This is a genomic window from Caulobacter sp. BK020 (assembly GCF_004342605.1).
Taxonomy (GTDB): domain Bacteria; phylum Pseudomonadota; class Alphaproteobacteria; order Caulobacterales; family Caulobacteraceae; genus Caulobacter.
The window spans coordinates 224911-282581 of sequence record NZ_SLZL01000005.1 but is presented as its reverse complement, the minus strand read 5'-3'; the positions used below and the strand labels follow the sequence as shown (position 1 = coordinate 282581).

45 protein-coding genes (1 of these 45 running past the window's edge) are annotated in these 57671 nt (G+C 68.3%); 24 read left to right on the top strand and 21 right to left on the bottom strand.

What is annotated here, in order from left to right; genetic code table 11:
• The 3 genes from EV278_RS08675 to EV278_RS08665 all read right to left on the bottom strand — a co-directional run.
• A protein-coding gene (locus tag EV278_RS08675) for a glycoside hydrolase family 15 protein (RefSeq protein WP_132089568.1) crosses the window boundary here: on the bottom strand, positions 1-967 show its 5' portion. 830 nt of this gene lie to the left of the window's left edge; the window shows 967 of its 1797 coding nt (coding positions 1-967); its start codon is at positions 965-967; its stop codon lies off the left edge, out of view.
• A gap of 174 nt (positions 968-1141) precedes the next feature.
• Positions 1142-3301 (bottom strand): amylo-alpha-1,6-glucosidase, encoded by a 2160-nt coding sequence (locus tag EV278_RS08670; RefSeq protein ID WP_132089421.1) that lies wholly within the window; start codon positions 3299-3301, stop codon positions 1142-1144.
• A 123-nt stretch (positions 3302-3424) separates the two neighbouring features.
• On the bottom strand, positions 3425-4489 hold the full coding sequence (locus EV278_RS08665) for a glycosyltransferase family 4 protein (RefSeq protein WP_132089418.1): 1065 nt from the start codon (positions 4487-4489) through the stop codon (positions 3425-3427).
• Positions 4490-4709: 220 nt separating this feature from the next.
• Here EV278_RS08665 and EV278_RS08660 point away from each other — a divergent pair, with 220 nt between their 5' ends.
• The 3 genes from EV278_RS08660 to EV278_RS08650 all read left to right on the top strand — a co-directional run bounded on the left by EV278_RS08660 (position 4710) and on the right by EV278_RS08650 (position 7458).
• On the top strand, positions 4710-6215 hold the full coding sequence (locus tag EV278_RS08660) for a L,D-transpeptidase family protein (protein ID WP_132089565.1): 1506 nt from the start codon (positions 4710-4712) through the stop codon (positions 6213-6215).
• A gap of 179 nt (positions 6216-6394) precedes the next feature.
• Positions 6395-7075, top strand: coding sequence for a DUF882 domain-containing protein (locus EV278_RS08655; RefSeq protein ID WP_132089415.1), 681 nt, complete (start codon positions 6395-6397; stop codon positions 7073-7075).
• 29 nt (positions 7076-7104) lie between these two features.
• Positions 7105-7458: a hypothetical protein gene (locus EV278_RS08650; RefSeq protein ID WP_132089412.1), complete on the top strand. Its 354-nt coding sequence runs from the start codon at positions 7105-7107 to the stop codon at positions 7456-7458.
• On the opposite strand, the gene EV278_RS23950 is transcribed toward EV278_RS08650, so the two are convergent.
• Complete coding sequence (locus EV278_RS23950; RefSeq protein ID WP_165916567.1) at positions 7455-7619, bottom strand: hypothetical protein; 165 nt, start codon at positions 7617-7619, stop codon at positions 7455-7457. The genes EV278_RS08650 and EV278_RS23950 overlap by 4 nt on opposite strands.
• A gap of 131 nt (positions 7620-7750) precedes the next feature.
• Positions 7751-8791, bottom strand: a complete 1041-nt coding sequence (locus EV278_RS08645; RefSeq protein ID WP_132089409.1) for a substrate-binding domain-containing protein — start codon at positions 8789-8791, stop codon at positions 7751-7753.
• A 231-nt stretch (positions 8792-9022) separates the two neighbouring features.
• On the opposite strand from EV278_RS08645, the gene EV278_RS23945 reads away from it, so the two are divergent.
• The 10 genes from EV278_RS23945 to EV278_RS08600 all read left to right on the top strand — a co-directional run bounded on the left by EV278_RS23945 (position 9023) and on the right by EV278_RS08600 (position 18329).
• A complete protein-coding gene (locus EV278_RS23945; RefSeq protein WP_165916566.1) occupies positions 9023-9175 on the top strand; it encodes a hypothetical protein in 153 nt (50 codons plus the stop codon).
• A gap of 239 nt (positions 9176-9414) precedes the next feature.
• Positions 9415-11877 (top strand): TonB-dependent receptor, encoded by a 2463-nt coding sequence (locus EV278_RS08640; protein WP_132089407.1) that lies wholly within the window; start codon positions 9415-9417, stop codon positions 11875-11877.
• A 78-nt stretch (positions 11878-11955) separates the two neighbouring features.
• Positions 11956-13254: an MFS transporter gene (locus EV278_RS08635; protein ID WP_132089404.1), complete on the top strand. Its 1299-nt coding sequence runs from the start codon at positions 11956-11958 to the stop codon at positions 13252-13254.
• Between the two features lie 13 nt (positions 13255-13267).
• On the top strand, positions 13268-14332 hold the full coding sequence (locus tag EV278_RS08630; protein ID WP_132089401.1) for an LLM class flavin-dependent oxidoreductase: 1065 nt from the start codon (positions 13268-13270) through the stop codon (positions 14330-14332).
• Entirely contained in the window at positions 14329-14967 is a 639-nt protein-coding gene (locus EV278_RS08625) for an isochorismatase family cysteine hydrolase (RefSeq protein ID WP_279389373.1), read from the top strand. Before EV278_RS08630 ends, EV278_RS08625 begins: the two co-directional genes overlap by 4 nt.
• A gap of 2 nt (positions 14968-14969) precedes the next feature.
• A complete protein-coding gene (locus tag EV278_RS08620; protein WP_132089398.1) occupies positions 14970-16358 on the top strand; it encodes a peptidase M20 in 1389 nt (462 codons plus the stop codon).
• The gene (locus tag EV278_RS08615; RefSeq protein WP_132089395.1) at positions 16355-16849 is read left to right on the top strand and encodes a flavin reductase family protein; all 495 of its coding nucleotides are present in this window, start codon (positions 16355-16357) and stop codon (positions 16847-16849) included. The genes EV278_RS08620 and EV278_RS08615 overlap by 4 nt, the downstream gene beginning before the upstream one ends.
• A gap of 14 nt (positions 16850-16863) precedes the next feature.
• Positions 16864-17676 (top strand): TauD/TfdA family dioxygenase, encoded by an 813-nt coding sequence (locus EV278_RS08610; protein WP_132089392.1) that lies wholly within the window; start codon positions 16864-16866, stop codon positions 17674-17676.
• Positions 17677-17739: 63 nt separating this feature from the next.
• Positions 17740-18021 carry a type II toxin-antitoxin system ParD family antitoxin gene (locus tag EV278_RS08605; protein ID WP_132089390.1) on the top strand — a complete coding sequence of 94 codons (282 nt, stop codon included), beginning with the start codon at positions 17740-17742 and terminating at the stop codon, positions 18019-18021.
• A 2-nt stretch (positions 18022-18023) separates the two neighbouring features.
• Positions 18024-18329, top strand: coding sequence for a type II toxin-antitoxin system RelE/ParE family toxin (locus tag EV278_RS08600; RefSeq protein ID WP_132089387.1), 306 nt, complete (start codon positions 18024-18026; stop codon positions 18327-18329).
• 28 nt (positions 18330-18357) lie between these two features.
• Here EV278_RS08600 and EV278_RS08595 read toward each other — a convergent pair whose 3' ends face one another.
• The 3 genes from EV278_RS08595 to EV278_RS08585 are packed head-to-tail and all read right to left on the bottom strand — an operon-like array spanning position 18358 to position 20572.
• The gene (locus EV278_RS08595; RefSeq protein ID WP_132089384.1) at positions 18358-18843 is read right to left on the bottom strand and encodes a VOC family protein; all 486 of its coding nucleotides are present in this window, start codon (positions 18841-18843) and stop codon (positions 18358-18360) included.
• 10 nt (positions 18844-18853) lie between these two features.
• Entirely contained in the window at positions 18854-19678 is an 825-nt protein-coding gene (locus EV278_RS08590) for an oxidoreductase (RefSeq protein ID WP_132089381.1), read from the bottom strand.
• Positions 19679-19717: 39 nt separating this feature from the next.
• Positions 19718-20572, bottom strand: coding sequence for a TauD/TfdA family dioxygenase (locus EV278_RS08585; protein ID WP_132089559.1), 855 nt, complete (start codon positions 20570-20572; stop codon positions 19718-19720).
• Positions 20573-20847: 275 nt separating this feature from the next.
• On the opposite strand from EV278_RS08585, the gene EV278_RS08580 reads away from it, so the two are divergent.
• Genes EV278_RS08580 through EV278_RS08565 form a run of 4 tightly spaced genes read left to right on the top strand, consistent with a single transcriptional unit; the run spans position 20848 to position 24913 of the window.
• The gene (locus EV278_RS08580) at positions 20848-22077 is read left to right on the top strand and encodes an SRPBCC family protein (protein ID WP_132089378.1); all 1230 of its coding nucleotides are present in this window, start codon (positions 20848-20850) and stop codon (positions 22075-22077) included.
• Positions 22074-22862 (top strand): 4,5-DOPA dioxygenase extradiol, encoded by a 789-nt coding sequence (gene ygiD, locus EV278_RS08575; RefSeq protein WP_132089375.1) that lies wholly within the window; start codon positions 22074-22076, stop codon positions 22860-22862. The genes EV278_RS08580 and ygiD overlap by 4 nt, the downstream gene beginning before the upstream one ends.
• 13 nt (positions 22863-22875) lie before the next feature.
• On the top strand, positions 22876-23952 hold the full coding sequence (locus tag EV278_RS08570; protein WP_132089372.1) for an acetamidase/formamidase family protein: 1077 nt from the start codon (positions 22876-22878) through the stop codon (positions 23950-23952).
• 7 nt (positions 23953-23959) lie between these two features.
• Positions 23960-24913, top strand: coding sequence for an AraC family transcriptional regulator (locus tag EV278_RS08565; protein WP_132089369.1), 954 nt, complete (start codon positions 23960-23962; stop codon positions 24911-24913).
• Positions 24914-24963: 50 nt separating this feature from the next.
• Here the strand turns inward: EV278_RS08565 and EV278_RS08560 are convergent, their stop codons facing one another.
• The 5 genes from EV278_RS08560 to EV278_RS08540 all read right to left on the bottom strand — a co-directional run bounded on the left by EV278_RS08560 (position 24964) and on the right by EV278_RS08540 (position 31590).
• A complete protein-coding gene (locus EV278_RS08560) occupies positions 24964-25455 on the bottom strand; it encodes a hypothetical protein (RefSeq protein ID WP_132089367.1) in 492 nt (163 codons plus the stop codon).
• 159 nt (positions 25456-25614) lie between these two features.
• Positions 25615-25893 (bottom strand): HU family DNA-binding protein, encoded by a 279-nt coding sequence (locus EV278_RS08555; RefSeq protein WP_132089364.1) that lies wholly within the window; start codon positions 25891-25893, stop codon positions 25615-25617.
• 279 nt (positions 25894-26172) lie between these two features.
• Complete coding sequence (locus tag EV278_RS08550; RefSeq protein ID WP_018060960.1) at positions 26173-26376, bottom strand: hypothetical protein; 204 nt, start codon at positions 26374-26376, stop codon at positions 26173-26175.
• A 51-nt stretch (positions 26377-26427) separates the two neighbouring features.
• Positions 26428-30204, bottom strand: a complete 3777-nt coding sequence (locus EV278_RS08545; RefSeq protein ID WP_132089361.1) for a LamG-like jellyroll fold domain-containing protein — start codon at positions 30202-30204, stop codon at positions 26428-26430.
• Between the two features lie 117 nt (positions 30205-30321).
• Entirely contained in the window at positions 30322-31590 is a 1269-nt protein-coding gene (locus EV278_RS08540) for an SGNH/GDSL hydrolase family protein (RefSeq protein ID WP_243692131.1), read from the bottom strand.
• A 194-nt stretch (positions 31591-31784) separates the two neighbouring features.
• Here EV278_RS08540 and EV278_RS08535 point away from each other — a divergent pair, with 194 nt between their 5' ends.
• Positions 31785-34196 (top strand): glycoside hydrolase family 3 N-terminal domain-containing protein, encoded by a 2412-nt coding sequence (locus EV278_RS08535; RefSeq protein ID WP_132089356.1) that lies wholly within the window; start codon positions 31785-31787, stop codon positions 34194-34196.
• 261 nt (positions 34197-34457) lie between these two features.
• A complete protein-coding gene (locus tag EV278_RS08530) occupies positions 34458-34802 on the top strand; it encodes a YciI family protein (protein WP_132089353.1) in 345 nt (114 codons plus the stop codon).
• A gap of 73 nt (positions 34803-34875) precedes the next feature.
• Here the strand turns inward: EV278_RS08530 and EV278_RS08525 are convergent, their stop codons facing one another.
• Together EV278_RS08525 and manD are read right to left on the bottom strand one after the other, a co-directional pair.
• A complete protein-coding gene (locus EV278_RS08525) occupies positions 34876-35628 on the bottom strand; it encodes a FadR/GntR family transcriptional regulator (RefSeq protein WP_132089350.1) in 753 nt (250 codons plus the stop codon).
• Positions 35629-35767: 139 nt separating this feature from the next.
• A complete protein-coding gene (manD, locus tag EV278_RS08520) occupies positions 35768-36979 on the bottom strand; it encodes a D-mannonate dehydratase ManD (protein ID WP_132089347.1) in 1212 nt (403 codons plus the stop codon).
• A gap of 213 nt (positions 36980-37192) precedes the next feature.
• On the opposite strand from manD, the gene EV278_RS08515 reads away from it, so the two are divergent.
• Together EV278_RS08515 and EV278_RS08510 are read left to right on the top strand one after the other, a co-directional pair.
• Complete coding sequence (locus EV278_RS08515; protein WP_132089556.1) at positions 37193-39307, top strand: alpha-glucuronidase family glycosyl hydrolase; 2115 nt, start codon at positions 37193-37195, stop codon at positions 39305-39307.
• Between the two features lie 522 nt (positions 39308-39829).
• Entirely contained in the window at positions 39830-42919 is a 3090-nt protein-coding gene (locus tag EV278_RS08510) for a TonB-dependent receptor (RefSeq protein ID WP_132089345.1), read from the top strand.
• A 248-nt stretch (positions 42920-43167) separates the two neighbouring features.
• Here EV278_RS08510 and EV278_RS08505 read toward each other — a convergent pair whose 3' ends face one another.
• The 4 genes from EV278_RS08505 to EV278_RS08490 are packed head-to-tail and all read right to left on the bottom strand — an operon-like array spanning position 43168 to position 49184.
• Positions 43168-44673 (bottom strand): tryptophan halogenase family protein, encoded by a 1506-nt coding sequence (locus EV278_RS08505; RefSeq protein WP_132089343.1) that lies wholly within the window; start codon positions 44671-44673, stop codon positions 43168-43170.
• Positions 44674-44680: 7 nt separating this feature from the next.
• Positions 44681-46204, bottom strand: a complete 1524-nt coding sequence (locus tag EV278_RS08500) for a tryptophan halogenase family protein (RefSeq protein ID WP_132089340.1) — start codon at positions 46202-46204, stop codon at positions 44681-44683.
• Positions 46201-47652, bottom strand: coding sequence for a tryptophan halogenase family protein (locus EV278_RS08495; protein WP_132089337.1), 1452 nt, complete (start codon positions 47650-47652; stop codon positions 46201-46203). Before EV278_RS08495 ends, EV278_RS08500 begins: the two co-directional genes overlap by 4 nt.
• Positions 47649-49184, bottom strand: coding sequence for a tryptophan halogenase family protein (locus tag EV278_RS08490; protein ID WP_132089334.1), 1536 nt, complete (start codon positions 49182-49184; stop codon positions 47649-47651). The genes EV278_RS08495 and EV278_RS08490 overlap by 4 nt, the downstream gene beginning before the upstream one ends.
• 433 nt (positions 49185-49617) lie before the next feature.
• On the opposite strand from EV278_RS08490, the gene EV278_RS08485 reads away from it, so the two are divergent.
• From EV278_RS08485 to EV278_RS08475, 3 genes are all read left to right on the top strand, one after another.
• Positions 49618-52794 (top strand): TonB-dependent receptor, encoded by a 3177-nt coding sequence (locus EV278_RS08485; RefSeq protein WP_243692130.1) that lies wholly within the window; start codon positions 49618-49620, stop codon positions 52792-52794.
• Positions 52795-52968: 174 nt separating this feature from the next.
• Positions 52969-54102: an endo-1,4-beta-xylanase gene (locus EV278_RS08480; protein ID WP_132089328.1), complete on the top strand. Its 1134-nt coding sequence runs from the start codon at positions 52969-52971 to the stop codon at positions 54100-54102.
• Positions 54103-54430: 328 nt separating this feature from the next.
• Positions 54431-54745: a cupin-like domain-containing protein gene (locus EV278_RS08475; RefSeq protein ID WP_347812822.1), complete on the top strand. Its 315-nt coding sequence runs from the start codon at positions 54431-54433 to the stop codon at positions 54743-54745.
• Positions 54746-54756: 11 nt separating this feature from the next.
• On the opposite strand, the gene tpiA is transcribed toward EV278_RS08475, so the two are convergent.
• Positions 54757-55512, bottom strand: coding sequence for a triose-phosphate isomerase (gene tpiA / locus EV278_RS08470; RefSeq protein ID WP_207905459.1), 756 nt, complete (start codon positions 55510-55512; stop codon positions 54757-54759).
• A gap of 51 nt (positions 55513-55563) precedes the next feature.
• Positions 55564-57414 (bottom strand): phosphoenolpyruvate carboxykinase (GTP), encoded by a 1851-nt coding sequence (locus EV278_RS08465; protein ID WP_132089322.1) that lies wholly within the window; start codon positions 57412-57414, stop codon positions 55564-55566.
• Between the last annotated feature and the right edge of the window lie 257 nt (positions 57415-57671).

Below are 57671 nucleotides of genomic sequence, written 5' to 3'. Positions count from 1 at the left end.
AGCGCTCGGTCAGCTGCGGCTCGAACCCCACCCCGAACAGCGGCTGGATGTGGCCGCCCGCCGCCCGGTCGACGATGTTGCGCAGGTAGCCCAGATAGTTCTCCAGGATGTCGACCGCGCCCAGGCGGTTCAGCGCCTGGACCACGTAATAGGCGTCGCGCAGCCAGCAGTAGCGGTAGTCCCAGTTGCGGCCGCTGTCGGCGTGCTCGGGGATCGAGGTGGTCATGGCCGCCACGATCGCCCCGGTCTCCTCGTGCATGCAGAGCTTCAGGGTGATGGCCGAGCGGATCACCGCGGTCTGGTAGTCCAGCGGCACGGCCAGGCCGCGCACCCAGTCCATCCAGTATTCCTGGGTCTGCTGCAGCATGCGGTTGCAGGTGGCGCCGATGTCGGCGTTGAAGCCCTCGTCGGCTCCCAAGTACATGGCGATCGGCTGCTCCAGCCGGAAGGTCCGCTCCTCCAGGATGTGCGAGACCGGCCCGTCGGTGGACAGGCGCAAGGTCATGTCCGAGCACAGGTAGCGGATGTGATTGGAGCCGTGGGTGTGATCGGCCGCTCGCGCGCCCCAGTCAGCGGTGGGCCGCAGGCGGATGGTGATCCGCGCCACGCTGGTCAGGGGGCGGATCAGGCGGATGAAGGCGGTGGGCCGGAAGCTGCGGCCGAACTGCTGGTAGCGGGGGGCGAAGTCGATGATCTCGACGCTGGCCCCGTCGGCGTCGGTGATCACCGTGCGCAGGATCGGGGTGTTGCGCAGATAGTCCTGCTCGACGCGCGTGGCCCCGTCGACCACCACCTCCCAGGTCCCCGTTGCGGCGGGGTCGCCAGGCTCCAGCCCGCCCAGCAGGGCGCTGAACACCGGGTCGGAATCGATGCGCGGCGCGCAGGCCCAGACGAAGCGGCCGCCGCGATCGACCAGCGCGCTGACGGCGCAGTTGCCGATCGGGAAAAGGTCCAGGTTCTGCGGCATGGTTTGGGTCCAGCTCATCCTACGCTTCAATTTTTTAAACCGCTCATCCCGGCGAATGCCGGGACCCAGATGGAATGGCTTTGAGGCTGACGCCAAGGGCTCAGAGCCCTTCCAATTCACCACACCGCCATGGGATCTGGGTCCCGGCATTCGCCGGGATGAGCGGACGAGAAATCACCGTCGAAGCAGGATCGGCACCGGCGAATGCTTGCTCGTGTGGGCCGCCACATGGGCGCCGATGTGCTCGAAGGTGATGTCCGTGGACGCCTCGCCGATCCGCAGGCCGTCGATCTGCAGGCTGTCGATGCCGATCGGCAGGCGAGGGTCGGTCAGGTGGACCTCGCCCCGCCAGCCGTCGATGGTGATCCCCAGGCAGGCTTGCAGCATCATGAAGGCCGAGCCGGCCGCCCAGGCCTGGGGCAGGCAGGCCACCGGATAGGCCACCGGCGGCTCGCCCGGCTGGCGCGGGAAGCCGCAGAACAGCTCGGGCAGCCGCATCTCATAGTGGGCGGCGGTCTCGAACAGGCCCGAGGTCATCTCCACCACCCCGTCGCGATGGCCGTAGCGGGCCAGGCCCATGGCGCAGATCGCCGTGTCGTGCGGCCAGACCGAGCCGTTGTGATAGCTCATCGGATTGAAGCGCGGCTCGCCCTGGGCCAGCGTCCGCACCCCAAAGCCATTGTGGAACGCCGCCGACAGCAGGGCGTCGGCCACCTTGGCGGCGCGCTCGGGCGAGGGCAGGCCGCAGAACAGCAGGTGGCCGGGATTGGAGCCGCGCACCCGGCACGGCTTGCCGTGGCCGTCGACCGCCATGGCGTAGAAGCCCTTGTCCTCCATCCAGAACCTGGTCTCGACCTGCTGGCGCAGACGCTCCGCCTTGGCCCGCCAGCGTTCGGCGGCCTCGGCGTCGCCGCGCCGCTGGGCCAGGTCCGCCATGCCCCGGAAGGCGGCGAAGGCGTAGCCCTGGACCTCGACCACGGCGATGGGGCCGTCGGGGAACTTGCCGTCCTCGTGGAAGACGCTGTCCTCGCTGTCCTTCCAGTTCTGGTTCGACAGGCCGGAGTCCAGGCCGCGGGCGTAGTCGATCAGGCCGTCGCCGTCGCTGTCGCCGAAGTGCTCGATCCAGGCGATGGCCGCCATCAGCGGCTCCCATAGGCTGTCGATGAACGCCAGGTCGCCCGTCCGCTCGGCATAGGCGCAGGCCAGGGCCACGAACAGCGGCGTGGTGTCGACCCCGCCGTAGTAGCGGCCGAACGGCAGCTCTCCCAGGGCGGTCATCTCGCCCTTGCGGGTCTCGTGCATGATCTTGCCGGGCGCGCTGTCCTGGAACGCGCTGACCTCCGCGGCCTGGTGCTCGGCCAGGTAGCCCAGCACGCCCTTGGCCAGGCCGGGCTCGATCCACAGCACCTGCCAGGCGGTGATGATCGCGTCGCGCCCGAACGGGGTCGAGAACCAGGGGATGCCGGCATAGGGGTAGGGGCCGGTGGCGAACTGGGTGGTCAGCAGGGCCAGGTCGGCCCGCGACTTCTCCAGCCAGTCGTTGAACAGCCGGCCCGAGCTGTGCAGCCGCGCCCCGCGCCGCCGGCGTCCGCGCATGTCGACCCGGGCCCGCGCCGCCGCCGCCCGCCACCGCTCGCGGGTGGGCGGATGATCAGGCTCGACCCCCACCTCGACATAGAGGTCGAAATGCGTCTCGGGCGTCAGCATGAACATGAAGTCGGCGCGCTGGGGGCCCAGGCGTCCGGGCGGCTCCGAGAACGAGATGATGCTGGTGCGCCGCACGCCGTCCAGGCCGTCATAGGCGTAGGTCACCGAGCGGCCGTTCATCTGCGCCGGCAGGATCCGGCCGCGGGCCGGGCGCTTGGAGCCGCGCACCTCGAACATGTCGTGGAAATCGGCGTCGTATTCCAGGCTGACCGGCAGGATGACCATGTCGCGGCTGTAGTTGACGAAGCGCAGGCGCTCGTACAGCCGCTGGTCCCACAGGAACCGCTTGCGCTCGATGTGGATCGCGCCGTGCGGCGCGGCCGCCCCGCCCAGAGCGGGCAGGGGTTCGTTGGTCGAGTGCGAGGTGAAGAACACGTTGTCCTGCGACACCGCCGCGCTCAGCAGGGCCGGCGAGCGGTTGCCGATCAGCAGGCGCAGCCGCGAGAGCAGGCGGGTGTCGTCGTGGAACAGGCCGTCGGCCGCGCCCAGCACGTCGCCGAACGCGTCGGCGACCAGGAAGGTGTCCTTGTCCTTCAGCGCGAACAGCCGGTAGGGGACGCGCGGCTCGCCGGTCTCGCCTTGTTCGACGGCGCCGCTCGGGGTCGGGCCCGGTGTGAGATCGTCCATGTCGTTCGGCCCCTTTGCGCTGAGGTCCCTCGAAAACCCGCCGCGCCGCGCGGGTGCGGCGGGCGGGTTTCAGACTTCTAGAACCTGATCATGTTCCCGATGCGGTCGCCACGCGGGCCAGGGTCAGGCGCTTTGGGCCAGCGTCAGGCGCGGCGGCGCGGACGCTTCTTCCAGCCGATCATAGAGGTCCAGATAGCGGCGGGCCATGGCGGTGGCCGAGAACCGGGTCTCGAACCGGCGGCGGATCGCCAGGCGGTCGAGCTCGCCCAGACGCCGGGCGGCGGCGACCGCCTGGTCTTCGCCCCGGACGATGAAGCCCGTCAGGCCGTCCTCGATCACCTCGGGCACGGAGCCGCAGTCATAGGCGATCACCGGCGTGCCGCAGGCCATGGCCTCGATCATCACCAGGCCGAACGGTTCGGGCCAGGCGATGGGGAACAGCAGGGCGTCGGCGCCGCCCAGGAAGTCGGACTTCTCGTGGTCGCCGATTTCGCCGATGAACTCGATCAGCGGATGGTCCAGCAGGTGCTCGATTTCGTCGTGGAAATAGGCGCGGTCGGCGGCGTCGATCTTGGCCGCGATCTTCAACGGCTTACCCAGGCGCTTGGCGATGGCGATGGCCCGGTCGGGTCCCTTCTCCGGCGAGATGCGGCCGAGGAAAGCCAGGTAACCTTCTGATTTCGGGCGGAAATCGTAGATCTGTTCGGCCATGCCGTGCAGCACCGTGCCCGCCCAGTTGGCGAAAGGCAGGGGCCGGCGCTGGTCGTCCGAGATCGAGACCAGCGGGAACTGGGGCCAGCGGCGATAGACGCCCGGCAGGTCCTTCAGGTCGAGGCGGCCGTGCAGGGTGGTCAGGGTCCGTCCCGGCATGTCCTCGAACATCGGGAAGTGGATCATGTCGGTGTGGAAGTGGATCACGTCGAAGCGGCGGGCCTGGCGGCGGACCTCGGCCAGCATGGCCATGTGGGCGGCCAGGTCCGACTTGAGCGGGGCCGGGTCGAGGCGAATGGCCTGGTCGCGCACGACCACCAGTTCGGCCTTGGTCCGCGCGTCGCCGGAGGCGAACAGGGTGACCTCGTGACCCAGGTCGACCAGGGCGTCCGTAAGGTGTGCGACAACCCGTTCGGTGCCGCCGTAGAAACGGGGTGGAACGGCTTCGTACAGGGGCGGAACCTGGGCGATCCTCATGGCTGAAATCCTGACGCTGAAAGGGCGCGACCGCACGCCCCGACCTCAAACCAAACCGCCAGTGTGGCCTTAAGGTTCCGCATCGAAAATAAAGAACCATAAGCTGTCTGAACCGTTGGCCTTCCATGGATACGGACGTTGACGAGCCTGGATCGCGGCGGCCATTTGAGGGCGCGCGGAGTGGCCGCGCGCATGCGTACGGCGAGACCTTTCGACGGTGATCAACTCCTGGACCAAACGTGACGCGCTGCTTGGCGGAGCGGTCTCGCTTTTCTCGCTGTCGTCGGCCGCCGCCCAGATCCAGAACCCGCCCCTGGTGCGGGCTCCGCAGCGGGCGCCGCAGCAGCCGGCCTCGCCGCCCCCGAGCAGCGTGGCGCTGCGCTCCGACCAGATCGAGCTGCTGCTCCGCGTCCTGACCCAGGCCTACACCCACGGCTTCGAGCCCGCCGCCTTCTCGCCCGAGCCCGTGCTGCCGCTGCTGAACGCTCGCGACACGGCCACGCGCCAGGCCGGACAGGCCCAACTGATCGGCCTGACCCTGCGCTACGCCAAGGCCGTGCGCACCGGCCGGCTGGCGCCGGACGCCTTCCTCGGCGAATGGGGCCTGCGCCCCGCGCCCTATGATCCGGGACCCGACTTCGTCCAGGCCGCCGCCCAGGACCGCCTCGGCCCGTGGCTGGACAGCCTGCCGCCGCCCTATACCGGCTACCAGACCCTGCGGAAGGGCTTGGCGACCTACCGCGACATCGCAGCCGCGGGCGGCTGGAAGACCGTCGCGCCGGGCGAGCCGCTGAAGCTGGGCGCGACTGGCGATCCACGCATCGCTGCGCTTGAGGCCCGGCTGGCCGTCGAGGACGCGACGGTGGCGGTCGACCGCGCGCCGGTGTTCGACACCGCCCTGCAGCAGGCCCTGATGCGGGCCCAGAAGCGGTTCGGCCTCAATCCCGACGGCGGGTTGGGACCCATGACCCTGGCGGCGCTGAACGTTCCGGTCGAGCGGCGGATCGACCAGATCCTGGCCAATATGGAGCGCTGGCGCTGGCTGCCCCAGCAGCTGCCGGCCGACCGCATCCAGGTCAACATCGCCGCCGCGGTGATGAGCGTCTTCCATGACGACGCCCCGAACCTGACCATGCGGGCGGTGACCGGCCGTCCGGGCGACGAGACGCCGATGCTGCAGTCGACGATCCGCTCGATCGTGCTCAATCCGCCGTGGAACGTGCCCTCGTCGATCGCCGCCAAGGAGCTGTGGCCCAAGGAACGGGCCAATCCCGGCTATCTGAAGCGCAACGACTTCGTCGTCATCTCGACCGGCGAGGGAACCTCGCGGCTGCAGCAGAAGGCCGGGCCCAAGGCGGCTCTCGGCCTGGTGAAGTTCGACTTCGACAATCCCTACGGCGTCTATCTGCACGACACGCCCAGCCGCTCGAAGTTTGCCAGCTTCAGCCGCCTGGCCAGCCACGGCTGCGTGCGGCTGGAAAAGCCGATCCCGCTGGCCAAGCAGCTCCTGGCCTCCAGCCCCGACTGGCAGCCGGACGTGGTCGACGCCACCCTGGCTTCGGGCAAGACAGTGCGAGCCCCCCTGGCCCAGCCGATCGCCGTATTTCTGCTCTACTGGACGGCCTACATGACGCCAGACGGGCAGATGAACTTCCGCGACGACCCGTACGGCTGGGATAGGGAGCTGGTGCTGCGTATCGCCGCAGGAGGCCCCGGCCCAGCTTGACCCAGGGCGCCGTGTAAGGCCTCTTCCCGGGCAGCAGCCTTTCGTTTCGGCTGGTCCTCCGTTCGGAGGGCTGTAGCTGGTTCGTAAAGACTCTGGCGTTTTAGTGCTCGCGTGAGGGCCGCCAAGTGCGGCGGTCCGGCCTTCCGGCGTCTCGCGAGGTCAGTCCGGGGAAGCTTAAGATGATCGAACGACGCAAGCTGTTGGGGCTTGGCCTCGGCGTGCTCGGCGCCAGCGCGGTCGGGCCGATGGCGGCCTTCGCCCAATCGAAGCTGGGAACCGCCGATCCGATCGGCGACCTTCTGCAGAGCCAGTCGGATCTCGCCGAGGGCCTGCCGGCCGAAGGGCTTCCGGCCGCCGCCGCGCCGCCGGTCGCGGCCCCCGTCGCCCGGGCCTCCTCCGCCTCGCACGCCCCGCGCTGGCTGAAGCTGCACAACATCCACACGCAGGAAAAGATCGAAGCGGTCTATTTCGAGAAGGGCGAGTACGTGCCCGACGCCGTCCAGGCCCTGGACAAGGTGCTGCGCGACTATCGCACCGGCGACGTCTATTCGATGCATCCGGAGTTGTTCGACACCCTGGCGGCCCTGGCCCAGAAGACCGAGACCAAGTCGCACTTCCAGGTGATCTCCGGCTACCGCTCGCCCAGGACCAACGCGATGTTGCACGAACGCAGCGGCCAGGTCGCCAAGCGCAGCCTGCACATGGACGGCAAGGCGATGGATGTCTATCTGGAGGACGTCGCTCTGGATCGACTGCGGGCCGCGGCCCTGGATCTGGGACGCGGCGGCGTGGGTTATTATCCCGTCAGCAATTTCGTCCATGTCGACGTCGGACCGGTCCGGCGTTGGGTCGGCTCGTAAGAGAGCCGCAGAACCAGAGGAAAGCCCGGATGGCCAAGGCCGAACGTCATAGCAACCCGTTCGGATGGATACTTCTGGGAGCCCTGGTCGGGGTGATCGCCACGGCCGGCGTGCTGCTGCTGGCGTCGTCGATGAACACCGGCGTGGGCTACAGGTCGGGACCGGCCGAGATCCGCACCGCCGCCGATGACGCCCCCGCGACCGCCGCCAAGCCCGCCCGCGTCGTCGCCGCCGCCCCCAAGCCCGAAGCGCCGCCGCCGGTCGCCGTCGTCCCGGCCCCCGCCGCCCCGGCCGAGCCCCCGCCCGTCGACGCTCAGATGGCCGACGACGCTGCCGCCGCGGGCATGACCTCGCGGGCCGAGCAGGAACACCCGACCAACTAGGCGGCCTGGCTTTCGGACGGATCCTTCGGCTTGGCCAGAAGATCCCGTCCCGCGACGCGGCGCAGGGCCGCCAGGGATTCCTCCAACGCCTCAATGCGCTCGACCTGTTTGAGAACCAGGCGTTCCAGATCCTGCAGGCGCTCTTCGATCATGTCCTTCATAGCGTTCTCCGCTGACTGGGCGTTCATCGAGCGCCGACGACCCCGGCGGGTCAAGATCTGCGCGCTTGCACCTGAAATGCAAAAGGGCCCCGGAGTGATCCGGGGCCCTTTTTCGTCTGGGGCGCCTAAGTCTAGGACTTCGGCGCGGCCATCGGCGGCAGCTTGGCGGCGGCGGCCTTCACGGCTTCGTGCTGGGCCGGGGGCAGGGGGATCAGGCCGCGGCCCTGCAGGTAGCCGCCCCGGCCGGTCGCCGCGTCGGACACGAACTCGGCGATGAATTCCTTCAGGCCCGGGGTCACGCCAACCTGGTCCTTCTTGACGTAGATGTAGAGCGAGCGCGACAGCGGGTACTGGCCGCTGGCGATCGTCTGGGCCGAGGGCTTCACGCCGTTGACGGCCGCGCCCTTGATGCGGTTGGCGTTCTCCTCAAGGAAGCTGTAGCCGAACACGCCCAGGGCGCCGGGGGTCTTCTCGATGGTGCCGACGATGGCGTTGTCGTTCTCGCCGGCGTCCACCCAGCCGCCGTCGGTGCGCAGCGGATCGACCTTGGCCTTGAAGCCCTTCTCGTCCTTCTCGGCCAGGGCCTTGGCGGTCGGGAACTTCTTGGCGCCGCCCTCGATGGCCAGCTCGACGAAGGCGTCGCGGGTGCCCGAGGTGGGCGGCGGGCCGTAGACCAGGATGCGGTTGGCCGGCAGGCCGGCGCCGACGTCCTTCCAGGTCTTGTACGGATTGGCCACGAACTGGCCGCCGCGCAGCACGTTCTGACCCAGGCCCAGATACAGGTGCTCGACCTTGAAGCTGTAGTCGGGCGAGGACTTGTCCATCGCCACGACGATGCCGTCGAAGCCGATCTTCAGCTCGACGATGTTGTTGACGCCCTTGGCCTTGCAGGCCTCGAACTCGGACTTCTTCATCGGGCGCGAGGCGTTGGCGATGTCGGGGAACTTCTCGCCCATGCCGCCGCAGAACATCTTGATGCCGCCGCCGGTGCCCAGGCTCTCGATCTTGGGCGACTTCTTGCCGGTCTTCTTGGCGAAGTTCTCGGCGGTACGAGTGGAGAAGGGGAACACGGTCGAGGAGCCGGCGGCCCAGACATAGTCGCGGGCGGCGTGGGCGTTGGACGCGCCAGCCAGCAGGCCGAGCGCCGCGGTGGCTCCGAGCAGGGTCTTCATGGGGGACATTCCTACTTTCGAGAGGGACGAGAAGGAGGGGTGAACGAACTCTACGTCCTATGCGGCCGTCATTTGTCACAGTTTGGCGACAGATTTGCGACAGCGTCCGTTCACGGATGATCGCCCGGCGTCTCCCGGAGCGCGCGTCAGTCGGTCGCGCCAGCGCGCGGGGCCTGTCAACCAAGCGGCAACCATGACCCCGCATCCTCGCGGCCGAGGAGACCCCTGTCCATGTCCGCGCTTGCCACGATCCGCAGCCTTGCCTTCCTGTGCGTCATCACCTGCGGCCTGATCACCGCCGCCTGGGACGGCGTCAGGGCCATGCCCTGGGTTCACGACCGCGATCGCGGCGACGTTGTCTGGCTCGACACCAGCCCTCGCTGAGCGTCGCGCGCCAACGCTTTTGGCGGCCCCTTGTGCGCGGCGGATCAAGTTTCTTGACCTTCGTCGTGCGAAACCGGGCGGCGCCTGAACAAGAACCGGGCGCTGGAGACATTTCCTTCAAAATGTCAGAGACCAATCCGGCCACACGACGGCGGTTGGGTGATGCTGCCTCTCAAGAGGCGTCGTCCTGGGGATAATCACCGCGGGTGATGGGCGCGATGGCCTCGAACGAGGACGTCATGTCGAACCAACGGCTGTTGATGACGGGATCTTCCGTCGCTGTTCTGCTCGCCCTGTCCGTCGCCGCGTCGCCTGCCTTCGCCGCCGATCCGGCGGTGGATCCGGGCGCCTCGACCGCCGTCGACGAGATCGTGGTCAAGGCCCGCGACAAGGCGGGGCTGCTGGAGACCCAGCCCAACAACACCGTGTTCGGCCTCGACAAACCGCTGCTGGAGACGCCGCGCTCGGCCAGCTTCGTCAGCGACACCACCCTGCAGCGCTACGGCATCGAGACCATCGACGGCCTGACCGCCGTCTCGCCCGGCACCTACACCGCCAGCTTCTACGGCGTGCCCGGCGCGCTGAACATCCGCGGCACCCTGGCCGAGAACTACTTCCGCGGCTTCAAGCGCATCGAGAACCGCGGCACCTATTCCACGCCGATCGGCGCGGCCGATCAGATCCAGATCGTGCGCGGCCCGCCGACCCCGATCTACGGCTCGGGCAAGGTGGGCGGCATGCTCAACTTCATCCCGAAGTCGGGCAAGAACGAGGGCGGCTATCTCAGCGAGCCGACCGGCGAGGTCACCGCCACCTTCGGCTCGTACAATCGCAAGAACGCCACGGCCCAGGTCGGGCTGCCAGTGAACCTGGGGCCGGTGACCGGCGGCGTCTACGCCTATGGCGAGGTCGAGGACAGTCACAGCTTCTACAAGGGGATCTATCCGCGCCGCCAGACCGGCGAGCTCTCGGCCGACTTCGACCTCGGCAACGGCTGGACCACGGCGTTCGGCGGCATGAAGTACCACTCGGACGGCGACGTGCAGACGCCCGGCTGGAACCGCCTGACCCAGGGCCTGATCGACAACCGGACCTACACGACCGGCCGTGACACCAGCCTGGTCGACAGCGACGGCAACGGCCGCCTGACTCTGAACGAGATCAGCGGCAACAGCGCCAACCCCTATTATTACGACCCGACGTTCAACCCGCTCTACATCCCCTACTACGGCTTCTACAACACCAACGCCGCCCATACCCTGGACACCGGCGTCGGCACGGTGAAGCTGTCGCCGCGCATGGTCTATATCAGCCCGGCCGACTTCTCGAAGACCGACACCAACACCCTGTACTTCGACCTGGCCAAGGCCCTGTCGCCGACCAGCACGATCAAGGCCCAGCTGTTCTACGACGACCAGGAGAACAAGCGCTTCGTGTCGTACGGCTACCCGGCCTGGTTCGACAGCTCGGTCTGGGAAGCGCGCCTGACCTACAACTTCGAGAACAGCTTCGCGGACGGCGCCGTCAAGGCCAAGTCGTTCGTCGGCGCCTCGTACCGCGACTTTTCGGGCCGTCGGCGCGAGAGCTACAACAGCGGCGTAATCGCGCTCGACCGGCGCGACATCAGCTTCGGCGCCACGCCCACCGACATCATCGACAGCCCGTTTTGGACCGAGACCGGGGCCGGCGTGCTGGGCCTGGCCTGGGAGAACGACAACAAGTCCGACTGGAGCCAGAAAGGCCTGTTCTTCATGACCGACGTGACGGTCGCGGAGAAGCTGAACCTGATGCTGGGCGGCCGCTGGGACGACTACGATGTCACCTCGCACGACACCGGCGCGCTCAGCTACCAGATCCCCGGCGAGCAGAAGGCCGGCAAGGACAAGTTCACCTACACCGCCAGCGCCACCTATAAGGCGCCGGGCGGGGTCATGCCGTACATCACCTACGCCAAGGCCTCGGCGCTGGAGATGAGCCAGGCCGGCGACGTGGCCGCCAGCCTGGTGGCCGACGCCAGCGACGCCTGGCTGTCGAACAGCGACCTGGCCGAGGCCGGGGTGAAGTTCCAGTGGCTGAAGGGCACGCTGGTCGGGTCGCTGGCCGGCTATCGCCAGAACCGCACCCAGCTGACCGGCATCACGGGCACGCCGACGGGCACCCGCGCCAAGGGCGTGGAGCTGGAGGTCCGCTGGCTGGCCAGCGAGAACTTCAGCTTCACCTTCTCTGGCAACAGCCAGCACACCACCGTCAAGGGCCCGGACAACTCGTTCCAGTACATCCCGGCCTACACCGCCGGCGTGCCGGGCGCCCAGGCGTTCGGCGGCACCTATGTGGTCTGGGCGTTCAGCGGCCTGCCGGGCCGGGCGGGCGACTACGACTACACCCTGATCCCCAAGTCGGTGGTCAGCCTGTATGGCGCCTACACCAGCGACGACTACAGCTGGGGCAAGGTCGGCGGCACGCTGGGCGTCACCCACGTGACCAAGACAGCGGGCACGGTCCAGAACGCCGTGACCTATCCGGCCTATTATGTCGCCAACGCCTCGGCCTATTACGAATACGGGCCGTACACGGTGACGGCCAACATCGATAACCTGTTCGACAAGCTCTACTTCACGCCCGACGCCGACAGCTACGCCAACCTCGGCGCCCTGCCCAGCAAGGGCCGCGAGTGGCGCGTGACTCTGTCGCGCAAGTTCTAGTTCCCTGTCTCGCGCCCCCTAGTCCCAAGGGATTGGGAAACGGGGCGCGGGATCCGCTTTGACGGAGGCATAAGGCCCATGTCGACGACGATCCCGTGGAGGGCCTGGCTGCTGCTCGGCGCGCTGAGCCTCCTGCTGTTCCTGATCACCGCCTCGACCTTCTCGTCGCTGGGCGTGGTGTTGCCGGCGATGATCCAGGAGAACGGCTGGAGCTTCTTCCACGGCTTCCTGGGTTTCACCCTGCTGGGCGCGTTCTGCGGAGCCTCGTCGAAATTCCCCGCCATCCTGATCCGCAAGATCGGCGTGCGCGGCGCCATCCTGGCCGGCTCGGCGGTGATGGTCGCGGGCTTCGCCTGCCTGGCGCTGTCGCCGGGGCTGCTGGTCTATTGGTTGGGCACGGCGTTGCTGGGCGCGGGCTACCAGATGATGGCCCTGATCCCCGGCACCCACGTGCTGTCGATGCTGTTCAAGAAGCGCGCCCTGCCGTTCGGGATCTATTTCACCATCGGTTCGTTGGGCGGCGTCGCCGGTCCGTGGATGGTGGTGACGGGCATGGCCGCGGCCCATGGCGGCTGGCGGCCCTACTGGTGGGCCCAGGCCGTGGCCTCGGTGGTGGTCGGCGCCCTGTGCGCGGCCCTGGTCGGCGGCCGCGCCTGGCTCGAAGCGGCGGCCGCCGAGACCGACAAGGCCGTGGCCGAGGACATCCAGGCGGCTCCCGCCAATACGAAGGTCTATCGCACCGCCGTCGATTGGACGGTGAAGGAAGCCGTCCGCACCCCGCAGTTTTGGGTGATCATGGCCGCCTATTTCGCCCACTTGCTGGGCGGGGTGACCGCCGTCAGCCTGGCGCCCACCCATCTGAGTGAGCTGCACGTGGCCTCGGCGGTGGCGATCACCGCCATCAGCCTGGAATCCCTGATGCAGGTGGCGGCCCGGATGGGCGGCGGCCTGCTAGGCGATCGTGTCGACCCGCGCTGGCTGCTGGCCGGGGCGCAAGGGATGATGGCCGTCGGCCTCCTGGCCCTGGGCTACGCCACCAGCTGGCCGCTGCTGATGCTGTTCGCCGTGGGCGTGGGCATCGGGTTCGGCCTGACGGTGCTGGCGGTCAGCATCCTCCTGCTCAACTACTATGGCCGCAAGAACAACCTGGAGATCTTCTCCCTGGTCTGCCTGGTGGGCGCGGTCTCGGCCCTTGGGCCGGTGGTCGGCGGCGAGATGCGCGACCGGCTGGGCAGCTTCACGCCAACCTTCCAGGTGTGCGCCGCCATAATCGGCGTAATCTTCGTGGCGGCCTGCTTCATGCGGCCGCCGCGCAAGGCCACAGCACAAGAGCCGGTCGCCGAACCGGTCCCCGGCATGCTTCAAGACGCCGCGTAGAGGAGGAGCCGCCATGTTCCACAGTCCATCCAAGCACAAGGATTTCGGGGTCTTCCTGCCGGTCGCCAACGGCGGCTGGATCATCTCCAAGACCACCCCGGTCCTCGACGGCCTCTACCAGCAGAACCGGGCCGCGGCGGTCGCCGCCGACCAGGTCGGCATGGACTTCGTGATGTCGATGGGCAAGTTCCGGGGCTTCGGCGGCGAGACCGACCATTGGGGCACGGCCCTGGAGTCCGTCACCATGATGGCGGGCCTGGCCGAGGCGACTAAGAACGTCCGGATCTGGGCCACCATCCACCCGCTGCTGCAGAACCCGGCCGTGGCGGCCAAGATGATCGCCACGCTGGACCATATCAGCGGCGGCCGCGCAGGGCTGAATATCGTCGCCGGCGCCTACAAGGGCGAGTTCGACCAGATGGGGGCCTGGGACGACAGTCTGTCCCACGACGACCGCTACGCCCTGACCGAGGAATGGACCACCGTCGTCAAGCGTCTGTGGGCCGAGGACAGCGTCGACTTCGCCGGCAAGTTCTTCACGATGAAGGACTGCCAGTCCAAGCCCAAGCCGCTGTCGCGGCCGCGTCCCGAGATCGTCTGCGCTGGCATGTCCGACCGCGGCTTCCAGTTCTCGGTGCGCGAGGCCGACGCCTGCTTCATCGGCGGCCGCACGCCGGACGAACGCCGCGACGCGTCGCTGCGGGCCAAGGCGACCGCCGAGGCGATGGGCAAGACCATCAAGACCTACGCCATGTGCACGGTCGTCCACGGCGACACCGACGCCAAGGCCGCGGCCATGGTCGAGCACTACAAGGACGGGGCCGACATGGGCGCGATCCTGGCCATGCTGGCCAGCTGGGGCGTGCCGGCCGAGAAACTGGGCACCGTCGCCAAACAGCAGGGCGCCTTCATGACCCACACGGTGGTCGGCGCGCCGGCCACCTGCGCCGCCCAGATCGAGGAATTCGTCAGCTACTGCGAGCTGGACGGGCTGATGCTGATCTTCCCCGACTATGTGGAGGGGCTGACCATGTTCGGCGCCGACATCCTGCCGGGCCTGCGGGCGGTCTATTCGTGACTCGGGCTGAGGATCTCGCCGTCTGGATCGCGCCCGACCGCACGGCGGTGCTGGTGATCGACATGCAGGTCGACTTCGCCTCGCCGGACGGGGCGCTAGGCGCCCATGTCGACATGAGCGTGGTCGAGCCCGCTCTGGCCTCCGCCGAAAAGCTGGTCGCCGACGCCCGGGCGGCCGGCGCGCCGGTGGTGTTCGTCGGCCTGTGGACCACGCCCGAGACCGACTCCGCCGCCTGGAACGAGCGCCTGCGCCGGCGCGGCGGAAACCCGAAGATCGACGCCGCCCTCTGCCGGGCCGGCGAGAACGGCTCGGCGTTCTACGGACCCCAGCCGGCGCCGGGCGAGCTGGTGGTGCGCAAGACCCGCTACAGCGCCTTCGTCGGCACCGACCTGGACCAGCGCCTGCGAGACATGGGCGTCGACACCCTGGTGGTGGCGGGCCTGACCACCGAGTGCTGCGTCGACAGCACCGTCCGCGACGCCTTCGACCTGGACTACCACGTGTTCGTCGCCGCCGACGCCTGCGCCGCCTACGAGGCCGACCTCCACGAGGCGTCGCTGAAGGTGATGGAACTGAACAGCGCGATCCTGACCGACACGGCCGCGATCGCCCAGGCCTGGAAAGGGGCCGCCTGAGCATGGCTGACGGATTCCCGCCGCTGGGGGCCGCCGCGCCCTACCAGGTCACCCACCAGGACCGGGCCGCGATCGCCACGGCGATCAGCCAGGACGAGATCGTCGAGCTGGCCCTGACCCTGGGCAACATCCCCGCCCCGTCGGGCAAGGAGCTGGAGGTCGCCACCTACGTCTACGACTGGATGGCGCGCGAGGGATTCTCGCCGCGCAAGGTCGGGGCCACGCCGGAGCGCCCGAACATCATCGGGACACACGGCGGCAAGGGTGTCGGCAAGAACCTGCTGTTCACCGCCCACCTCGACACCGAGGCGCCAACCTGGAACCCGGACCTGGACGCCTACAAGTACGCGCCCGAGACCCTGGCCAATCCGGAGTGGGAGAAGTGCTGGCTGGAGGACGGCAAGCTGTACGGCTATCCGATCGCCAACGATCGCGGCCCGATGAGCTGCTTCCTGATCGCCGCCAAGGCGCTGAAGACGGCCGGCTACGAGCTGGCCGGCAAGATGTACCTGACCGCCTGTCCCGGCGAGATCGGCCCCGAGCCGATCGAGGAGCATCGCGGCGTCGCCTACATGGGCAAGGACATCGGGGCCCATTACCTGTTCCACCATGGCGGGGTGGCCCCCGACTACGCCATCGCCGCCGAGGGTTGCGACTTCGGCCTGACCTGGGTGGGCTGCGGCTATGCGGTGTTCCGCTTCCAGGTGTGGGGGGAGGGGGTGTTCACGCCGCTGCTGGAGCATCCGGCCACGGCGGCCCAGCACCCCAACCCGATCTACAAGGTCGGCCGACTGACCGAGGCTATCCACGCCTGGAGCGGCGCGTACGAGAAGGCCAGCCGCTATGACAGCCCCGGCGGGGTGGCTCAGCCCAAGTCGCAGATCGCCTCGATCCGCGGCGGCATCCCCTACGCCTTCGGGGCCGGGACGGAGCTGGTGAACCTCTATCTGGAGGTGGGGCTGACGCCCAGGCAAAGGGTGGCCGACGTGCAGCATTCGCTGGAGGCCATGGTCCGGGAGGCGGGCCTCGGCCGGATCGACATCGAGCCGGTGGTCGTGCGCCACGGCTTCGAGGCCGACGCGCGCGAGGTGGCGCCGCTGGTCGCCGCCGTCGACGACGCCACCAAGCTGAGCCTGGGACATCCCGTGGCCCTGGCCAATCCGGTCTATTCCAGCATGTGGCGCGACCACAACGTCTTCAACATGCAGCGCATCCCGGCCATCACCACCGGCTTCCGCCGCTGGCGGCCCACGCCCCAGGACCTGGTCGACAGCGCCCTGGTCTACGCCCTGACCGCCCTGGCCGTCTGTGGCCGGGCCAGCCCGGATGAGGGCGGCAAGCGCCCCGCCTCGGCGGTCTATCCCGACAATCCGTTCGGGAACGAAGGATGAGCGCCGTCGCCAGGAACATGGCGCCCGAGCCGCACGACTTCCGCAGGGCCATGGGCAGCTTCGCGGCCGGGGTCACCGTGGTCACCGTCTGTCATGACGGCCGGCTGGTGGGAACCACGGTCAGCGCCTTCAGCTCAGTGTCGATGGATCCGCCGCTGGTCATGGTCTGCCTCAAGCGCGACAGCCGCACCCTGGCGGCGCTGGGCCAGGCCGGGAGCTTCTGCGTCAACATCCTGGCCAGCGACCAAGGCGACCTGGCCCATCGCTTCGCCAGGCGCGGAGCGGACGACCGTTTCGCCCTGACCGCGGTCGAGGGGGGGGTGTGCGGCGCGCCGCTGCTCTGCGGCGCCGTCGCCTCGGTCGAATGCGACCTGCACGCCGCCCACGACGGCGGCGATCACGAGATCCTGGTCGGCCGCGTCGTGCGCGTCGTGGTCGACGAAGCCAAGGCCCCGCTCGTCTATGTGCGCGGCGCCTTCCTCAACGCTTAAGGGAGCGGTTTCACATGACCTATGACGTCCTCGACGTGAAGCCGATGACCCGCCGGATCGGCGCGGAGATCTTCGGCGTCGACCTGGGGCGGCCGCTCAGCAACCGCCAGTTCGAGGAGATCCACCGGGCCCTGACCCAGCACCAGGTGATCTTCTTCCGCGACCAGGAGATGGACCACGACGCCCACAAGGACCTGGGTCGCAAGTTCGGGAACCTGGCGATCCATTCCGGCGTGCCAGGCCTGCCCGAGCATCCGGAGATCGTCGCCATCCACGCCGACGCCAACTCCAAGTTCGTGGCCGGCGAGAACTGGCACTCGGACCTGACCTGCGATCCCGAGCCGCCCCTGGGCAGCATCCTGTACATGAAGGTCCTGCCCGACGACGGCGGCGACACCTGCTTCGCCAGCATGTACGCGGCCTACGAGACCCTGTCGGACAGGATGAAGGCCTATCTGGAAGGCCTGTCGGCGGTGCACGACGCCAATCCGGTCTACAAGGCGATCTTCCCGGACATCGACCGCAAGTACAATTGCTCGACCCACCCGATCGTCCGAACCCATCCGGTCAGCGGCCGCAAGAGCCTGTTCGTCAACCCATCCTACACGACCCATGTCGCCGGCGTGTCCAAGGCCGAGAGCACGGCGATCCTCAACTTCCTCTACCAGCACGCCTCCAACCCGGACTTCCAGGTGCGCTTCCGCTGGCGCAAGAACTCGGTGGCCTTCTGGGACAACCGCTGCACCTGGCACCAGGCGATCTGGGACTATTTCCCCGACACGCGGACCGGCTACCGGGTGACGGTGGCGGGCGACAAGCCATTCTAGGGCGGCCCATGACAGAGCGGCGATCTCGTGGTAGCACTAGGTCGTACCGACGTGGAGGCATGGATGTCGACCGCCGAGAAACTCAGCATCGCCCTGACCCCGGAATTGACGGCGGATATCCGTCAGGCCATCGCCACCGGCGAATATGCCTCGACCAGCGAAGTGATCCGCGACGCCCTGCGCGCGTGGAAACAGGTCCGGCAAGGGCGGGCGGCTGCGATCGAGGGGCTGCGCGGCCTATGGCGAGAAGGCGTCGATAGCGACGATGATGCGCCGTTGGATGCCGACGACATCAAGCGGCGGGGTCGGGAACGGCTGAAGGCCCTCGAGGCGTCCAAGGCCTGACGGTGGGGCGCGTCGTTCGCACGCCCAAGGCCAATGCCGATCTCGACGACACCTGGCTGCAGGTGGCGCTCGACAACATGGCCGCCGCGGATCGCCTCATCGACCGCATCGTGGCGCGATGCCAAGCCCTGGGCGACAATCCGCGTCTGGGACCCGCGCGTTCTGAAATAGCTCCCGAAGCTCGAATGCTGGTGATCGGGGGCTACCTCGCGCTCTATCGCATCCTGGGCGCCGACATCCAGATCGTCCGCGTCGTCCATGGGGCGCGGCGGTTGGAGGGCCTGTTCGAGGCCCAATCCGGCGATTGAGCGTTGGAGGTCGGCTTTGCGGCGGCCGCTATTCCCGCGTGAACCCTTCCGGGATTTCCGGGTTCGCGCCCGCCTTGCCCCACAGGACGATCTCGTTGCCCCACGGGTCGCGGAAGGCGTGGTTGTAGCCGTTGAACTCGGCCCAGTAGTGGTCGCGCCACAGCAGCTCGGCGCCCAGGCCCTGGGCCGTGGCCAGGATGCGGTCGGCGCTGTCGTCGTCGCCGATCAGCACCCAGACGCGCGGCTTGCGGCCTTCGGCCGACAGGCCGCGGGGTTCGACGCCGGCCGGGTCGGGATGGGGACGGGCGTTGGCGACCTTGAAGATCCCCAGATGCAGGTTGCCGATCTCGCTGTCGGTCCCGTCGGGCCTCTTGAAGAAGCCGCCGGGCACCATGCGGTGGTACTCGCCCTGCGGCCGGGCGTCGTTCTCCCAGCCGAACACCTGGGCGTAGAAATTGCCGGCCGCGTCGGGATCGTCGGAGGCCAGGTCGACGAAGATCAGGGTATTGGTCACGGGCGGTCCTTCATGGGGCGTAGCCGATGGACAGGGTCAGGTCCTTCCAGGCTTCGATGTCGGCCCGGAGGCCGGCGGCGGCGTAGCCGGCGTATTTCAGGGCGTCCTCGCCCAGCAGCAGGTGCAGGGGCGGGGCCGGTTCGTCGGCGATGCGCAGGATGGCCTGGGCCGCCTTGGCCGGATCGCCCGGCTCGTGGCCGGCATGGTCGGCCATGATCCGCTCGGCGTCGCGGGCCAGGCCGTCATAGTCGGCGATCTTGCGGGCGACGACGGCCTTGGAGCCGCCGGCGAAGTCGGTCCGCAGGCCGCCGGGCGCGACGTTGGTCACCTTGATCCCCAGTTCCGCCACTTCGGCGGCCAGGGTCTGGGTGAGGCCCTCCAGCGCCCACTTGCTGGCGCAGTAGACCCCGGTGCCGGCCCAGACCGCCAGGCCCGAGACCGAGGTGATGTTGATGATGCGTCCGCTGCGGCGGGCGCGCATGGCGGGCAGCACGGCTTTCAGCATCGCTAGCGGTCCGAGCACATTGGTCTCGAACTGGGCGCGGACCTCGTCGAGCGAGGCCTCCTCCACGGCGCCGACCAGGCCGTAGCCGGCGTTGTTGACCAGGATGTCGATCGCGCCCGCCGCCGCCTCCGCCTGGGCGACGCCGGCCCGTACGGCCGCCTCGTCTGTGACGTTCAGCACCAGGGCGCGGCCGCCCAGCCGCTCGAACGCCGCGGCGGCCTCGGCCCTGCGGACCGTGCCGAACACGACGTCGCCGCGCGCGATGGCCGCCAGGGCGATCTCGCGTCCGAGCCCGCCGGAGACGCCGGTGATCAGCCAGGTTTGGGTCATTTCATATTCCGGTCGGTCAGCGAGGGTTTCGCAACGCGCTCAATAAGGCCTGTCGCCCTTTACCCATAGCCGGTGCATGGTCCGGAAGTACTTGGTGTCGTCGTAGAGCGTGCCGGTGTGCAGGGTGCAGCGGTTGTCCCACATCAGAAGGTCGCCCTTGGCCCACTTGTGGCGATAGACGAAGTCGTCGCCGGTCATGAACGCCACCAGCTCGTCGACCAGGGCCAAGCCCTCGGGGCCGGGCTTGCCGATCACCTCGGTCACCGTGCCGGTCGAGGGCCACAGGGCCTTGCGGCCGTCGGCCGGGTGGGTGCGGATCAGTGGATGCTCGACGTCGGGATTGGCCGCTTCCATCTCGGGCGACAGGACCTGCGCCCCGAACTCGCGGGTGGCCATGAAGTGCTTGTAGCTGTGGTGCAGGCGCAGCGGCAGCAGCTCGGCCTGCTTTTCCGGCGACAGGGCGTTCCAGGCGGCGCAGCCGTCGGCCAGCAGGGTGTCTGAGCCCTCGTCGGGAACCTCCACCGCGTAGAGCATGGTCAGCATCACCGGCTCGGGCTTGTAGCTGTAGTCGGTGTGCCAGCCGACCCCGTCGTTGTGGGCGCCGATCGGCCGGCCGTCGACCACGCGGTTGCTGAGGATGAAGATCTTCGGATAGCCGGGCAGGGTGAAGCGCGTCTGGGTGTGGTCCTCGGCCTCGCCGAACCGGCCGATGAAGCGCATCAGGTCGTCCGGCGTCATGGTCTGGCCGGACACCACGACGGCGCCATGGCGGTGGAAGGCGGCGACCACCTTGTCGAGCTCGGCGTCCGAGGCCGACGGCAGGTCGATGTCGTGGATCCGGGCGCCGAAGCCGGGCTTCAGGTCCGAGATCCTCAGGTCGTCGGCGAGCGTCATGTCCACGGGCGCGATCCTCTGGAAGCTGTCCGGACCCGAAGCTAGGGCCGGTCCGAAGACGCGTCTTTCCCCTGCGCGCCCGATCGCTTTCCGGCCGCGTCCCGGCGGCTCGGCGATGCCTGGGCCTTGCGCGGCTTTTGCTCATTTGCGCCCGGGAAGCTGGCGACGGCGCCCGCGCGCCGGGCGACGGCCAACTTATCGTGCGCGCTGGTGCAAGACCGATGGGCGCGCCCCGCCTAGCCTTCGTATCGATTTCGCGAAGGAGCGCATCCGCCATGGGCCCCACGCCCGCCGCAACCCCTCTGGACGACGCGTTCTTCGACGGCCTGTCGCGCTCGATCCGCGAGGTCGACGCGGCCGAGACCTTGCCGCCCGCCTGCTATACCGACGCGGCCTTCTACGCCTTCGAGACCGAGGCGCTGTTCAATCACGAATGGCTGTGCGTGGGCCGCGTCGATTGGGTCAAGGACCCGGGCGACTACTTCACCACCTCGATCATCGGCGAGCCGATCGTCGTGACCCGCAACCGCTCGAACGAGATCAAGGCGATGTCGGCCGTGTGCCAGCACCGCGCCATGCTGGTGGCCGAGGGGAGAGGCAACACCCGCGGCTTCGTCTGCCCCTATCACCACTGGGTCTATTCGCTGAACGGCGACCTGGTGAACGCCCCGGCCATGGAACGGGCCTGCGGCTTCGACAAGAAGGCCGTCAGCCTCCCCAGCTTCAAGGTCGAGATCTGGCTGGGCTTCATCTTCATCAACTTCGACGCCGAGGCGCCGCCGCTGGCGCCGCGCCTGAAGGCGGTCGAGGCCGCCGTCGCCAACTACGACCTCGCCAACGCCGAGGGCCTGAACCCGCCGATGACCGGTCAGTTCGCCTGGAACTGGAAGGTGATGTTCGAGAACAACAACGACGGCTACCACGCCAACAAGCTGCATCGCGGCCCGCTGCACGACTTCATTCCCAGCGAGCTGTGCAGCTTTCCCGACGCCGCCGAGGGCGACGCCGGCTTCCTGCGCTACAACGGCACCACCCACCCGGACGCCAGCTTCAATCCGACCCAGAAGGCGGTCCTGCCGGTCTTTCCCAAGCTGACCGGCCAGGACCGCAACCGCGCCACCTTCGCCAATATCCCGCCGACCCTGTCGCTGGTGATGACCAGCGACATGGTCATCTACCTGATCCTGCGTCCGACGGGGCCCGAGAGCCTGGAGCAGGACACCGGCATCCTGGTCGCCCCCGGCGCCACCGAGACCGCTGGCTTCCAGGAGCGGCTGGAGATGATCATGACCTCGGCGGGCAAGATCATCGCCCAGGACATGCACGTCGACGAACTGGTGCAGGTGGGGCTGCGTTCGCGGTTCGCGGTGCGCGGCCGCTACTCCTGGCAGGAGGGGGCGCAGGTGCAGTTCAACCGCTGGCTTGCGCCGCGCTACCAGAAGGCCTGGGCGAAACTGAAGGGCGGCGACTCCGCCAAGACCGCCGGGCCGGAGGTCGCCGCATGAGCCGCATGCCCGTCGTCTTCTTCGGTCACGGCAGCCCGATGATCGCCCTGGAGACCAACGACACCACCAAGACCTGGAGAGCCATGGGCGCGGCGATCGGCAAGCCCAAGGCCATCCTCTGCATCTCGGCCCATTGGCTGACCCAAGGCGTCGCCGTCACGGCCATGACCGCCCCGCGCACCATCCACGACTTCGGAGCGTCCTTCCCCAAGGCCCTGTTCGACGTCCAGTATCCGGCCCCGGGCTCGCCCGAACTGGCGGCGCGGGTCAGGGATCTGCTGGCGCCGCAGCCGGTGGCGTTGGACCAGCAGGCCTGGGGCCTGGACCACGGGACCTGGTCGGTGCTGAGCAAGGTCTATCCGGACGCCGACGTGCCGGTGGTGCAGCTCAGCATGGACGCCGGCAAGCCGCCCGAGTGGCACTTCGAGCTGGCCAAGCGGCTAGCCCCGCTGCGCGACGAAGGCGTGCTGATCGTCGGCACCGGCAATATCGTCCACAATCTGCCGGCCATGAACTGGGGCGAGCGCCATTGCGCGCCCTACGACTGGTCGCAGCGGTTCAACGACTACATCAAGCAGGCGGTGGTCGACGACGCGCCAGAGCGGGCCGTGAACTTCACCTCGCGGGGCCAGGACGCCGCCCGGTCGGTCCCGACGCCGGACCACTACTGGCCGCTGCTCTACGTGCTGGGCGCGCGCCTGCCCGGCGACGTGGCCAGCTTCGCCCCCGACCATATCGAGCACGGCTCGCTGAGCATGACCTCGGTCACGCTCTCGGCCGCCTGAGGATCGAAGACCGATGCCCTTCATCTGCGAACCCGGCCAGACCCGTCCCGACGTCCTGCCCACCGCCCTGCACACCCTGAACGCCACGCCGGCCACCGTGCACTGGGGTTACTTCGACCCGTCCATCAAGCCGGCCCTGCGCATCAAGAGCGGGGACCTCGTCAGCGTCGAGGCTATCACCCACCACGCCGGCGACGCGCCCGACCTGATGATGGACGAGGCGGTGACCCGGATCTTCACCGAGATTCCCGAGGACGACCGCAATCCCGGCGTCCACATCATGACCGGACCGATTTTCGTCGAAGACGCCAAGCCCGGCGACGTCCTGGAGGTGCGTTACCTGCGCATGGTCCCCCGCAACGCCTACGGCTCCAACCTGGCGGCCAACTGGGGCTATCTCTACAAGGACTTTGGCGAGAAGGAGCGGGTGACGATCTACGAGCTGGATCAGAACACCCACACCGCCAGCGCCCTCTACGCCTACGACTTCGACGGCAAGTACCTGATCCCCGGGACGATCACCCATTGTCCCGAATGCGCCCGTCAGCCGGCCCTGGGCGGCGTGCGGGTGGCGGCGCGTCCGCACCTGGGCACGGCCGGGGTGGCGCCCGCCATCGACGGCCGGGTCAGCACCATCCCGCCCGGGGCCCACGGCGGCAATATCGACAACTGGAGGATCGGGGCGGGGGCGACGATGTATTACCCCGTCCAGGTCGAGGGCGGCCTGTTCTCGATCGGCGATCCGCACGTCAGCCAGGGCGACGGCGAGATCTCCGGCACGGCCATCGAGAGCTCGCTGAACGTGCTGATGCAGATCGTCCTGCGCAAGGACTTCGTCGCGCCCGGTCCCCTGCTGGAAACCCCCAAGTGGTGGATCGTCCATGGCTTCCACGAGGATCTGAACGTGGCCATGAAGGACGCTTCGCTGAACATGCTGACCCTGCTGTCCGACCATGTCGGCCTGTCGCGGAACGACGCCTATTCGCTGATGAGCGTGGCCAGCGACTTCGGCGTCACCCAGGTGGTGGATGGCAAGCAGGGCTGCCACGTGCGCATTCCCCGCGACATCTTTCCCCAGATGAAGGGCTAGCGGCGCCATGAAGGCCTGGTCGTTCAGCACCGACAGTCACCCCCGCGCCGAACGGGCCGAGGCCTGGCGTGCGGCGATGAACCGGTTGGGCCTGCCGATCGAAGGCCTGTCGGACGCCGAGCCGGCCAGCGCCTCGGTGGTCTGCCTGACCTCGCCGCTCGGCATCGAGTTCGCCCTGGTCGAGGCGGGGGCCCAGGCGATCTCCGGCCGGCTGACCGGCCAGCCGGCGGCCGTCTGGCTGGCGGTGCTGCTGGGCGGCGCGGCCACCCTGGTCACGGACGACCTGGCCGAGGCGCTGGAGCCCGGCGACATCGCCTACGGCCCGACCGGCCAGGCCGCGGCCCTGCGGCTGGAGACCCGCTGCCGGCTGATGTTCGTGCGGGCGCCGCGGGTGGCGCTCGACCACCGCCTGATCACCCCGGTCAGCCTGCGGGTGGGACGATTGCAGGCGGCGACCGGGGTCACCCACATCCTGTCGGGCCTGCTGCGGGCCACGGCCGAGGGACTGGAGGACCTGACCGTCGACCAGCTGCGGCCCGTCGAACTGGCCCTGACCGAGTTCCTGGCCATCTGCCTGGCCGAGGGCGGGGCGACGAGCGATGTGCTGGGGGCGAACGCCGGCGCGCCCACCGCCCACCTCCAGCGGCTGTGCCAGACCATCGAGACCCTGCTGCCGGATCCGGATCTGTCGCTGCGTCGGGTGGCCGACGAGGAGGGGGTCTCGCCCCGCTATGTCCAGAAGTTGTTCGCCAGCGCGGACGAGACTTTCAGCCACTATCTGCGCACGCGGCGGCTGGAGCGCTGCCGCACCGACCTGGCCAGCCCGCAACACGCGCGGCTGTCGATCTCCGAGATCTGCTTCCGCTGGGGGTTCAACGGCTCGGCCCATTTCAGCCGGGCGTTCCGCGACCAGTACGGAATGTCGCCCCGGGAGTTCCGGCAGGGGGCGGCGGCGGCCTGAGCCGAGGGCTCGCCTTCACCGGCGGCTCGGACCGAACCTTCGGTGCGAGATCAGGATGACAGGCGAGAGGACAGCGCCGCGCGCGCCGCGAACAGGGCGATCGGCAGGCCGACGCCGAACATGTGGATCGCCACCCCGCCCGCCAGCACCTCGATCGGCGGGACCGGCCGCGGGCCAAACCGCAGCAGGAGCACCCCATAGTTCATCACCAGGTAGCAGCCGATCCCGTACAGCGGCCCCCACAGCCAGGGGCGTCGGTTCAGGAACGGCAGGGCGCGACTGGCGGCGACATAGACCGCGGCCATGACCAGGGCGATGGCGACATGGAGCAGCGCGCCCAAGGCGGCGGCCGCGACGCCGGCCTGATAGGCGGCCTTGCCCAGCAGACCGCTGGCGATCGACTGCAGGATCCGGATCGCGCTGACGCCGCGCAGGCCGAAGAAGATGAAGGCGTAGGTGATGTCCAGCACTGCGGCGGTCAAGCCGCCGCCGAGGACCGCCATCCATGGACTGACCCGACCGTTGCGAAGGGATGTCGCCATAGCGCCTCTCCGTGAAATCGAAGCGAGCCGCCGGGGAGGATGTCGAAGTGGGAAGGGGCGAAACGCCCGCATTGGGCGCCTGGGCGGCCCGGAACGTCTGGCCGCGCGAGGCGGGCCAGGAGGAGCGGCCGGTGGTGAGACCGGCCGCTCGCCGAGGGATTAGCCGTTGACGGCGTCCTTCAGTTGCTTGGCCGGCGTGAAGGCGACCTTCTTGCTGGCCGCGATCTCGATGGCGGCGCCGGTCGAGGGGTTGCGGCCGGTGCGGGCCGGCTTGGCCTGGACCTTGAACTTGCCGAAGCCCGGGACCGAGACTTCTTCGCCCTTCACGGCGGCCTCGGTGATCGACTTGAACACGCCGTCGATGATGGCCTTGGCTTGAGTCTTGGTCAGCTTGTCGTCGGCGGCCACGGCGGCGTCGACCAGATCCGAAACGTTCATAAATCAGCTCATCTGCTGGGAATCAAAAGAGAGCCAACCCTGCCGGGCCAAACGCGCTTTGTCACCTCATCATGAGAACGAGGGTTAACGCGCCGGTCCGGCATGGGCGGGCGGCCGCCAGCTTGCGGAAAATTCCCGCCATTTCAACCCATTGTGGAAGGTTTGCGCGTCTTTCGTCCGACGGCGGACGGAAGCTTGCGCAGGTGCGAAATTCGTTGTGCGGTTGCGAAATGGAGCCGTAACCCGGAGAATCGGGGTGCGAGGGCGCCCGGTCCGGCGTCAGGCCGCGCGGGCCAGCAGGCGTTCGTAACGCTGCAGGATGCGCTCCAGCGTCGAGCGCTTGATCGGCTTGCCGTCGCGCAGCTTGGTCCAGGTGGTCTCGCTGATCGCGTAGCAGTCGAACAGATGCTCGCGCGTCACGGCGGGCAGCCGGGCGCGCAGGCGCTGAACGAGGTCGCGGGGGACGGTGAGGGTTTCGGCCATGGGCGAAGCAACGCCCCCGGAGCGGATCGGCTCCGGGGTCTCCAAGCTAAATCAGGGGGCGACGACGATATTGTTGAGTTGGGTGATTTCCGGCGCGCCGGCCGGGGGGACGATGCGCACGCGATAGCCACTTTTCCAACCGGCCTTCAGCGCGACCTTCGCGGTCTTCGGCTTCAAGTCGAGGGGCGGCGGCAGGACGGGCGTGGTCGCCCGCGCCAGTTCCTGGCCCGAGGCGTCTTCGACCAGCACCACCGAGGCCGGGGCCGGCTTGGCGCCCAGGCTGTGGACGGTGACGGTCAGGCCCGACCGGCCGACCTTGACGTCCTCCCGGCCGATCCCGAGGTCGGGGCGTTCGGTTTCCGGCGTGGCGGCGGGGGTCTGCAGGGTGAACTCCCAGGTCGTGGTCTTGCCGGGCGCGAAGGTCATGTCCAGGCCGGCCGTCCGCTCAAAGGCGACCGAGGTCGCCGGATCGCCGACGCCCTCCACAGCCCGCGCCACCGACCACTGGCCGGCCGCGACGTCCCACCCGGTCATCACCGTGTGCAGCGGCTGGCCCGTCAGGTTGTAGCCGGTGACCTTGAAGCTTTTCTGTCCGCCGGTGACCAGGATGCCGACGTCCTCGGCGGCGGTCGGCGTATCGAACCGCCAGCTGACCAGGTGGCCGGGGAACATCTGGTTGCGGCGCAGGGCCATGCCGCCCAGTCGCGAGCGCTGCAGGATGTCGCTGAACAGCTCCACGCGGTCCGACCACCAGTGGCCCTCCGTGACCATCCACATCCGCTGTTCAGCGGTGGTGATCTCGTCGCTGTAGACCTTTTCCAGATAGGCGACGTCGCCGGTCGAGCGCCAAGCCTGGTAGAGCAGGAACGGGTCGTCCGAACCCTTGTCGACCATGGCCTTGATCATCGGCGTGGCCTGGGCGCGCAGGCCCAGCATGTCGATGACGTCGCTGTTCAGCTCGTCCAGGCCCCGGCCCGGCTGGTGGGCGATCTCGCCTTTCAGCGGCCGCAGGTACTTGTCGTCTCCGGTCCAGCGCCAGGCGGCCCAGAACAGCTGCATGACCGCGACATTGCCGCGGCCCTTGCCGGCCAGCTCGCCGCGCGACTCGCCGGTGGCGGCGTTGATGTCCTCCGGATAGCGCCAGGTCCCGTCCGGATCCTGCTTGCCGTGCGCCAGGTGGCCGTCGGCCAGGCCGATGACCAGCTTGCGCATCGTCGGGTCGCCGTTGAAGTCGGCCAGCAGGATTCCGGGGTGCAGGATCAGGTACGAATAGGGATGCGACCAGCCCCAGGGCCCGTCGCGCGACACGTCGGTGGCCGAGAAATAGCGGCTGAGAATATGGACGTGGCCGTCCTCGCCCTTGTTGGCGACGGTCGGATAGGCCCGGGCCGTCTCCATCATCCGCTCGACGACCTTGGGGGCGCCGTAGCCGGTGTACATGGCCTCGGCCTTGAGGTTGATCGCCTCTTCGTACGAGTGCAGCTCGTCGGTCTTTATCCGCGACAGGCCGCTTGGGATCATGTCGTTCCTGTAGGCCGCATCGAGCAGGGCGTTCAGCGAGGCGGTGGTCTTGTCGGGGATGTCGCCCATCAGGGCCAGGGGCGGCCACTGCTGGGTCAGGTCGTCGTCGTCGGAAACGCCGCCGCCGAAGTCGCCATAGGCCGACTGGCGATTGTCGATCCACCATTCGATGAATTTGCGCACCCGCTTGAGGTCCTCGACCTGCAGGAACGCCCATTTCGGGACGCCGGCGGGGGCGGTGGGCACGGTGACCGGGACGCCGGGCTGCTCGGGATTGAGCTCGGCCCACATCTCGCGGCCATGCGGGTTCGTCGGGTCGACGCGCAGCAGGTCCGACAGCTCCAGGTCCAGCCGCTGGTAGCGGGCCAGGCGCTTGGAGACGTCGTGCTCCTCGACCAGGAAGGCCAGGTTGTCGCGGGCCTGGGCCAGGCGGTCGGCGACGTGCTCGGCCTTGGCGTCGGCCGCGGGCTTGAACTTCAGGCGCACGGCCATGCCGTCCAGCTGCAGAGCGTCGAAGTCGGCGCCGGCCCCGGCGAGGCTCAGATACAGGCTCCGGCCTTCCGGCAGCAAGCGGTCGCGGGTGTCGAGATAAACCGTCCGGGCCTCGCCCGGCTTGACCGAGACGTTGACGTCGATCAGGTCGCGGCCCGGCCAAAGCGGATCCTTGACCTTGATGTTCAGCGGGAAGAGCGCGCCGTGGGTGGGCTTGACCTTCAGGGCGGGGATGTCGATGGCCACACCGTCCAGGCCGGCGTCCATGCCTTGCCAGCCGTACTGGAACTTGCCGACCGGACCGCCGGGCCGGGCCTGGCGGAAGTCGGCCGGGATCAGCACGTGGATGATCGGCTGGCCGGGAGCGGCCGTCGCATCGGCGCGGGGCTTGCTGGGCGCCGAGGCGGGCAGGGCGGCCACGATCGTCCGCTCGCCGGCCGCGTACCGGCCTGTCACGAAGGTCGAAAGCGCGTCCAGCGTCGGATAGGCGGCCGGGTCGGCGCTCGGGCGCACGACGTAGCTGAGGGTGAACTCGTCCGGCTCGGCGGCGGCGGTGACGTTGTAGGCCGCCAGTTCCTGGATCGGGGTTTCCTGCACCACGTTGTCGAACCGCAGCTTGCCGCCGTTCAGGGCCGCGAACTGGTTGAAGGTGCGCAGCTCGCCTTTGGGCCGCGTGGCCAGCAGGGTCTCCTTGCCGGCCGCGTCGATGCGGGTCAGCGAGCCGTAGGCCGCGCCCTGGAACTCCAGGCGGTTCCAGGGCTCGTCGGGCAGGGTGAAGGTGATGGCCTTGCCGCCCTCGACATAGACGTTCCAGTCGGGCAGCTCGAAATAGTCGTGGCGGCCCGGCAGTTTCGAGCGGTTGTAGACGCCGGGCCAGGTGGTCTCGGCGATGCCGTCCGAGCCCAGGCTCATGCGTTCCTTGATGTCGAACTGTTCGGTGAACTCGACCTTGCGGATCGTGGTCCGGGCGTCGGCCAGATAGGGCGGAGGGGCGGCCGGACGGTTCCAGCCGTAGCGGTAGAGCCAGGTCCTGGCGTCGGTGGCGACGACGGCCGGGGCGGGGGCCTTGCCGGCCGCGAGGTCCGCGACGGCGGCGGCGTCCAGGGCGCGGTCATAGACGCGGATGTCGTCGACGTCGCCGCCGCGGACGAACTGGTAGGCGCTCTGCACCTGGTGGGGTGAGATCACCCGGCTGTGCGGGCCGAACTGATCCAGGCCCGCGTCCAGGGCGGCGGTCTGGGCCTTCGAAGCGATGGGCTTGCCGTCGATATAGAGGGCGATCCCCTTGGCCTCGTCCCAGGTGAAGGTGACCAGGATCCACTGGTCCGGCTTAGGCGGCGCGACCGTCGTGCTGACCCGCACCCGCGCCAGGTTGTCGTCAGTGACGAAGGCGTCGAAGCCCTTGCCGTTCCAGTCGATGCGCAGCCAGGCCATGTCCCAGCTGGTGTGGTCGGCGTAGCCGACGCGGAACAGCGGGAAGGGCGTGGTTCCGACCGGATCGCGCGCCCGCCAGTAGAAGCTGAGCGTGCCGCGCTGGGCGTAGAGGTTGCCCGGCGCCATCCAGCTGAGCGTCTCCTCGCCGGCGGCCTCGATATAGGGGCCGTGGACGGGGTCGGTCCTGATCTTGACCTTGTCGGCGAAGTTGGGGGCGGGGTCCCCGCCGGCGACGTCGGCGGTCAGGCCCTTGTCGCCGGTCAGGTGGAACAGCAGGCCGCTGTCGCCCTGCGGGGCGGGGGCGGCGTGGGCCAGCGCGGGCGCGGCGGTCAGTGCGGCCGAGAGCAGCGCCGCCTTGAGGGTGTGTCTTGCGCGGGCCATTCGCCTCCTCCCTGAACTCGCCCTGTCCAGCTTTTCATGGAAACCGGTGTCAATCGAGCGAGACCATGGTCTAGGGTCAAGACATTGCAGCTTTGTTTCGGTCCCGAGCTTTGGCGGTCAGCGCGTGAACAGGTCCAGCGGCACGGCGTCGGCCATGGCCTTGTAGCCGGCCAGGGAAGGGTGCAGGCCGTCGCCGGAGTCATAGGCGGCCGACAGCCGGCTGGGATTGGCCGGGTCGCGGGTCAGCTTGTCGAAGTCGATCACCGCGTCGAAGCGGCCGGGCGTCCGGATCCAGGCGTTGATCGCCTGGCGGTCCTGTTCATTGGCCGCGTCGGGATGGTAGTAGGCCGAACCCCCGAAGGGCATGACCGTGGCGCCATAGACCTTGATCCCGCGATCATGGGCGCGTCGGATCATCTGGTCGTAGGCGGCGGTCATCCGCGCCACCAGGGCGGCGTGGGCCTCGGGGCTGGCGGGCTGGTCGCGGGTCAGGACGCCCAGGTCGTTCACGCCTTCCAGCAGTATGACGTACTTCACGCCCGCCTGGCTCAGCACGTCGCGCTCGAACCGGGCCATGGCGTTGGGACCCAGGCCGTCTAGCAGTACACGGTTGCCGCCGATGCCGGCGTTGAGCACGCCCACGCCCCGGGTGCGCGGGTCGGCTTGCAGCCGGGCGGCCAGGATGTCGGGCCAGCGGTTGTTGCCGTTGGTGGTGACGCCATAGCCGTCGGTGATCGAGTCGCCGAAGGTCACTAGGCTGGCGCCGGCCGGGCGCAGCACATCGACGCCCGAAATCTGGAACCAGCGATCCAGCGACTTGCCGCCCGTCAGCTCCGCGGTCGCCAGCTGGTCGCCGGGTCCGAACCACGAGGTGGTGCGCGAGCCGGGATGGCTGGTCTGCTGGGCCGGCGGCGCGCCGTCGAAGCGGAGCGTGATCGCCAGGTTCGCCAGGGGGGCGGCGGGAAAGTCGATCGGGTCGGACAGGTATTCGGCGCCGGGCGGGATCGTCACCTCGGGGCGGCCGGAGAAGGCCAGGGCGCGGTCGCTGGCCGGGTCGATCCGGGCCGAGCCCGGCGCGGCGGCCAGGGCGACGTGGGCGCCCGACAGTTTCAGCGGTTCGGTCCCGAAGGCGTTGGACAGCCGCACCCGGATCCTGCGGCCGCCGGTGCTGAGCCGCAGGGTCTGGCGCAGCGTGCCGTCGGTCACGTCAGCGGCGGGGAGGGAGTCCTTGGCCGCCGGGACCATCTGAGCCGAGGCCCAGGAGGCCACCCAGCGCTGGCTCTCGGACGCCCTGGCCGGGGCGGCGGAGGCGGGCGTGATCGCGAGGGGGGCGGCGATCGACAGCGCGATCGCCAGACCGGCCAGGGTCCGTTTTCCGATATCCAAGGTTTCCTCCAGCTCCAGCCCGTCCGACGATGGGTCTTGCTTGTCCGCCCAGATCCTAGGCGAGGAAATGAGACCGGTACCATAAAAAACTTGAGTGGTCTGATCTCTGCTTCCATAGTGCGCCTCAACGTCGGCGAGCAACGCCGCCACCGCTCCTGGAGCGGTTTGTTCCATTATGGGGAAACGAAGAGATCATGCGCCAGACCGTCACCCGCCGCACGCTCGGCGTCAGCCTGGCCGCCCTGGCCGCCGCCTCCTCGACCCTCGCCCGCGCCGCCGCCCCCAAGGCGGGCGACAAGCCGCTGTACAAAGACCCCGCCCAACCGGTCGAACTGCGGGTCCGCGACCTGCTCTCGCGCATGACGCTGGAGGAGAAGGCGGCCCAGCTGATCGGCATCTGGCTGACGAAGTCCAAGGTCCAGACTCCCGAGGGCGAGTTCTCGCCCGCCGAGGCCAGCAAGAACTTCCCCAACGGCCTGGGCCAGATCTCGCGTCCCAGCGATCGCAAGGGCCTCAAGGCCGCCGCGGTGGTCGACGCCGCCGCCGGCGCCGACGACGGCTCGGTCAACCGCAACGCCCTGCAGACCGCCCGCTACGTCAACGCCGCCCAGAAATGGGCCATGGAGCAGACGCGCCTGGGCATCCCGATGCTGATGCATGATGAGGCGCTGCACGGCTATGTCGCGCGCGACGCCACCAGCTTCCCCCAGGCCATCGCCATGGCCTCGACCTTCGATCCCGACACGGTGGAGAAGTGCTTCGCCGTCGCCGCCCGCGAGATGCGGGCCCGGGGCTCCAACATCGCCCTGGCCCCGGTGGTCGACGTGGCCCGCGACCCGCGCTGGGGCCGGATCGAGGAGACCTACGGCGAGGACCCGCACCTGTGCGCCGAGATCGGCCTGGCGGCGATCCGCGGCTTCCAGGGCAAGACCCTGCCTCTGGCCAAGGACAAGGTTTTCGTCACCCTCAAGCACATGACCGGCCACGGCCAGCCCGAGAACGGCACCAATGTCGGCCCGGCCCAGATCGCCGAGCGAACCCTGCGCGAGAACTTCTTCCCGCCGTTCGAGCGGGCGGTGAAGGAGCTGCCGGTGCGTTCGGTCATGCCCTCGTACAACGAGATCGACGGCGTGCCCTCGCACGCCAACCGTTGGCTGCTGCACGACGTGCTGCGCGGCGAGTGGGGCTTCAAGGGCGCGACGATGAGCGACTACTTCGCAATCAAGGAGCTGATCGCCCGCCACAAGCTGACCGACAGCCTGGCCGACACCGCGGTGATGGCGATGAACGCCACGGTCGACGTCGAGCTGCCCGACGGCGAGGCCTACGCCCTGCTGCCCGAACTGGTGAAGGCCGGCCGCATCCCGCAGAGCCAGGTCGACGAGGCCGTGGCCCGGGTGCTGGCCGTCAAGTTCGAAGGCGGGCTGTTCGAGAACCCCTATGCCGACGAAAAGACGGCCGACGCCAAGACCGCCACGCCCGAGGCCGTCGCCCTGGCCCGCGAGGCGGCCCGCAAGGCCGTGGTGCTGCTGAAGAACGACAAGGGCGTGCTGCCGCTCGATCCGTCGAAATTCAAGCGCCTGGCCCTGCTGGGCACGCACGCCAAGGACACGCCGATCGGCGGCTACAGCGACGTGCCGCGCCACGTGGTGTCGATCTACGAGGGTCTGGCGGCGGAAGCCAAGAAGAGCGGCTTCACCCTGGACTACGCCGAGGCGGTGCGGATCACCGAGGCGCGGATCTGGGCCCAGGACGAGGTCAAGCTGGTCGATCCGGCCGTCAACGCCAAGCTGATCGCCGAAGCGGTCGAGGTGGCCAAGAAGGCCGACGTGGTGGTCATGGTGCTGGGCGACAACGAGCAGACCAGCCGCGAAGCCTGGGCCGACAACCATCTGGGCGACCGCGACAGCCTGGACCTGATCGGCCAGCAGAACGACCTGGCCAGGGCGATCTTCGACCTGGGCAAACCGACCGTGGTCTTCCTGCTGAACGGCCGTCCGCTGTCGGTGAACCTGCTGGCGGAGCGGGCCGACGCCCTGGTCGAGGGCTGGTACCTGGGCCAGGAGACCGGCAACGCCGCCGCCGACATCCTGTTCGGCCGCGCCAATCCGGGCGGCAAGCTGCCGGTCAGCATCGCCCGCGACGTCGGCCAGCTGCCGATCTTCTACAACCGCAAGCCTACGGCCCGCCGCGGCTACCTTCTGGGCGACACCACGTCGCTCTACCCGTTCGGCTTCGGCCTGTCCTACACCACCTTCGACATCTCGGCCCCGCGTCCGGCCAAGGCGCAGATCGGGACCAGCGAGAGCGTCAAGGTCGAGGTCGACGTGACCAACACCGGCAAGGTCGCCGGCGACGAGGTGGTGCAGCTTTACATCCACGACGAGGCCGCTTCGGTGACCCGCCCGCTGCTGGAGTTGAAGCACTTCAAGCGCGTGACCCTGGCGCCGGGCGCCAAGACGACGGTGACCTTCGAGGTCTCGCCGCTGGACCTGTCGCTGTGGAACCTGGAGATGAAGCGCGTGGTCGAGCCCGGCAAGTTCACCCTGCTGGCTGGCCCCAACTCGGCCCAGCTGAAGCCGGCGACCCTGACGGTCACGGGCTGACCTTCCGATCCGTCCGCCCGGAAGCGGACTTATGGGGGCCTCAAGAGAAATCCTCGTCCTTCGACAAGCTCAGGATGAGGATTTCTACTGAACCCTCGTCAAATTCGTCCTCATCCTGAGCTTGTCGAAGGACGAGGACGGACGGGCGGGTGAGCCGAACAGCCGGCCCTGTAGATAGAATTTGGCGACGGATTGAATCGGCTGCTGACGAAAGCGGAAGCTCGCCAAGAACCGCTGGCGGGTCTTCGCGTTCAGGCCCGTATGCCCAGGTTCATCACCATCGGTTATGGCGACAGGCCCGGCTATGATCGGACGGCGAAGGCGGTGCGCGACGCGGCGCACGCGGCCGACGCCCAGCGGGTGCGCGAAGGCGACGTCATGGGCATAGCCGGCAAGCCCGTGCAGGTGCGAAATCATGACGCCGCCAAGGTGCAGGTGATGCAAGGCCCGTTCCTGTCGGCTGACCTTCCCGTCGCCGGCTTTGCCTTGATCGAGGCCCCGGACCTGGAGGCCGCGATCGAAATCGCGGCCCGGAGTCCCTGCGCGGTCGCCCAGGGCGTCGTTGAGGTCTGGCCTCTTGATCCGGCGCCAGGCGACAAGGCTTAGACGCCCCAAGCGACGCTTCCAATATTGGCTTTGGGCGGAAAGGCGGTCAGGGCGATGAAGATCATCGTGACCGTCAGATCGCCACGCGCTTGGCGATGGCGCTGCGGCGGGCGCCGGTTTCCTGGCGGGCCCGCTCGACGGCCTCGGTCTCGGTGGCGTGCAGCAGATGGTCGATGACCCGCTCCAGGTGGTCGCGCATGGCCTGGCGCGCCGCGGCGGGGTCGCGGGCCTTCAGGGCCTCGAACACCCGGCGATGCTCGACGATGCGGGGTTCCAGCCCCATGCCGCGCGCCCGGGTCAGGATGTTGCGGGCCAGGGGCGAGCGGTTGCGCCAGTCCCACAGGTTCTCGATCGTGGCGATGATCGCGCCGTTGCCCGAGGCGCGGGCGATGACCATGTGGAACTCGCGGTCGGCGTCCTCGCCCTGGATCTCCTCCTCGCGAGCCATGCGCTCCATCAGCGCCTCCAGCTCGCGGACCTGGTCGTCGGTGATGGCGGTGGCGGCCAGGGCGGCGGCTTCGCCCTCGAACAGGCGGCGGGCCTCGATCAGCTCGAACGCGCCGATCTCGAAGGCGGGCTCGGCGCTGGCCGAGGTGACGGGGCGGACGTCGCCGGTGACATAGATGCCCAGGCCATGGCGGGCCTCGATCATGCCCAGCATTTCCAGGGCGATCATCGCTTCGCGAAGGGTGGGGCGGCTGACCCCGAACTGCTCGGCCAGTTCGCGTTCGGTGGGCAGGCGGTCGCCAAGCTTGTATTGGCCGCCCTCGATGGCGTCGGCGATCGAGTCGGCGATACGGCGGTAGAGCTTGACGTTCTCGGCCATGGGTCTTCGTCAGTTTCTCGGCGGCGGCCTGAAAGGCCTCTTCGAACTCGCGATAGCATAGCCGACCCGGGCCGCGCGGGCTATTTTTGGCGTCCAACGCCAAAGCCCGGCGATTGTCGCCAACCGCGTCGTGACGACGTCACCAATCGTGCATCGAGCCGTCCTCGCGGCGGGCGATCGGCAGGTAGGCGCGCTTGTAGGGATACTTGGCCGCTTCGGCCTCGTCGATGTCGACGCCCAGGCCGATCGCCTCGCCCGGATGCAGCATGCCGTCCGCGAAGCTGTAGGCGTGGGGGAACACCGCGTCGGTGGCCTCGGTGTGGCGCATGTATTCCTGGACGCCGAAATTGGGGATCGACAGGTCGAAGTGCAGGGCGGCGGCCATGCAGACCGGCGACAGGTCGGTGGCCCCGTGGCAGCCGGTGCGCACGTGGTGCAGGTCGGCGAAGCTGGCGATCTTGCGCAGGTGGGTGATGCCGCCGGCGTGCACCACGGTCGCACGGATGTAGTCGATCAGCTGCTCTTCGATCAGCTGCTTGCAGTCCCAGATCGCGTTGAACACCTCGCCCACGGCCAGGGGCGTGGTGGTGTGCTGGCGGATGATGCGGAAGCTGGCCTGGTTCTCGGCCGGGACGGCGTCCTCCATCCAGAAGGGGCGGTACGGTTCCAGGTCCTTGCCCAGGCGGCCGGCCTCGATCGGGGTGAGGCGGTGGTGCACGTCGTGCAGCAGGTGCACGTCCCAGCCCAGCGCGTCGCGGGCCGCCTCGAACAGGCCGGGGGCGCTGCGCAGGTACTTCTCGGTCGACCACAGGCTTTCGGTCGGCAGGTCGCTGTCGGCCGGCTCGTAGAAGAACCTGTCCTTGGAGACGCCGTAGACGCCCTTCAGGCCGGGCACGCCCGACTGCAGGCGGATGGCCTTGTAGCCCTGGGCGGCGTAGATCGCGGCGTTTTCCAGGGTCTCCTCGACCGTCGCGCCGTTGGCGTGGCCGTAGACCATCACGCCCGTGCGGCAGGCGCCGCCCAGCAGCTGGTACAGCGGCAGGCCGGCGATCTTGGCCTTGATGTCCCACAGGGCCATGTCGACAGCGGCGATGGCGGCCATGGTCACCGGACCGCGCCGCCAGTAGGCGCCCCTGTACAGGTACTGCCAGATGTCCTCGATCTGATGGGCGTCGCGGCCGATCAGGCAGGGGATGACGTGGTCAGTCAGGTAGCTGGCCACCGCCAGCTCACGCCCGTTCAGCGTGGCGTCCCCGACGCCGTGGACCCCGTCGCTGGTCTCGATCTTCAGGGTGACGAAGTTTCGTCCGGGGCAGGTGACGATGACCTTGGCGGCGGTGATCTTGGGCATGGGACGCTTTCGTTGATCCGACCGTTGGATCGGATGGTAGCGGTATCGGTCTAAATCACACGGGCCGGTTGTCAACCTATTGGTCTGACCACCGGCATTTGGTGTCTCGACCTTCTGTGGAGGTAGCGGTATCACGGGATAAAAGGTCGTCGCGCTTCCTCGCGTCGCGCGGCAAGGTCTCGCCAGGGAGAAAACATGCGTCTTGCGTCCTTCATGCGTGGGCTTTGCCTGGCGGCCGGCCTGGTTTCGGCGACCCTGGCGGGGCCGGCGGCTCGCGCCGAGGACGGCTATGACCTGTGGCTGCGCTATCGGCCGCTGCCGGCGGCCCAGCGGTCGGAGCCGCCGACGATCGCGCCCGTCGCCGACACCCCGACCCTGAGGATCGCGCGCGCCGAACTCCAGCGCGGACTGGACGGCCTGACCGGCGGCGCTCCCTCGCCGGACGGTCCCTCGATCCTGCTGGGCACGCCGGCAGGTTCCCCGGCCGTCGCCGCCCTGAACCTGCCGCTGAAGGGCGCCGCTGAGGAAGGCTACCTGATCCGAACCGTGGGCAAGACCACGGTCATCGCCGGCAATAGCGACATCGGCGTGCTGTACGGCGTCTTCCACTATCTGCGCCTGGTCCAGACGGGGCAGGGCGTCGACAAGCTGGACATCCTGTCGGCGCCCAAGGTCCGCCACCGCCTGCTGAACCACTGGGACAACCTGAATGGCTCCGTCGAGCGCGGCTATGCTGGCCAATCCTTGTGGGACTGGTGGAAGCTGCCGGACTACAGGGATCCCCGCTACGTGGACTACGCCCGGGCCAACGCCTCGATCGGCATCAACGGTGCGGTCCTGAATAACGTCAACGCCAAGGCCGACAGCCTGACCGCGCCCTATATCGCCAAGGCCGCGGCCCTGGCCGACGTCTTCCGGCCCTATGGGATCAAGGTCTATCTGTCGGCCCGCTTCTCGGCCCCGATCGAGATCGGCGGGCTGAAGACCGCCGATCCCCTGGACCCGGCCGTTCGCGCCTTCTGGAAGGCCAAGGCCGACGAGATCTACAAGGCCATTCCCGACTTCGGCGGCTTCCTGGTCAAGGCCAATTCCGAGGGCCAGCCCGGCCCGCAGGACTATGGCCGCACCCATGTCGACGGGGCGAACATGCTGGCCGACGCGGTGGGGCCGCACGGCGGGATCGTGATGTGGCGGGCCTTTGTCTATTCGCACGAGCAGCCTGACGACCGCGCCAAGCAGGGCTACGGCGAGTTCAAGCCGTTCGACGGCCAGTTCCGCGACAACGTCATCGTCCAGGTCAAGAACGGGGCCATCGACTTCCAGCCGCGCGAGCCGTTCCACCCGCTGTTCGGGGCGATGCCGAAAACCAACCTCGGTATGGAGTTCCAGATCACCAAGGAATATCTCGGCTTCGCCACCCACCTGGTCTATCTGGGCCCGCTGTACGAAGAGACCCTGAAGTCGGACACCTACGGCCGCGGGCCGGGCTCGACCGTGGCCAGGGTGGTGGACGGCTCGCTCGATGGCCGGCGAGAGACCCTGATGGCCGGGGTCGCCAATATCGGCCGCGACCGCAATTGGTCAGGCTCGCAGTTCGACCAGGCCAACTGGTACGTGTTCGGCCGCCTGGCTTGGGATCCGGAGGCTTCCACCAAGGACATCGCCGCCGACTGGGCGAAGATGACCTTCTCGACCGACCCCCGCTTTGTCGAGCCCGCCGTGGCGATGATGATGGGCTCGCGCGAGGCGGCGGTGGACTACATGACGCCGCTGGGCCTGCATCACCAGATGGGCCGCAGCCATCACTATGGTCCGGGCCCGTGGGTGAGCGGCGGCGAGCGCGCCGACTGGACCAGCGTCTACTACGCCAAGGCCGGCAAGGACGGGATCGGCTTCGACCGCACCGCCGCCGGCAGCAACGCCGTCGCCCAGTACGCTCCCGTGGTGGCCAAGCGATTCTCTGACCTGAAGAGCATCGACGAGAAGGACCTGCTGTGGTTCCACCACCTGCCGTGGACCTACCGCCTAAAGTCGGGCCAGACCCTGTGGGACGGCTTGGTGGGCCACTATTCGCGCGGGGTGTCGTATGTCGCCGGCATGGGCCGGACCTGGGCGGATCTGGCGCCCTATGTCGATCCCGAACGCCACGCCCAGGTCGCCGACTTCCTGGCCATCCAGCGCAACGAAGCCCAGTGGTGGCGCGACGCCTCGATCGCCTATTTCCAGACCTTCTCGGGCCTGCCGCTGCCGGCTGGCGAGGCGCCGCCGGCCCATTCGCTGGACTATTACGAGAGCCTGAACTTTCCCTACGCGCCGGGGGGAGGGTGAGGGGGCGAGGGGCGTTGTTACGCCCTTTGGGGGCTGGGTCGTCGAGGCGGCGTGGGCGGCCACAGGCGCCGACCTGGGCCTGGGGCGGGCCAGGTCAATCGCGGGCTAGATAGGCTGAAATTCGCCTTCGCCGGCCGCGCGCGGCGGGGCGCCGCCGCGCGTCATGGCCCGGTCGGTCGCAGAATCCCTTGGTATGTGTCCAGGACAATTTGGCCATTTCGAGATTTTTAAGCGCGATTGGCCTGGGCGTATTGTGGCAAAAATCACACGCCTATCCGGAATCGGTACCGCTAACATTTGCCTCGATCGTCACCCATTTCAGGGTGTCGCAGCGCAATCCCCTGAAAAATAACGATGTTCTCACCCCGAAAGGTAAGATCACTGCTTAAGAGTGATCTGTCCTCTCGGGTTACCATTGTTGACTGCATGTTCCGGCGGCGAAATGGTTCGACGACGCGTGGCCGGCCACGCCGATAACAAAAACAGGCGCGAAGCGACGCGCCCGCATTGGGAGGCAATTGGATGCGAAAGCTTACGGGATGCTCGCGCGTGGCGCGCGCCGCGCTCTTTGGGGCCACCATGCTGTCTGGCTTGGCCGCCGCACAGGCCCACGCCCAGTCCGCGCCGTCCACGGCCGCCGGCGCGCCCAACAGCGACACCGTCGAGGAAGTGGTCGTAACGGGCTACCGCCACAGCCTGGCGCAGTCGACGGTCGCCAAGCGCGAGACGACCGGCTTCGCCGACGCCATCTTCGCCGAAGACATCGGCAAATTCCCCGACTCCAACATCGCGGAATCCTTCAACCGGATTCCCGGCATCACCATCACCCGCGACATCACCGGCGAAGGCACGAACGTCGCCATCCGGGGGCTGGGCTCCAACTTCACCAACGTCACGCTGAACGGCGCTTCGATCGCCGTGGCCTCGTCGGGGGCGACCGACGCCCAGGGCACGGACCGCTCGGTCGATCTCAGCTTCTTCCCGACCGACCTGTTCACCAAGCTGACGGTGAACAAGAGCTATTCGGCCAGCCTTCTCGAAGGCGGCGCGGCGGGCAATATCGACATGCGCTCGGCCCGTCCGTTCGATCGGCCCGGCCAGCATCTGACGATGAGCGTCCAAGGCCTGAAGCCAGACGAGGCCAAACTGGGCGGGAAGGGGGCCCTGATCGCCAGCAAGACCTGGGACAATTTCGGCGTCCTGTTCGGGATTTCAGGCCAGCGGCTGCATACCGACACGCGCGGCTACGAGACGATCGGCTTCACCAATCCGAACCTGTCGGCGGCCCAGTGCGGCGCGACCAGCGGCTGCAACCCCACGGGCGGCGGTAACTGGACGATCCCGGCCACGGTGCCCGTCGGTGCGGGCGGGGGGCTGGTGGCCGGCACGGTCATCGACCGGGCCTTCCTGCTGGCCAACAACCCTGGCGCCTCGATCCAGCAGATCGACAACGGCCTGTTGCCGCGCCTTGGCCGTCCGTCGGCCGAGTACGGTCGCCGCGACCGTTTCAATGCCGTGACCAGCCTGGAATGGAAGCCGACCGACAACCTGAACTTCTATGTCGACGGGATGTACGGCTACAAGAAGAACGACCTGCTGCGCGAAGACATGGCCTGGATCGTGCGCAACGGCGCGATCATTCCGACCAACACCAAATACGACAAGACCGACTGCTCGACCGGCTGCACGGTCACGTCGGGCACCTACGCCAATTCCCAGTTCTTCCTGGAGTTCCGCCCCTACCTCGAGAAGACCGAGCTGTGGGGGATCAATCCGGGCGGCGAGTGGCGCATCAGCGACAAGCTGAAGGTCGAGGCCCAGGCCAACTACACCAAGAGCACCTTCCACCGCGAAAGCCCGACCTTCGGCCCGGTGACCGCCTTGGGCGTCGGTACGACGGTCGACTACACCTACAACCCGAACGGCATTCCGACGATCAAAAGCAGCGTCGACCTGAACAACCCGGCCAACTTCGTCTGGACGGGCGGCCGCCTGAACATGCAGGACGAAAAGCGCTGGTATGAAACCAAGGGCGCCCGCGCGGTCGTCACCTGGGGCGACGAGGCGCTGAACCTGAAGTTCGGCGCCAACTACGACGACGTTTCGCGCACCATCCGCGGCTACGACAACACCCAGCCGTGGCAGAACGCGACCTGCGGCGACAACCCCAGCATCAACCTGCCCTCGCCGAACGGCCAGCCGCCGTGCCAGGGCCTGAACCAGCCGGGCGCGGCGCCGGCCGGCTATCCGACCTATCCGGGGTATGGCACGGGCTACACGGCCGGACAGACCGGGGTGCTCACCTACGCTGGTTCGCTGATCCCGACGACCAGCCTGGCCAGCTATTTGAAGCCTGGTCCGGCCGGCTTCGTCACCGTCGACTGGGACAAGGTCAAGAAAGCCACCAACTACGACGCGCTCCACGCGGCCACGCCAGAGACCGGCGGCTCCAACACCGGCGCCAGCGGCGGTTACATCAACGAGAAGAACAGTTCAGCCTACACCGAGCTGAACGGCGTGACCCAGGTGCTGGACAGCGATTTGCGCTTCAATGTCGGGGTCCGTTACGTCCACACCGAGCAGACGATCGGCGGCCGCGTCTCGATCGCCGATCCGCGCAACACCCTGCCCGGCGGCGCCCAGCTGCCCGACGGCTCGCGCTATCCGAACCTGGTCAACTTCGTCTACACCGAGAACACCTATTCGAAATGGCTGCCGGCCGGGAACATCGCCTACGACGTCAGCGAGCACGCCGTGGCCCGTCTGGCGGTGTCGGAGACGATGACCCGTCCGGATCCGGCCGCCCAGCTGCCGGGCGTCAGCTTCGGCGCGCCGTCGGCCGACCAGGCCACCATCGGCAACTCGGCCCTGAAGCCGTACTTCTCGAAGAATATCGACCTGGGCTTCGAGTTCTACACCGGCCAGGAAGGCGTGATCGCGGTCAACGCCTTCCGCAAGTCGCTGACCGGCTTCACGACCAACAACGTCGTGACCCAGCCGTTCTCGTATCTGGCCCAGTACGGCATCACCTACGACACCCTGAACGACACCCAGAAGACGGCGATCAATTCGCGCGGCGGTCCGACCGCGGCGCAGGTCCAGATCCAGTCGCAGATCAACGTGCCCAACAAGCTGACGATCAACGGCCTGGAATTCCAGTGGGTGCAGCCGCTCGACTTCCTGACCAGCCGGTTCGGCGTCGAAGGGCTGGGGGTCAACGCCAACGCCACCATCGTCGACCAGACCAGCAATGGTCCGGCGATCGCCTACGGCGTCGCGAAATACACCTACAACCTGACCGGCTACTATGAACATAACGGGGTCAGCCTGCGCTTGAGCCACACTTACCGGAAAGGTTCTCAGTCCAGCGGCGCCAACCAGAACGGCGTCACCTCGGCGGCCCTGTTCGCGGACGACTACAAGCAGACCGACTTCTCTTCGAGCTACGATCTGGACAAGATCTTCGGCGTGACGAACGCGCCGCAGGTGGTTTTCAACGTGATCAACCTGACCAATGAACCGCTGCGCTCGCACTTCCAGTACGACAACGCGACGTTCACCTACTACAAGCCCGGCCGCCAATATCAGCTTGGCTTGCGCATGAGCTTCTGACGGTACGGGCGTTCGGCGCGAACATCGCCTGGCTTCGACGTCTGGCCGGCAATCTCGTCGAGCGGCCCGGCGCCGGTCAGGCAAGCCCGCCACCTTGGCCTGCTTTTGGTTCCTTCCCGGCCCGGCCTTATGGCCGGGCCTTTTTTCGAAGAAGGTCGCAACGGTTCGTCCGACGCGGAATCGTGGGCAATCGCCGCATCGACGTAGGATGTCGGGTGGCGGACCTCTGGACGCCAGATGAGGGCGACTCAGGCCGCCGCGCAGTTTTCGGCGATGAAGCGCATGTGGTCGGGCATGGCCTGGGCCGACTTGGCGATGACGGCGTGGATGTTGGCCATCCGGGCGCGCAGCTCGTCGTCCGACATCACGTCGGCCATCGGGTCGTGGCCCCGCGGCTCCAGCCCTTGGCCAACCATCACCGCGAACCAGCTGGTGTCGGTGAACAGCTCCTCGTTCTCGCGGAACACCCGGCCATAGCTTTGGAACACCGCCATCTTGTCGGCTAGGTAGTCTGGGATCGGCATCTCGCGCAGATAGTCCCAGTATGGCGTGTCGTTGCGCCGGGTGACGTGGAAATGCAGGATCAGGAAGTCGCGGATCGTCTCGTACTCGAACTGCATCACCCGGTTGTAGCGGTCGATGTCGGGGGTCTGGAACCGCCGGTCGGGAAACATGGCCAGCAGGCGCGCGATCCCGACCTGGATCAGGTGGATGCTCTGGCTCTCCAGCGGCTCCATGAAGCCGGCCGACAGGCCGATGGCCACGACGTTCTTGTTCCAGCTCTTCTTCCGCCGACCCGCCGTGAAGCGCAGGGTGAACGGGTCACGCAGCGGGACGCCGTCCAGATTGGCCAGCAGGTCGGCGGTCGCCTCGTCGTCGCTGACGTGCGCGCTGGAATAGGCGTAGCCGTTGCCCAGGCGGTGCTGCAGCGGAATGCGCCATTGCCAGCCGGTCGGGCGGGCGGTGGCGCGGGTCACCGGCTGACGCGAACCGGCCAGCGCGCAGGGCACGGCAACGGCCCGGTCGTTCAGCAGCCAATGGGACCAGTCCTCGAAGCCGGTCTTCAGGGTCTGCTCGATCAGCAGGCCGCGGAACCCCGAGCAGTCGATGAACAGATCGCCCTCGACCCGCTGGCCGCTCTGCAGGGTCACGGCCTCAATGAACCCGTCTTCGACGCGCTGGTGGACCTCGACGATCCGGCCCTCCTGGCGGGCCACCCCGCGCTGTTCGGCGTACTCGCGCAGGAACAGGGCGTAGAGGCCGGCGTCGATGTGATAGGCGTGGGACAGCGTGCCCAGCGGCGAGTTGCGCTGGCCGTTGGCCCGCATGAACTTGCCCTGGGCCGAGGCCAGGGCCTGCAGTGAATATTCGGTCAGGTCGGCGGCCTCGCCCATGGCGTTCAGGCGCAGCCAGTAGGCGTGGAACGACACCCCCTCCATGTCCAGGCCGTAGGGGCCGAACGGATGGTAGTAGCGGTGACCGATCTGTTTCCAGTCGACGAAGTCGATGGCCAGCTTGAAGGTCGCCTTGGTGCGGCGGACGAACTCGTTCTCGTCCAGGCCCAGCATCCGATTGAAGATGTTGATCTGCGGAATGGTGGATTCGCCGACCCCGATCGTGCCGATCTCCTCGGACTCGACCAGGGTCACCTGGGTGCGGCCGTCCTTCAGGAAGCGGCCCAGCGCCGCCGCCGTCATCCAGCCGGCCGTGCCGCCGCCGACGATGACGATCCTGCGCAGGCGGTGGTCGGTCATTAGGGCCTCATGCGAGAATGGGGGCGACGACCGTCTCGGCGGCGCAGTAGCGGGCGATGAAGGCGGCGTGGTCGGGCATGGCCTGGGCGGTCTGGCCAATCAGGGCCGACATTCGTTGCAGGCGCTGGACCAGCGCGGCTTCGGGCAAGCTGTCGACCAGGGCGTCGTACCGGCGCGGCACGATCCCCTGGCCCATCAGCACCGCGATCCAGCTGGGTTCGGCGAACAGGTCATAGTCCGACTGGAACAGTCGTCCGCGCCCGGCGAACAGGTCGATCTTGCGCTGGAGGCTGTCGGGGACATCCATGGTGCGGACATGGTCCCAGTAGGGCGTGTCCGCCCGCTCCGTGGCCTTGAAGTGGAGGATGATGAAGTCACGGACCAGCTCGACCTGCTGGGCGGTCAGGCGGTTGTACTCGTCGATCTCCAGCGGATCGAAGCCCTTGTCGGGAAACAGGGCGAGCAGCTTGGTAATCCCCGCCTGGATCAAGTGGATGCTGGTGCTCTCCAGCGGCTCCAGGAAGCCGGACGACAGGCCGATGGCGACGCAGTTCTTGATCCAGGCCCGGTCGCGACGACCGGCCTGGAAGCGCAGGACGTTCGGTTCGGCCCGGGCGGGGCCGTCCAGGCCGGCGATCAGGGCGGCCAGGGCCGCGTCGTCGCCGAGATGGGCGCTGGAATAGACATAGCCGTTGCCGGTGCGGTGTTGCAGCGGGATGCGCCAGCGCCAGCCGGCCTTGTCGGCGGTGGCGCGGGTATAGGGCGTCAGGCCGTCGCCGCCGGTGTCGCAAGGGATCGCCACCGCCCGGTCGTTGGGCAGCCAATGGCTCCAGTCGACATAGCGTCCGCCAAGGGCCTGGCCGATCAGTAGGGCGCGGAAGCCGCTGCAGTCGATGAACAGGTCCGCCTCGAAGACCCGGCCGTCTTCCAGGGTGAGCGACTGGATGAAGCCGTCGTCGCCGCGCAGGGTCACGTCGGCGACCTTGCCCTCGACCCGCGTCGCGCCCCGCGCCTCGGCGAAGCCGCGCAGGAATCGGGCATAGAGGCCGGCGTCGAAGTGGAAGGCGTATTTCAGGCTGGACAGCACCTTGGCCGGATCGGGATCGGGCAGGGCGAAGCGGTTTCGGCGCGCGGCGACGGCCGCCAGGTTGAAGTCCTCGAGCGGCCCGACCTGATCACGGACCTTGCGCCAGACCTGGTGGAACTTGATGGCCTCGATGTCCAGGCCGAACGACCCGAACGGATGCATGTAGCGGTCGCCCAGGCGGGTCCAGTCGCGAAACTCGATGCCCAGCTTGAAGGTGGCGCGAGTGGCCCGCATGAACGCACGCTCGTCGATCCCCAGCATGGCGTTGAAGGTCAGGATCGGCGGGATCGTGGCTTCGCCGACCCCGACCGTGCCGATCTGCTCGGACTCGATCAGCGTCACCTCGATCTGGCCGCCCAGCACCTTGGACAAAGCGGCGGCGGTCATCCACCCCGCCGTGCCGCCACCCAGAACCAATACCTTGCGGATCGGAGGCGGCGTCATGGGCGGTCCTTCAGGGCGTCGGCATGGGTCGGCATGGCCAGGGCGGCCTGGCGGATCAGGCCGCGGAGCCGGGTCAGGGCCGCGTCGGCCTGGCCGGCGGGCAGACGGTCGGCCAGGCGGTCGTGCCGCCGGGGCGTGATCCCGAGGCCGAGGAGCGCTCCCACCCAGGCGCCTTCCACGAAGGTCTCCTCGTCGTACAGCACCACGCGGCCGCGGCTTTCGAACTGGGCCTGCTTGTAGGCCAAGGCGGTCGAGGGCGCGGCGCGGCGGGCCCTCGACCAGAACCGGTCGGTCCGGCTGGCGGCGACGTAGCGCAGGACGGCTAGGTCGCGGGCGCGATCGAAGGTCTCGGCCATCAGGCGATTATATTCCGCCGCCGCCAGGGGCGAGCCCTCGGCGGTGGGCAGCAGGGCGATCAGCCGGCCGACGCCGCTCTGGATCGCCTGAGCGTCATCGCCGTTCAGCGGTTCCAGCTGGCTCGCCGCGGGACCGATCGCCAGGCAGCCCTTTGACCATGCGCGCTCCCGCCGGCCGTTGTGTCGCCGAATGATCGTCGCCTCGCCGCCCAGGATCGCGCGCGCCTCGTCGTCGGAGGTCAGGTCGCTGGCATAGGCCAAGGTCACGGCGTCGGCGTCGCGCAGGGGGACGCGCCGCAACCAGCCTTCCGTCACGGTCTCGAACTCGGTCAGGGGCGGTGGATCGGCGCGGCGCGCGAGCTCGCGCAAGGCCAGGCGGTTGCAGGGGAGGGCGACCGTCTCGTCGATCCAACCCCCGCTAGGCGTGGCGCCGATCAGCCGGCCGTCCGGCGTCGTGTCGATGAACAGGTCGGCGGCGATCCGCTCGCCGTCGGCCAGGACCACCGCCTGGACGGCCCCTTCCGTGTCCAGGACGACCTGGGCGATCTCGCCAGGGCGAGCCGCCACGCGCCCCGCCGTCGACCGCAGCGCCGCGACATAGCCGGCCGAATCCAGGTGCAGGCCGTAGGACAGGGTTGAGAGCACCGACCTTGGATCCTCGCTGGGCGGCGCGAACCGGCCCAGGCGTCCGGCCACGGCGGCCAGGCTGTAGTCCTCGTAGCGTCCGGCCTCGCCGCGCTGACGGGCCCGCAGCCAGTGATGATGGAAGGCCACGCCGTCGAGATTGGCGCCGGCGTCGCTGAAGCCCTCGACATGGTCGTGGTCGAATCCGGTCCAGCCGCCGTATCGCGCGCCCAGCTTGAAGGTTCCGCGCGCGGTCCGCATCACGGTCGCCTCGTCCAGGCCTAGCAGGCCATGGAAGCCGCGCAGGGCGGGCAGGGTGGACAGGGCGCCGCGCGGCGCGGCGTCGGCGGTTTCGATCACACGGATCTCGCAGGCCGGCGGCAGGACCCGCGCCAGGGCCGCGGCGGTCATCCAGCCGGCGACGCCGCCGCCCAGGATGGCGACGTTGTTCAGGGGCGAGCCGGTCACGCCGTCACCGCCTGGGCCGTCGCCCCGGATCGGGCCGCGCAGAAGCGGGCGATCCAGTCATCGTGGGCCGGCATGGCGCGTGTAGCCTCCGCGATCGAGTCGCGAATCGCCTTCAGCCTTTGCGCCAGGACGGCGTCGGGCACGCTGCCGCTGACCGGGTCATAGGCGCGCGGCACGATGTTCTGGCCCAGATAGACCGCCAGCCAGCTGGGCTCGAGAAAGAAGCCGTCCTTGTATTTCACCACCACCCCGCGGTCGTGGAACAGGTCCATCTTGTAGGCTAGGCTGTCGGGAATCGGCAGGTTGCGACGGTCGTCCCAGAACGCCTCGCCGGTCCGCTGGTTGGCGTGATAGTGCAGCACCAGGAAGTCGCGGATGCGCTCGAACTCCAGCGTCATCACCCGATTGTACTCGTCCTGGTCGGCCTGGTCGCAGGTCCGGTCGGGAAACAGCTCCAGCAGGGTGGTCACCGCCACCTGGATCAGGTGGATGCTGGTGCTTTCCAACGGTTCCAGGAAGCCGCTCGCCAGGCCCACCGCCACGCAGTTCTTGCTCCACTGCTTGCGCCGATGGCCGGCCACGAAGCGCAGGACGCGCGGATCGGCCTGGGCCCTGCCCTCCAGCCCAGCCAGCAGGGCCGCGGCGGCGGCGTCGTCGCTTATGTGCTGGCTGGAATAGACATAGCCGTTGCCGACTCGATGCTGCAGCGGGATGCGCCAGCGCCAGCCGGCCGCGTCGGCCGTGCAGCGGGTATAGGGCGTGGACGCCTCGACCGTCTCGCAAGGGACGGCGGCGGCCCGGTCGCAGGGCAGCCAGCGCGTCCAGTCCTCGTAGCCGGTCTTCAGGGCCTGCTCGATCAACAGGCCCCGGAAGCCTGAGCAGTCGATGAACAGGTCGGCTCCGATTCGCTCGCCGCCCTCCATCGTGATCGCCTCGATGAAGCCGTCATCGCCGCGCAGGGCGACATCGGCCACCTTGCCTTCGGTGCGCACCACGCCGCGCGCCTCGGCATAGGCGCGCAGGTAGGCGGCGTAGAGGCCGGCGTCGAACTGGTAGGCGTAGTTGTAGGTCGAGGCCACGGAACTCAGGTCGGGAGAGGGCGGGGCGAACTTGCCCCCTCGTGCGGCCATGACCGGCAGGGAATAGGCCTCCAGCGGCGTGTCGTCGCCGCCCTGGCGGGCCCGCAGCCAGTGATGATGGAAGCTCACGCCGGCGATCGCCGCGCCATAGGCGCCGAACGGGTGGATGTAGCTATCGCCCAGCTTGCCCCAGCCGCGAAACTCGATGCCCAGCTTGTAGGTCGCCTGGGTCTTGCGCATGAAATCGGCCTCGTCGAGGCCTAGGGCGGCGTTGAAATGGCGGATGTGCGGGACGGTGGCCTCGCCGACGCCGACCGTGCCGATCTCGGCCGATTCCACCAGGCGGATGGCGATCGGCAGGCCGGCCAGCTTGGCCGACAAGGCGGCCGCCGTCATCCAGCCGGCCGTACCGCCGCCGACGATTAGAATGTTCCGGACGGTCTGGTCCGTCATGCGCTTCCCCCTGATGCGACCGTATCCCGCCTTCTATGGGCGGTCATCCCCCTGATCCGGCGACACCGGATGTCCAGGTCGATTGGTCAGACAACGTGATCTACTTATACGTGTGTAGTATCACTTCCGCGACCGGCTCCTGCTGAGCGGCGATCCGCAGAACCTTCCGATTAATATGATAAAACGGGATTTTGGGCGGGCATACTTTCTTTTCGATAGGCGAGTTACCGCTACCTTGACGCTGGCGGCCTTTGCCATATCATCTGACCATAACGGCCCACGCAATAGGCCCGTGGTAGCGGTAACGAGCTGCCATGAAGAATAACTGGGGAGGCAGACGAAAATGGACCACGTCCAAGGTGCGCCCGCACGGGCTGGCGCGATTTCCACTTCAAAGCTTAGGTATGGCGCTTCGGTCCTGGCGCTGAGCGCGATGTTGGGCGCCGTCCTGGCGGCCGCGCCGGCCTGGGCCCAGACCAAGCCGGCCGACGATACGACGACGGTGGACGAGGTGGTCGTCACCACCATCCGTCAAAGCCTGAAGAGCTCGCAGCAACTGAAGCAGAGCTCGGAGATCATCGGCGACTCCATCACCGCCGAGGACATCGGCGCCCTGCCGGACCGTTCGGTGACCGAGGCGCTGCAGCGCATCCCGGGCGTGGCCATCAACCGTTTCGCCGCCGGCGTCGACCCGGACCACTTCTCGACCGAAGGCAGCGGCGTCGTGGTGCGCGGCCTGAACTTCGTGCGCTCGGAGCTGAATGGCCGCGACACCTTCTCGGCCAACAACGGCCGCGCCCTGAGCTTCGCGGACGTGCCCTCCGAACTGATGGGCGGCGTCGATGTGTTCAAGAGCCCGTCGGCCGACATGATCGAGGGCGGCATCTCGGGCACGGTGAACCTGCGCACCCGCCTGCCGTTCGACAGCAACAAGCGGCTGATGTCGGTGTCGGCCGAGGCCAGCTACGGCGACTTCGTCAAGAAGTGGGCCCCGACCTTCTCGGCCCTCTACAGCGACCAGTGGGATACCCAGGCCGGCACGTTCGGTTTGCTGCTGAGCGCCGTGGATTCCAAGCTGTTCACCCGCGCCGACGGCACGCAGGTGTCGAACTTCGGCTGCCGCACCGGCTTCACCAGCGCCCAGACCGCCAACCCTCAGGCCGTGAACTGCCCACAGGGCGGCAAGGGCGTGTGGTTCCCGCGCGGCGCGGCCTTCCGCAGCACCGAGACCGAACGCAACCGCACCGGCTATGCGGCGGCCGGCCAATGGCGCAGCAACGACGACACCATGCTGGCCACCCTCCAGTACCTGCGCTCGGAATCGACGCAGTCCTGGACCGAACACGCGATGGAGATCGCCACCGACAACGTGACCTCGAACGGCGACTCCCGCCCGATCGACGGCACCACCTTCGGCGTCGACAGCGACGGCATCTTCACCAACGGCATCATCACGGGCTCGCAGGGCTGGCGCGACGACCAGAACGGCTCGGACCCCCGCACGCCCAGCTTCGGTCTGCAAAGCAACAACATCAGCCGCAGCGTCGAGCAGACCTATGTCACTTCGGACTACGGCTTCAATTTCAAATGGACGCCCAATGACCGCTGGGGCGTGATCTTCGACTACCAGCACGTCGACTCGACGGTCGACAACCTGGACGTCGGCATCTGGGGCTCGGCCTTCCAGAACCTGGACCTGAAGCTCAACGGCTCAGACATGCCCGTGTTCACGTTCATCCCGCCGGCCAGCGGCGCGGCCGTTTCGAACTGCTCGCCGCCCAGCGGCAGCTGCTCGACCTATTTCCGCGGGGCCCACAACAGCTTCCAAGACCCCTATAACAGCTTCTGGCGCTCGGCGATGGACCACATCGAGCAGAGCGAAGGCAAGGAAGACGCGGCCAAGATCGACGTCGACTACCGCTTCGCCGAGAATAGCTGGCTGGACTCGGCGCGGGTCGGGGTGCGTTGGGCCGAGCGCGACCAGACCACGCGCTTCTCGACCTACAACTGGGGTGTGCTGAGCGAAATCTGGGGCGGCGCCGGTCCGGTGTGGTTCGACGACCCGATCAACGGCAATCCCGCCACGCCCGGCGGTTCGACCAGCGCGGCCTATACCGAGCTCTATCCGTTCACCGACTTCATGCGCGGCCAGGTCCCGGTTCCGAGCGGCCTGGACGCCCGCCCATTCTACAACGGCAACGCGGCCAAGGACTATGCGTCTATGTCGGCCTTCGCCCTCAGCGTCGGCGACGAATGGCGGCCGCGCCTAGTGAACGGTTGTCCGCAGAACTGGGTGCCGCTGGCCCAGCGCTGCGGGGTCGTAGCCGGCACGCCGTTCCTGCCGGGCGAGATCAATCCGATCAATGAAAAGACCAAGTCCGCCTACGGTATGCTGCGCTTCAAGCATGACTTCGATGGCGACATCCGGCTGACCGGCAACATCGGCCTGCGCTACACAGAGACCAAGCGCGAGGCGTCCGGCTATCTGGTGTTCCCGAACGCCGTGCCGCCGAGCGATGCGTCGTGCGCCGACGCCCTGGCGCAATGGGCGGCCCTGCCGGATCCCAAGGACCCGTTCGTGCCATCGGACTTCTGCTCGCTTCCGGCCCAGACCCGGGCCGCGGCCCGGCTGTTCGCCAACGGCGCCACGACCGCCAATACGGCCCACGCCAAGTTCGAGTACTGGCTGCCCAGCGTGAACGTGAAGGTCGCCCTGCCGAACAAGCTGCAGCTGCGCTTCGCCGCCTCCAAGACCATCACGCCGCCGGAAGTGGGCCTGACCCGCAACTACTACGACGTGAAGCTGGACACGACGGACACGGGGATCAGCAATCCGGTCACGGCCGACAGCCTCAGCGGCAACGTCACCGTCGGCAATCCTTACCTGAAGCCGACCCAGGCCCTGAACGTCGACGGCTCGGTGGAATGGTACTTCGCGCCGGTCGGCTCGCTGACCTTCGCCCTGTTCTGGAAGGAACTGAAGGACGTCGCCACCAACACGACCGCCCGCATCCCGTTCACCAACAACGGCGCGACCTTCAATGTGGTGGTCACCACGCCCGGCAATTCCGAGCAGAAGGCCCACGTGAAGGGCTTCGAAATCGCCTACCAGCAGTTCTATGACTTCCTGCCCAAGCCGCTGGACGGGTTCGGCATCAACGCCAACTACAGCTACATCGACAGCAAGGGCGTGCCGCAAAGCACGCTGTCGGCGACCGACCCCGACGTGGCCGCCGGCCGCGTCTCGACGGTCAACACCGCGCTGCTGCCGCTGCAGGGCCTGTCCAAGCACAACGCCAACCTCGCGGCCATCTACGAAAAGGGACCGATCTCGGCCCGCCTGGCCTACAACTGGCGCTCGGACTTCCTGCTGACGGTCCGCGACGTGATCGTGCCCTACGCGCCGATCATGAACGAGGCCACCGGCCAGTTGGACGGCTCGATCTTCTACACCCTCAATCCGAAGGTGAAGATCGGCGTCCAGGGCGTGAACCTGACCAACGAGGTCACCAAGACCACCCAGGTCCTGAACGATCAGCTGCTCAAGGCCGGGCGGTCGTGGTTCATGAACGACCGGCGCTACACCTTCGTGCTCCGCGCCAGCTTCTAGATCCCGAGGCGAGCCTGGCTTCGGTCGGGCTCGTCCGGGCGTTTACCCTTCGGCCATCCGTGGGCGAGGGGCTTCTACCCCAAACTCGCCGCGCAACGTTCCGGACGTTGCGCGGCGTTCTTCGCAAAGGGCTTTGCCGTGGCGTTCCTTCCATCCCTTTCCCGGCGCGGCTTCATGGGACTGGGCGCCGCCTCGGTGGCGATGGGCGTGGTTCCCGATCTGGTCCGGGCCAACGAACGCGCGCCCGGACCGTCGCTCGCGGCCCTGGCGCGGGGCAAGGGTCTCCGCTTCGGAAGTGCGGTGGGGGCGGGAAGGGCCGGGTCTCTGACTGGCACGCTCGACGATCCCCGCTATCGCCAGATCCTGATCGACGAATGCGGCGTGCTGGTCCCCGAGAACGAGCTGAAGTGGTACGTCCTGCGGCCCGACGCCAGGACCTTCGCCTTCGAACGGGCCGACCGGATCGCCGCCTTCGCCAAGGCCCACGACATCGCCCTGCGCGGCCACACCCTGCTGTGGCACCATCCCAAGTGGTTCCCGGCCTGGCTCAACGCCTATGACTTCGGCAAGGGGCCGGCGGCCGCCCGAAACGCCCGGGCCCTGCTGGTCGATCACATCGACAAGGTCGTGGCGCGCTACCCGCAGATCGACTCCTGGGACGTGGTCAACGAGACCATCGACCCCAGGGACGGCTCGATCCGCCGCACCGTCTTCTCCGACGCCATGGGCCCGGAGCAGACCCTGGACGCGGCCTTCCACGCCGCCCGCGCCGCCGCGCCCAAGGCCCGGCTGGTCTATAACGACTACATGGGCTGGGAGGCCGGCAACGAGGCGCATCGCGCCGGAGTGCTGAAGCTGCTGGAAGGTTTCCGCAAGCGCGGGACGCCGGTCGACGCTCTTGGGGTGCAGAGCCATCTCGGCACGGAGGATCCGGCCGCCGCCGGCGGCCTCGGGCCGCCCCAGGAAAAGGCCTGGCGCGCCTTCATCGATGAGGCGACCGGCATGGGCTATGACCTGCTGATCACCGAATTCGACGTCAACGACCAGGCCCTTCCGGCCGACATCGACGTCCGCGACGCGGAGACGGCCGCCGTCGCCAAGGCCTATCTCGATCTGATGCTGGACTACCGCCAGACCCGAGAAGTGCTGGCCTGGGGCATGGTCGACAAATATTCGTGGCTGCAGGGCTTCACGCCGCGCAAGGACCACCTGGCCAAGCGCGTGACGCTCTATGACGACGCTTATCGGCCCAAGCCGTTGCGCGAGGCGGTGGCGGGGGCCCTTCGGTCCGCGCCGGCCAGGGCTTAGTCTCCCGCCGCATGAGCCTGTCCTTTCCGCCCCTTCCAGAGCGCTCGAACGTCACGCGCGAGCTGCTGCGGGCCGAGATCGCGCCTGCCTATCGGCCGGTGGTGCTGCGCGGCTTCGCGGCCGACTGGCCGGCGGTCCGCGCCGGTCGCGAGGGACCCGGGGAAGCAGCGGCCTCTCTCCGGGGTTTCGACGCCGGCGCGACGGTTGAGGCCCTGGTCGGACCGCCCGAGATCGGCGGCCGTTTCTTCTATGGCGAGGCCGAGCGGGCCTCTGAACGTCGAACGGCGGCTGGGCGGGATCTCGGCCACCCTCGACGACCTGCTGGCCGATCTACATCCCGACCGCCTGGTGGCGCCATGTCCAGTCGCTGGACAGTCTCAATGTGCTGGTCAACTACTGGTGGCGCGACCTGCCGCCCGAGGCGGGGTCGCCGTTCGAGGTGCTGGTCCACGGCCTGCTGGCGGTGCGCCACCTGCCCGGGCCGCAGCGCGACGCCTGGCGGGCGATCTTCGACCACTACTGGTTCGAGGCCGACGGCGACCCGGCCGCCCATCTGCCCGAGGCGCGCAAGGGCGTACTGGGCTCGCTGACGCCGCGCGTCGCCCAGAACCTCCGCGTCTACCTCAGGAACGCCTTCAAGTAAGGCGCGCCCGTTCAGGCGTGCGCGATGATCGGCAGGAAGGTTTCGGCCGTCAGGCTGGCGCCGCCCACCAGCACGCCGTCGACGTTCGGCGTCGCCAGGATCTGCGCCGCATTAGCCGGGGTAACCGACCCGCCATACAGCAGCCGGACGCGGTCGCCGGCCGGCCCGAGGGCCGTGCGGCAGGTTTCGCGCAGCACCGCGTGCATGGCGGCGATGTCGTCCTGGGTGGCCGAGCGACCCGTGCCGATCGCCCAGATCGGTTCGTAGGCCACCGACAGCCAGGCGCCGTCGGCGTCGGCCGGCAGGCAGTTCTCAAGCTGGGCGCGGACCACCGCCTCGGCCCGGCCCGCCTCGCGGACCTCCAGGGGTTCGCCCACGCAGAGGATCACCGACAGGCCGTGGCGCCGCGCGGCTTCGGCCTTGCCGCGCACCTCGGTGTCGCTCTCCTGGCGGCCCGCCCGGCACTCGCTGTGGCCGACGATGGTGAAGGCCGCGCCGGCGTCCTTGACCATCGGCGCCGACAGGCAACCGGTGTGGGCCCCCTTGTCGGCCGGGTGGATGTCCTGTGCGCCGACGTGGATCGCGTTGGCGGTCTGCCAGGCGGCGGTGATCAGGGTCGCGGGGACAGCCACCCCGACATCGACCGTGGGCGTCTCGCGCGCGGCCGCGTCGATGGCCCCCAGGACGGGCAGGGCGGCCAGGTTGCCGTGCATCTTCCAGTTTCCGACCACGAACTTGCGGGCGGGCTTTTCCATCGCGACGTGCATTCGGTCTCCATGCGCCGGCCGGCGCTTGTTTCCTGAAGGGGAGGACGGGGATCAGGCCTGTTCCAGCACCCGGGCGGGACGCTCGACGCGGGCCAGCCGTTCGCCCAGGGCGTCCAGTTGACGCCACAGGGCGGCGGGCAGGCGGTCGCCGAACCGGGCGTAGGCCTCGGGGATCAGGGCGGCTTCGGCCCGCCAGATCTCCGGATCGACGGTCAGCAGCAGGTCCAGCTGGGCGTCGGTCAGGTCCAGGCCCGTCAGGTCGAGGCCGTCGCGGGCGGGCAGGCGGCCGATCGGGCTGTCGACGGCGTCGGCCTGCCCCTCAAGCCGATCGACGATCCACTTCAGCACCCGGCTGTTCTCGCCATAGCCTGGCCAGACGAACCGACCGCGGTCGTCCTTGCGGAACCAGTTGACGAAATAGATGCGGGGCAGCTTGGCCGGATCGGCCGCGGCGCCGACCTTCAGCCAGTGATCGAAGTAGTCGCCCATGTTGTAGCCGCAGAACGGCAGCATGGCGAAGGGATCGCGGCGCAGCTCGCCGATGCTGTTTTCGGCGGCCGCCGTGCCTTCCGAGGCGACATTGGAGGCCAGGAACACCCCGTGCTCCCAGTCGAAGGCCTCGGTGACCAGCGGCACGGCCGAGGCGCGGCGGCCGCCGAACAGGATGGCCGAGATCGGCACGCCGGCCGGATCCTCCCACGCGTCGGCGATGACCGGGCACTGGCCGGCCGGCACGGCGAAGCGGGCGTTGGGATGGGCGGCGGGCTCGCCCAGTTCCGGTGTCCAGGCCCGGCCCTTCCAGTCGGTCAGGCCCTCGGGCGGGTGGTCGGTCAGGCCCTCCCACCAGACGTCGCCGTCGGCGGTCAGGGCGACATTTGTGTAGATGCAGTTGGAATGCAGCGTGTCGACGGCGTTGCGGTTGGTCTTGACGCCCGTGCCCGGCGCGACCCCGAAGAAGCCGGCCTCCGGGTTGATCGCGTACAGCCGCCCGTCGGCGCCGAACCGCATCCAGCAGATGTCGTCGCCGATCGTCTCGGCCTTCCAGCCGGGCAGGGTGGGCTGCAGCATGGCCATATTGGTCTTGCCGCAGGCGCTGGGGAAGGCGGCGGCCACGTAGCGCACCTGACCGGCCGGCGAGGTCAGCTTGAGGATCAGCATGTGCTCGGCCAGCCAGCCCTCGTCGCGGGCCATCACCGAGGCGATACGCAGGGCGTAGCATTTCTTGCCCAGCAGGGCGTTGCCGCCATAGCCCGAGCCGTAGGACCAGATCTCGCGGCTTTCGGGGAAGTGGACGATGTACTTGTCGTCATTGCACGGCCAGGCCACGTCGGCCTCGCCTTCAGCCAGCGGGGCGCCCAGGGTGTGCAGGGCCGGCACGAAGAAGCCGTCCTCGCCCAGGGCGTCCAGGGCGGCCCGGCCCATGCGGGTCATCACCCGCATCGAGACGGCGACATAGGCGCTGTCGGTGATCTCCACGCCCAGGGCGCTGATCTTGGATCCGACTGGTCCCATCGAGAACGGCACGACATACATCGTGCGGCCCTTCATGCAGCCGTCGAACAGGCCGGTCAGGGTCTGGCGCATTTCGGCGGGGTCGCGCCAGTTGTTGGTCGGACCGGCGTCGGCCTGGTGTTCGGAGCAGATGAAGGTGCGACTTTCGACGCGGGCGACGTCGCGCGGGTCGGAGGCGGCGTGGAACGAGTTGGGACGGAGGTCGGGATTGAGGCGCTTGAGCGTGCCGGCGGCCACCAGTTCGTCGGTCAGGGCGGTCCATTCCTCGTCGGAGCCGTCGCACCAGTGGATGGCCTTCGGCTTGGTCAGGGCGGCGACTTCGTCGACCCAGGCCAATAGACGCGCGTGCTTCGTCGGGGGCGCGTTGGCGCCCAGCCATTGGTTCTGCATGTTCCGTCCTGCTGCAAGCCGGCGAGACTGTCGCTCGCCTTGGCGCGCACCATAGCGTCGCGGTCCCGCAGGAAAAGCCTAATGTTTTCAATGACAACGTTGTCGGCGAAAATCGAGGCGCAAGATGCCGCCTCAAAGGCACATTTTTACCAAGGATGCTCGAATAGTGGGAAGACGAACCAGCGGTGAAGTTTCATCGCGCCGAAACAGTCACGCTTGCCCAGCAGGCGGGGCGAATCGATGCTTGGGATCGGTCG

Excerpts from the sequence above, each read along its gene's own strand:
- EV278_RS08670 (WP_132089421.1), bottom strand. The coding sequence starts at position 3,301 with ATGGACGATCTCACACCGGGCCCGACCCCGAGCGGCGCCGTCGAACAA.
- EV278_RS08665 (WP_132089418.1), bottom strand. The coding sequence starts at position 4,489 with ATGAGGATCGCCCAGGTTCCGCCCCTGTACGAAGCCGTTCCACCCCGT.
- EV278_RS08655 (WP_132089415.1), top strand. The coding sequence starts at position 6,395 with ATGATCGAACGACGCAAGCTGTTGGGGCTTGGCCTCGGCGTGCTCGGC.
- EV278_RS08650 (WP_132089412.1), top strand. The coding sequence starts at position 7,105 with ATGGCCAAGGCCGAACGTCATAGCAACCCGTTCGGATGGATACTTCTG.
- EV278_RS23950 (WP_165916567.1), bottom strand. The coding sequence starts at position 7,619 with ATGAAGGACATGATCGAAGAGCGCCTGCAGGATCTGGAACGCCTGGTT.
- EV278_RS08645 (WP_132089409.1), bottom strand. The coding sequence starts at position 8,791 with ATGAAGACCCTGCTCGGAGCCACCGCGGCGCTCGGCCTGCTGGCTGGC.
- EV278_RS23945 (WP_165916566.1), top strand. The coding sequence starts at position 9,023 with ATGTCCGCGCTTGCCACGATCCGCAGCCTTGCCTTCCTGTGCGTCATC.
- EV278_RS08640 (WP_132089407.1), top strand. The coding sequence starts at position 9,415 with ATGTCGAACCAACGGCTGTTGATGACGGGATCTTCCGTCGCTGTTCTG.
- EV278_RS08635 (WP_132089404.1), top strand. The coding sequence starts at position 11,956 with ATGTCGACGACGATCCCGTGGAGGGCCTGGCTGCTGCTCGGCGCGCTG.
- EV278_RS08630 (WP_132089401.1), top strand. The coding sequence starts at position 13,268 with ATGTTCCACAGTCCATCCAAGCACAAGGATTTCGGGGTCTTCCTGCCG.
- EV278_RS08620 (WP_132089398.1), top strand. The coding sequence starts at position 14,970 with ATGGCTGACGGATTCCCGCCGCTGGGGGCCGCCGCGCCCTACCAGGTC.
- EV278_RS08615 (WP_132089395.1), top strand. The coding sequence starts at position 16,355 with ATGAGCGCCGTCGCCAGGAACATGGCGCCCGAGCCGCACGACTTCCGC.
- EV278_RS08610 (WP_132089392.1), top strand. The coding sequence starts at position 16,864 with ATGACCTATGACGTCCTCGACGTGAAGCCGATGACCCGCCGGATCGGC.
- EV278_RS08605 (WP_132089390.1), top strand. The coding sequence starts at position 17,740 with ATGTCGACCGCCGAGAAACTCAGCATCGCCCTGACCCCGGAATTGACG.
- EV278_RS08590 (WP_132089381.1), bottom strand. The coding sequence starts at position 19,678 with ATGACCCAAACCTGGCTGATCACCGGCGTCTCCGGCGGGCTCGGACGC.
- EV278_RS08585 (WP_132089559.1), bottom strand. The coding sequence starts at position 20,572 with ATGACGCTCGCCGACGACCTGAGGATCTCGGACCTGAAGCCCGGCTTC.
- EV278_RS08580 (WP_132089378.1), top strand. The coding sequence starts at position 20,848 with ATGGGCCCCACGCCCGCCGCAACCCCTCTGGACGACGCGTTCTTCGAC.
- ygiD (WP_132089375.1), top strand. The coding sequence starts at position 22,074 with ATGAGCCGCATGCCCGTCGTCTTCTTCGGTCACGGCAGCCCGATGATC.
- EV278_RS08570 (WP_132089372.1), top strand. The coding sequence starts at position 22,876 with ATGCCCTTCATCTGCGAACCCGGCCAGACCCGTCCCGACGTCCTGCCC.
- EV278_RS08565 (WP_132089369.1), top strand. The coding sequence starts at position 23,960 with ATGAAGGCCTGGTCGTTCAGCACCGACAGTCACCCCCGCGCCGAACGG.
- EV278_RS08560 (WP_132089367.1), bottom strand. The coding sequence starts at position 25,455 with ATGGCGACATCCCTTCGCAACGGTCGGGTCAGTCCATGGATGGCGGTC.
- EV278_RS08555 (WP_132089364.1), bottom strand. The coding sequence starts at position 25,893 with ATGAACGTTTCGGATCTGGTCGACGCCGCCGTGGCCGCCGACGACAAG.
- EV278_RS08550 (WP_018060960.1), bottom strand. The coding sequence starts at position 26,376 with ATGGCCGAAACCCTCACCGTCCCCCGCGACCTCGTTCAGCGCCTGCGC.
- EV278_RS08545 (WP_132089361.1), bottom strand. The coding sequence starts at position 30,204 with ATGGCCCGCGCAAGACACACCCTCAAGGCGGCGCTGCTCTCGGCCGCA.
- EV278_RS08535 (WP_132089356.1), top strand. The coding sequence starts at position 31,785 with ATGCGCCAGACCGTCACCCGCCGCACGCTCGGCGTCAGCCTGGCCGCC.
- EV278_RS08530 (WP_132089353.1), top strand. The coding sequence starts at position 34,458 with ATGCCCAGGTTCATCACCATCGGTTATGGCGACAGGCCCGGCTATGAT.
- EV278_RS08525 (WP_132089350.1), bottom strand. The coding sequence starts at position 35,628 with ATGGCCGAGAACGTCAAGCTCTACCGCCGTATCGCCGACTCGATCGCC.
- manD (WP_132089347.1), bottom strand. The coding sequence starts at position 36,979 with ATGCCCAAGATCACCGCCGCCAAGGTCATCGTCACCTGCCCCGGACGA.
- EV278_RS08515 (WP_132089556.1), top strand. The coding sequence starts at position 37,193 with ATGCGTGGGCTTTGCCTGGCGGCCGGCCTGGTTTCGGCGACCCTGGCG.
- EV278_RS08510 (WP_132089345.1), top strand. The coding sequence starts at position 39,830 with ATGCGAAAGCTTACGGGATGCTCGCGCGTGGCGCGCGCCGCGCTCTTT.
- EV278_RS08505 (WP_132089343.1), bottom strand. The coding sequence starts at position 44,673 with ATGACCGACCACCGCCTGCGCAGGATCGTCATCGTCGGCGGCGGCACG.
- EV278_RS08500 (WP_132089340.1), bottom strand. The coding sequence starts at position 46,204 with ATGACGCCGCCTCCGATCCGCAAGGTATTGGTTCTGGGTGGCGGCACG.
- EV278_RS08490 (WP_132089334.1), bottom strand. The coding sequence starts at position 49,184 with ATGACGGACCAGACCGTCCGGAACATTCTAATCGTCGGCGGCGGTACG.
- EV278_RS08485 (WP_243692130.1), top strand. The coding sequence starts at position 49,618 with ATGTTGGGCGCCGTCCTGGCGGCCGCGCCGGCCTGGGCCCAGACCAAG.
- EV278_RS08480 (WP_132089328.1), top strand. The coding sequence starts at position 52,969 with ATGGGACTGGGCGCCGCCTCGGTGGCGATGGGCGTGGTTCCCGATCTG.
- tpiA (WP_207905459.1), bottom strand. The coding sequence starts at position 55,512 with ATGCACGTCGCGATGGAAAAGCCCGCCCGCAAGTTCGTGGTCGGAAAC.
- EV278_RS08465 (WP_132089322.1), bottom strand. The coding sequence starts at position 57,414 with ATGCAGAACCAATGGCTGGGCGCCAACGCGCCCCCGACGAAGCACGCG.